The organism is Glycomyces buryatensis (genome assembly GCF_004912275.1).
Classification (GTDB): Bacteria; Actinomycetota; Actinomycetes; order Mycobacteriales; family Micromonosporaceae; genus Glycomyces; species Glycomyces buryatensis.
In genome coordinates this window covers 1-47,242 of the sequence record NZ_STGY01000022.1, presented here as the reverse complement: position 1 = coordinate 47,242, position 47,242 = coordinate 1, and the positions used below count along the sequence as shown (strand labels likewise).

The window sequence follows — 47,242 nt, the reverse complement described above, 5'->3', positions numbered from 1 at the left end:
CGACACCTGTACGGATTCCATATCCCTGTGCGTACCTCAATTATCCCTCGAACAGCCTCGATCGGCATCACCCGATCGGGTAGAGGACCCTCATGTTCCACACCGAACACACAGGGCCGCAACGGAAACCGCCAGGCCCGCACCCCGCGGTCGGGCGTGTCCCCCGGCCCCACGCTCGGCCGGCACCGCCCACCCCGGCCCTGCACCCGGCCGCCCGCGCCACCCGCCCGAACACCAGAGGCCTTGCCCGACTCCGCAACTCCGCCCCGGCGGACGCGCACGGAGGCCGCGCCCGTCCCCACCGCTGCCGTCGCCGATGCCTTTAGCGCAGCGCGACCACGTGCGGGATGGCCCCGCCAGCGCCCCAGCCCCCAATGCAGGCCCCCAGTCGCGACCAGGCATGCCCAGCCACGGTCCCAGCCACGGCCCCAGTCATGAACCCAGTCGTGAACCCAGTCGTGAGCCCAGACAACCCCACCCGGTCAGGCGGTCTCCCACGTGAAGTTCACGGCGCGTTCGAAGTTGACGTAACCGGCGCGTTGAAAGGCCGCGGCCATGGGCACGTTCGGCAGGTCGGTCGCGGCGCGAATGCGGGGCACGTCCCGCTCGGCAAGGATTCGGGTGCCCTCGGCCAGCAGATCGTCCACATAGCCGTGCCCGCGGTGCGCGGGCAGCACGCCGATGTAGGCGATGATCGCGTTGTAGATATTGCGGGCCGGGATCACGAACCCGACCGCCTCGCCGCTGTCCAAAGTGGCCACCTGCCACCACTCGCGCGGACTGTCGAACCCGGCGAACTCCTCGTCATGTTGCTTCTCGGCGGCCTCGCGCGGGGTCATCCGCTCCAGGTCGGCGCCGCTGTGCGCGTCCAGCGTGCCCTCCAGGACCGGCACCATGAGGTCGACCAGTTCCTCCCGGTCGCTCACGGGCCGGAACGTAAGGCGCTTGGACGTTTCGGGCAGCGGCGTGCCGGCACGCCATTCGAGCCGGAGCCGCTCCACCAACTGCCGCGCGCCGAGTCGTTCCAGGACCGCGAACCGGGTCTCGACCACCTGGCGCGCGGCCGCGTCCTCCCGCCAACTCGGCGGGATGAACCGGCCGTACTCGGGAGGCGTCGCCCCTTCCGGGAAGATCGCCTTCATTGCGGCGGACAGCAGCTCGAAACCGACCTCCACGCCCTCCTCGGGAGGCAGCGTGTCATCGACGTCAAAGAAGTCGAGCACACCCGGGCCCTCCGCGCCGGGCGAGGACCACCAGGACGCGCGTGCCAGCACCCGGGTGCCGCGCGTCGCGATCCACATCCACTCTGGACGGCGGCGGCCCGCCGCCAGGTCGTCGGCGAGCTCGTCGTCGAGGACGTAGCTCAACTCGAGAAAGCGGTCGAGCTCGCTCGCCGCGACGAGGGGGCGCACGGTCAGGTCAGATGCGGGCACAAGGCTCCTTGTGGTTCACGGGAATCAGGGGTGACAAAGGTGTCGGCGCTCAGCCTAGCCCGCCCCCGTGAACTTCGCGATAACGGTCAACCCGGGCGCGATCCGATCGCGCTCCTAATACGTGATCGCCGGCGCGGGCGGCTCGCTCATGCCCTCCCCCAGGAAGTAGTCGACGTGGTGGGACTGCATGTAACCCTTGACGGTCATGTCGTTGCGGTAGGCCGGGTTGTGCGCCAGCGTGTACAGCCTGATGTCGGTCGACTGGTCGGTGGTGAAGACGAGCAGCTCATTGGAGTTCCCGTTGGGCAGCACGACCTCCTCGCGCCAGTCGCCGTGGATGTCGCCGAGGAAGGCCGGCTGGCTGCGTGGTCCGACGGTGCCGCCATAGTTTTGAGCCTGCTCCAGACGCGGCACGCTGTTGGTCGGGGTCGGGTTGTCCGGGTCCCACTTCTCGAACTTGCCGTTGTTGAACAGCTCCATCGTGACGTCGCCGTCCCACCACAGGCCCATCTGCGGCCACGGCCGCAGGTTCGTGTCGGACTCGGTCAGCTCGTCGGTCGGGGCGTTGTAGAGCCCGTCGAAGGACCAGACCTCCATGCCCGGGTGGTTCGGGTCGATGTCACCGGCCATGCCGCGCCCCACGTCCGCGCCGGAGCCATAGTGCTCCCAGATGAGCTCGCCGGTGGCCGCGTCGTAGTAGTACTCGTGCAGGCCGCTCGGGTTGTCCTGCTGGACCCCGTAGCCCTCGAGACCGGGCCTGGACGGGTCCATGTCGGCGATGTGGAAGCGGTCGCCGTGGACGATGCCCTGGCCCCCCATCGAGTAGAGCAGCGAGCCGTCGCCGTCCAGGACGAACCCGATCTCGGCGAACTCGTCATCGCCGTCGCTGTCCACGTCGAGGCAGCGGCTGTTGTGCCCGTCGGGGTGGTTCCCGTCGCGCAGCCACTTCCATTGCATCGATACATCGTCGCCGTCGAAGTCCCAGGCGGTGACCATGAGGTTGAAGCCGCCGTTGCCGACGCGGTTCTTCATGTAGGCGACCAGGCTCGGCGATTCGCCGTCGAGGTAGCAGGCGGCGAACCGGGCGTACATCGGGCCGTCCGAGATGAAGTCGGTCGGGACCTGGGCCGACGAGCGAAGTGCGCCGGTCTGACCGTCGAGGATGGCGATGAACTGCTCGGTGTCGTTGTCGTGGCTGAAGGTCTCGCCGTCGCCGAAGGTGACGCCGTTGGCGATCCGGACCGCGACCTCGGAGATGCCGTCGCTGTCGAAGTCGTAAACGGTCACACCGTCGTTGTGGCCGACGTCGATGGTGGACGAGCCGCCCTCGATGTTGTTCTGGTCGGTGCTGTTGGGCCCCATGTCGACCTCCCACAGGAACTCGCCTTCGCTCGAATAGGCTTCGATGCTCTGCGGGGAGGTCTGGCGGTCGACCACGTAGTCGTACTCGCCGTCGCCGGTGAGGTCGCCGACCCACACGAACTGGACAGTGCCGCCGTCGCGCAGCGGAACGCGGACCACCGGCTCGTCGGCGGCGTCGGCGTCCAGGGTGAACTCGCCGCTCGGCTCGCCTTCCTCGCCGTCCTCGACGGCGGTGACCCGATAGGCGTTCTCCTCGGAGAGGTCGGCGGTGGAGTCGGTGAAGTTGGTGCCGTCGGTGAGGACGTCGTCGTTCAGCTGCGTCCAATCGCCGCCGCCGGTGGAGCGGTAGACGTTGAAGCCGATGCCCTCCGGGTCGAGCCCGAGCAGCCGCCAGCTGATCAGGACGTCGGTGTCACTGGAGCGCACGGCCACCACGCCGCGGCCGAGGTTCTCCATCTGTCGGGCCGCCTGGGCGGCCTCTGCGGATGCTGGATTTGCGTCGCTGTCGGCGGCATGCGTATCCGGGCTACCGGCAGCGAAACTCGCCCCGGCAACCAGGACCCCGATCGCCGCCGTTGCGATCGTGAGTCTTGTTGACGCTTTCATGCAAATATCGAATCATATAAATGCATTCCTTGCAAGCGCCATCATGGTGTTCTAGCCTGAGGCCACACCCCCCAATGGAGGCGACATGTCCGAACTGAACCGTCCCACCAGATCCCTTCCCGCCCAAGCTATCTCATCCAATATTGAAGAATCTCGCGATGCTGAGTCCCCCAGCGACGGAATGCGGCGCCGCAGCGTGCTGGCCGCGTCGGCCGGTGTGGCGGCGGCTGCGGCGTTCATCGAAGGTTCCCCCGCTCACGCGCAAGGCGACTCCGATGGGGACCCCGGTCCCGACTCGGTCGAACTGTCCTGGCTCGAGGGCGCGCCCGCCGAAGCACCCGGCTCGACCTGGGGCGTTCCCTGGGGCCCGGGTCGGTTCGGCGCCGATCAGCAGTTCAAGCTGACCGGCCCGGACGGCGACGTCCCGGTCCAGTCCTGGCCGCTGGCCTATTGGCCCGACGGGACCCTCAAGTGGACGGGACACGCCGTCGGCGCCGGTGCCGACGCGGAGACGTTCACGCTCGGCGCGGGCGAGAGCGCGGCTCCGCCGACGCCGGTCACCGTGTCCGATTCGGATGAACACGTGGACATCGACACCGGAGTCATCAACGCGCGCATCGCCAAGAGCGGCACCGACCTCATCACGCACATCAAGCGCGGCGACCGCACCATCGTCAGCGGCGGGCACCTGGTGAACATCACCCAGGCAGAGGCTCCGGACCCGGAGACCGGTTCGGTCAAGCGGGCCCGCTACACCAGCGATGTCGAGGAGGTCACCGTCGAACAGGACGGGCCCGTGCGCGCCGTCGTGCGAGTGACCGGCCATCACCGGAAGACCACCGGGCGCAATAAGTCCTGGCTTCCGTTCACCGTTCGGCTGTACTTCTATGCGGGCGGCGAGTCCTTCCGGATGGTGCACACGTTCGTCTACGACTCCGAGGGTTCGGACGCGTTCATCGCCGGCCTCGGGGTGCGGTTCAAGGTCGAGCTCACCGATGAGCCGTACGACCGGCACGTCCGGTTCGTCGGCGAGGGCCACGGCCAGCTCACGGAGGCCGTCAAGGGCATTACGGGTCTGCGCCGCGACCCCGGAGCGGCCGTGCGGAATGCGCAGATCGCCGGGGAGGCTCTGCCGGACCCGTCCACTTGGGATCAACGCGTGACCACGCGGCTGCACTGGATTCCGGCCTGGGGCGACTACTCGCTCTCGCAACTCACCAGCGAGGGCTTCGCGATCCGCAAGCGCACCAAGGCGGGTCACTCCTGGGTGGGGGTCGACCAGGGCGGGAGGGCGTCCGGATTCGGCTACCTCGGCGGCCCATCCGGCGGCTTCGGCTTCGGGCTCAAGGACTTCTGGCAGCGGCATCCCACCGGGCTCGACATCCGCGGCGCCCACACCGAGACCGCCACCGTCACGGTGTGGATGTGGTCGCCGGAGGCCCAGCCGATGGACACCCGCTTCTACCACGACGGCCTGGGTCAAGACACGTACGAGAAGCAGCTGGATGCGCTCGAAGTGACCTATGAGGACTACGAACCGGGTTTCGGGACCCCGTACGGGGCGGCCCGCACCGCGGAGCTCCAGTTCTGGGTCACCGAGTCGACGCCGTCCCGGGAACGCTTGGGGCGCATGGCCGATGTGGTCCGCGCCCAGCCGCAGGTGATCGCCCCGACCGAGCACATGAGTGCGGCCGGAGCCTTCGGCGGCCTCTTCGCGCCCGTCGACCGCTCGCACCCGGTCAAGGAGGACATCGAGGACACCCTCGACTTCATCTTCGACTACTACCGGACCTCCCAGGACCAGCGCCACTGGTACGGGTTCTGGGACTACGGCGACGTCATGCACTCCCAGGACGGCGACCGCAAGACCTGGAAGTACGACGTGGGCGGCTATGCCTGGGACAACTCCGAGATCTCGCCGGACATGTGGCTGTGGATGGCCTACCTGCGGTCGAACCGGGCCGACATCTTCCGCTTCGCCGAGGCCATGACCCGCAAGACCAGCGAGGTCAACGTCTACCACCTGGGCGAATGGACGGGCCTGGGCACCCGCCACGGCATCATGCACTGGGGCGACTCGGCCAAGCAGGTCCGCATCTCCAACGCGAACTACCGGCGCTACTTCTACTATCTGACCGCCGACGAGCGGACCGGGGACCTGCTGCACACGCTGGCGAGCAGCGAGGAGACCTTCCTGGTCCTGGACCCGATCCGCAAGATCCGCGACCCCAACGAGGAGTACGTCCCCGATCGGAACGCACTCAGCATCGGCCTCGGCACCGACTGGTCGGCCCTTTCGGGTGCGTGGATGACCGAGTGGGAGCGCCGCGGTCCGGACTGGGAGTTCTGCCGCGACAAGGTACTGGGCACCATGGAGACCATTGCCGCCCAACCGAACGGCTTCGCCCAGGGCGGCGCCCTGTACGACATGGACACCGGGCGGTACTCGATGGGCGATGCCGCCGCCTTCAGCACGGGCAATCTGGGGCAGGCGTTCGGGCTGTACGAGGTCTGCTCCGAACTGATCCAGCAGGTCGACAATCCCGAGTTCGAGGAGGCCTTCCTGCGATTCGCGCGGGTGCGCACCGCCAGCAAGGCGGAACAGGAGGCCGAATACGGAAAGCCGTTCAGCGGCGACCTGTTCTACTACGCCTACACCCGCGGGAACGCCTTCGTCTACGTCCGCACCGGCGACGAGTCCCAGGCCGAGCACGCCTGGCACCTCTTCCGCAACCCGCTCAAGAATTGGGAGGTCTCCCCCGACTGGCCCAAGGAGACCGAGAAGGTCGAGTCGACCCTGAACCCGACCGACTGGTGGGGCTACATCGCGACCAATGACGCCGCCCAGTACGGCCTGGCCGCGATCCAGAACCTGGCCATGATCGGGGACCTCATTCCCGACGAGTGAAGCGCCCCCCGTTGATCGAATGGACCGCCGCCGGCAGGGCCGCCGTCAATGGCGGCCCTCGCCGGCGGTAGCGGCCCCGGCCGTAGCCGGGTGGTCATGCCTGGGCGGCCCCGGTCATGATCGCCACGGCGTCGGTCATCGAGTGGCTTTGCGGCGTAATGGTGGCCGCCCGTTTCCCGAGCCGCTGGATGTGGATGCGGTCGGCCACCTCGAAGACCTGCGGCATATTGTGCGAGATGAGGATGACCGGGATGCCCCGGTCTCGCAGGCTCCGGATCAGCTCCAGCACCTGACGCGATTCGCGCACGCCCAGCGCCGCCGTCGGCTCGTCCAGCACGACCACTTTGGATCCGAAGGCGGCCGCCCTCGCCACCGCGACGGCCTGCCGCTGCCCGCCCGAGAGGTTCTCGACCGGGACGGTCACGTCCTGGAGCGTGCTGATGCCCAGTTCGGCCAGCTCGTCCCGGGCCTGCTGGCGCATCCGCTTCGTGTCGACCACGCGCAGGATCGAGCCCAGCGGCCCCGGTTTGCGCAGCTCTCGGCCGAGGAAGAGGTTGGCGGCCACGTCGAGCGCGGGCGAGACGGCGAGGTTCTGGTACACCGTCTCGATGCCGTGCGTGCGAGCGTCCTGGGGGCGCTTGAAGTTCATCCGCACCCCGTCGAGCCAGATCTCCCCCTCGTCGGGGATCTCGGCGCCCGTCAGGCATTTGATCAGTGTGGATTTGCCGGCGCCATTGTCGCCGATGACGGCCAGGACCTCGCCGGGGTAGAGCTCCAGGTCCACCCCGTCGAGGCCGACGACGCGGCCGAAGGTCTTGACCAGGCTGTGAGCTTCCAGCACCGGTTCCATTGCAGTGTCCGAGTTCATTTGCGCGCCTTCCTGATCCACTGGTCGATGGAGACGGCCGCGATGATGAGGACGCCGACGGCGAAGGTCTGCCACAGCACGTCGAGCCCGGCCAGCGCGAGCCCGTTGCGGAAGACGCCGACGATGAGCGCGCCGAGAAGCGTCCCCCAGACGGTGCCTCGCCCGCCGAACAGGCTGGTGCCGCCGATGACGACGGCGGTGATGGAGTCGAGGTTCAGGTCGATGCCGGTGTTCGGCGAGGCCGCGTTGGAGCGTCCGATCTGGATCCAGGCGGCGACGGCGAGGATGGCGCCGGCCGCGAGGTAGACGCTCATGAGCACGCGGTTGACCCGGATGCCGGCCAGGCGGGCGGCCTCGGGGTCGTCGCCGGAGGCGTAGACGTGTCGGCCCCATGCGGTGCCGTGGAGGATCATCGCCAAGGCCACGTACAGGACCAGCATCATCACGACGCCGACGGAGATGTTGACGCCGCCCACCGGGAAGGTCTCGCCGGTCATCGTCAGGAAGTCCGGCATGTCGGCGCCGCGCACGGTCGCGCCTCCCGAGTACAGGAGCGTGAGCGCGAGGAAGATGTTCAGCATGCCGAGCGTGACGATGAAGGGCGGGAGCTTCAATCTGGTGACCAGGAAGCCGTTCAGCGCGCCCGCTCCGAGTCCGACCGCCAGGCCGAGGCCGAGGCCGAGGAGCGCGGGTAGTCCGTTCTGGACGGTGGCTTGGGCGATCACCATGGAGGAGAGCACCATGACCGCGCCGATGGACAGGTCGATGCCGGCGGTGAGGATGATGAGGGTCTGGGCCAGCGCGAGCGTGCCGACGACCGCGACCTGCTGGGTGACCAGGGACAGGTTGGACGGTTCGAGGGCGCGGTCGTTGAGGGCGCCGAAGACGCTGACGGCGACGATCAGGACGATGGCCGGGCTCAGCGCCGGGTAGCGGTGCAGGACACCGCGGATGGCGCTGAGCGGGGTGGTCCGGTCGAGGAACTCCTCGGCCAGGTCGGGTGCCTCGGATGGCACCGACTCCTTTGAGTTCTGACTCACGGGTTCTCCATTGTTGGGGTTGCGGCCGGGATGGGCTTTAGCCCCAGCAGATGTCGCCGCCGTCCGCGGCGGTGATGGATTCGATGCCGTCCTGGGGTTCGTCGGTGACCAGTTCGACGCCGGTGTTGAAGAAGTCGAGGCCTTCGGTGGTCTCGGGGGCTTCGCCGGTGGTGGCGAGTGCGTGGATGGCTTCGACGCCGAGTTCGGCCATCTTGACCGGGTACTGCTGGCTGGTGGCGCCGATGATGCCGCCGGTGATGGCGTCGATGCCGGCGCAGCCGCCGTCGACGGAGGCGACGATGAGGCCCTCGGTGGCATTGGCGGCTTCGAAGGCCTCGTATCCGCCGTATGCGGAGGGTTCGTTGATCGTGTAGAGCACGTTGATGTCCGGGTTGGCCGAGAGCAGGTTCTCGGCGCCGGTGCGCCCGCCTTCTTCGGCGCCTTCGGTGGCCTCGTGGCCGACGATCTCGTATTCGCCACCGGAGTACTGACCGGTGGCGGATTCGTCGCCGATGACGGCGGCGTCGGCGGTGTCGATGCCCATGCCGTCAAGGAAGCCCTGGTCGCGTTGGACGTCGACCGAGACGATCTTGTCGTCGAAGATGTTGAGCATGCCGATGACGGCCTTTTCGCCGCCGAGTTTCGCGGCGGTCCATTCGCCGATCTTCTGTCCGGCGAGGAAGTTGTCGGTGGCGAAGGTGATGTCGACCGATTCGGGGTCGGAGGGCGGGGTGTCGAGGGCGATGACGTAGAGGCCGGCGTCGCGGGCGCGGATCATGGCGTCTTCGACACCGGGTCCGTTGGGGGTGATAAGGATGCCTTGGTCGCCGCGGGACATGGCGTTCTCGATGGCCTGGATCTGGGTTTCCTCGTCGCCGTCCTGCTTGCCGGCCGCCATGGTGAGTTCGACGCCGGTGTCCTCGGCGGCGGCCTCGGCGCCTTCCTGCATGGCGACGAAGAACGGGTTGGTGGTGGTCTTGACGATGAGCGAGACGCCGACGGTGTCGTCCGAGTCGCCGCCGTCGGAGCATCCGGCGAGTGCGAGGGACGCGCCCAAGGCGAGCGTGCTGGTGGTCACGAGGCTGTTGCGGAGTGCGCCACGTACTGTGCGATTCATCGTTGAATCTCCTCTAGGGGGTTCGGCACCGCCGCCCGGGTTGACAACGGTGTCACGAACAGGTTTAGGCCATGCGAGCATGTACAGTCAAGACCCCTCGCAATATTGGAGTTCAAATCGTGACATCGTTGTCAGGCCAAGGCCCCAACTATCGCTCGAGACCGACCATGCGGCAGGTCGCGAAGCTGGCCGGTGTCGGCCTCAAGACCGTCTCCCGCGTCATCAACGGGGAACCGGGCGTCACCCCCGCGACGGCCCGGCGGGTGACGGACGCGGCCCGCGCCCTCGACTACCAGCCTGACGTGCATGCGGGGAATCTGCGCCGTTCCGACCGACGCACCGGAACCCTCGGCCTGCTCATCAGCAGTGTGGACAATCCCTTCGCCGGGGCCGTCCATCGGGCCGTCGAGGATGCGGCGGCCCCGCGCGGCGTGGCGGTCTTCGCCTCCAGCTTCGATGACGACCCGAACCGCGAGCGCGAGGCCGTCATCGCGTTCCTGCGCCGCCGCGTCGACGGGCTCATCCTCACCACTTCGACTGCGAGCCAGGCATATCTGGAACCGGAGGTGCGCCGTGGTACCCCCATCGTGTTCGTGGACCGCGAGCCCTCCGGCATCGATTTGGACGCGGTCGTCAGCGACAATGCCGAGGGCGCGGCCCGCGCCACCGCCCACCTCCTGGCCCGCGGCCACCGCCGCCTGGCCTATCTGGGTGACCGCCGCGAGATCCAGACCGCCCGCGAAAGGCGCCGCGGTTTCCTCGAGGCCCTGGGGCGGGCGGGGATCCCCACTGGCGAGGCCACAGTGGTCGAAGAGCTGCACTCGGAACGGGGAGCCCGGGACGCCCTGCTCCGCCTGCTCGATTCGCCCGACCCGCCGACCGCGGTCTTCAGCGCCCAGAACCTCATCACGGTCGGCGCCATCAGGGCCCTGCGCGAACGCGGACGCGCCCTCGACACGGCCCTGGTCGGCTTCGACGACGTCGACCTGGCCGACCTGCTGGAACCGGGCATCACGGTCGTCGCCCAACACCCCGAAGACATCGGCCGCATCGCCGCCGAACGCGTCTTCGCCAGGCTCGACGGCGACGACTCCCCCACCCGACGCATCGTCGTGGGCACCACCTTGATCGAGCGCGGCAGCGGAGAGATCCCGCTCGGTTCCCAATGACGACAGACGTCGAGAGGGCCGCCGCGGCTTCGCGGCGACCCCCTTCGTGCGCTTAGTCGTCAGACGCCCGCGAGGCGTTCGCGGGCCCTGGCGAGCTCGGTGTCGAGATCGGTCACGCGGCGTTCCAGATCCACGCGGGTCTCGTTGTCCTCAGGGGACTCCAACGAGGCCAGCAGGCCCTGGCCGAGACCGCCCTGCATGAGCGCGCAGCCCCGCAGGACCACCGGCAGCAGGAGCGCCATGACCAGTCCGCCGAGGACGGTCATGATCGAGATGGCCGTGTACGAGTCGCCCCAACCGAGCCACTCGGTGGCGTACTCCAGGCCGTCGCCCTCGGAGCCGACCGCGCGGCGGATGATCCAGCCGTACAGCGGCCAGGCCAGCGACGCGACGGTGGCGGACCACCAGGACACGGTCAGCACGAACCCGACGATCGCGATCGGGAAGTTGACGATGGCCCACAGCAGGTTCAGCCAGGACTGGCCGTCCGTGACCACGGTCAGGAAGCGGCGGAGCCCGGTCGAACCGGCGGGGGCCCGCTTGTAGCGCACCGGCTGGATGTCGCGACGCAGAACCGCCGACAACTGCGCCCGTCCTCCGGCGGCGAGTCCACGCAGGGCCAGCAGCGCCGTCGCGAGGATCGGGATGCCGACCCAGACGATCGCGGTGCCGATCCCGGCGGAGAAGCCGACGACGGCAATGATGAAGGCGGCCAGGGCAATGGGGAACGAGGAGAGGAGATAGGCCGAGTCGATGCCGACCTGCTTGAATGTCTTGTTCATGCCTTAAAACTATGGCGATCCGAGCGCCACATCGAGCCTGTGACCAGGCGTATCGGGGGTAAGGCCAGCCCTACCCTCCACCGTCGCCCCGACGGGCCGGAGCCGCAAACGGTCTCACAAGTCGGCAGCGAGTTCGGCACGATGGGCGTCATGGCCGCCGCGAGCGGCCGGACGTAGCCCAGGGTGCGGGTGAGTCCCCGGGGAGGCTGCGATGCTGGTTCGATACCGGGACATTACGCCTATACGACCCAGCGAGTCGCCGAAACCGGCTGCGTTGTCGCACCCTCGGTTTACGGTTGCGCCATGATCGATCGTCGCCAGGTTTTGGGATATCGGGTCCGGGTCCAGCAACTGGATCGGGAGGCGGGAACGCTCGCGGACACGTCGGTGCTCGATTTCGGGGTGCAGGACACCGGGACCGACGGCGGCACGTGGGCGCTGGCCGTACGCGGCGTTGACCCCGCGGCGCTGCGGGAAGACGAGCTCGTCCTGCTGTGGACGGTCCGCGGGGCACCGCACCTGTATCGGCGCGGCGATGTCGGCCAGGTCGCCGCCGCTGTCGCCCCCTATTCGGAGGCCGACGCGGCGAAGCGGATCTTCGACGCCTCGAAGCCGTTGAAGGAGGCCGGGATCGGGATCGTCGACGCGCTGGATGCGGTGGCCGCCGAGATGCGGGGGCTCGTGACCGAACCGATGGTCAAGGGCGAGGTCTCGGGGCGATTGGCCGAGGCAATGCCCGAGCCTTACCTGCGGTTCTGCCGGGCGTGCAGTGCAACGCACTTGTACGAGATGCCGTTCCGGCTGGCGGCGGTGCGGGCCGGACTCGAACTGCGGCAGCGCACCTCGCCGCCGGTACTCGCCCCGATCTCCGGCTTCGCCACGGCGCGGGCGTATGAGGAACGGTTCGATCTGGTCCGGGACTACCTGCACTTCCTCGGGCCCGCCACGTTCAAACAAGCGGCCGAGTTCATTGACGCGCCGGTCAAGGAGATCAAGGCGCATTGGCCCCAAGACGCGGTCGAGGTGGAGGTCGAGGGCGAGCGGCGGTGGGCGCTCGAGGCGGACGTGGCGCCACTGCGCTCGGGTGAATCGGTCGCCGTGACGCGCTTGCTCGGCCCCTACGACCTGTTCCTTCAGGGCCGGGACCGTGACACGCTGGTCCCAGACCAGGCCCGGGCCAAGGAGTTGTGGCGGGTCCTCGGGCGTCCCGGTGCGGTCTTGGCGGGCGGAGAGATCGTGGGGACGTGGCGGCCCCGCAAGTCCGGGAAGCGGTTCACCGTGACCGTGAACCCTTGGGGCACACTGTCGGACGTGGTCCGAAAGGAGGTGGCAGAGGAAGCGGGGAAACTCGCGGATTATCGCGGCGTGACGCTCACCGGAGTCGAGTTCGAGTTACTCCCCGGTCTCGCCGTCGACGGCCTCTCGAATGAGGTCGGCATGCCCGTTGTGGCGGGCGTACTCCTCGATCATGTGAAGGATGATCCAGCGCAGACTCGGGGCCCGGCCATCGCTCCACTTGCGCTCGGCGAGCTGGTCGAGTCCACCGCCCTCCAGCGCCTCGGCGACGCCCGCGCGGGCGATCTCCAGGCTGCGTTCCCATTGCGCGAGCAGCTCTTCGGGGCTGTCGTCCGGCGCCGTGTGCCACTCCCAGTCGCGGTCGGCCTTCCAGTCGACCTCGCTCCATGGCGCGCCGCGCTCCCGGCCGTGCAGAGTCTCGGAGAACCAGCCCTCCTCGACCAGGGCCAGGTGCTTCATCATGCCGCCGAGGGTCATGCTCGACGCGGCCACCTTCGTATTGAAGCCTTCCGCATCCAGGCCCCGGCACTTCCACGCGAAGGTCGCGCGCTGGTAGTCCAGAAAGCCCAGCATGGAGGCGAGCTCGTCGCCGTTCACCGGGGGTTCGGGGCGTCCGTATTCGTCCAGGTCGGTCATGTTGGCCGAGTCTACGCAACCGACGGCAAGCCGGTCGAGCCGATTCAACGGCATGGGGCGACACCACCCGTGCGCCACATGTGGATTCCACTGCCGGTTCCGACATCTTCAGCGGCATGAACCGGAGCCGGACCGAGATAAGGAGATCGGGCCTCTCCCCCACGGCGGCAAGGTCTTCCAGTCACCCCCTTTGGCCGGGTTCGGACAGGACGCCGCCGACGACGGAATTGACGACGGCGCCGACGGCACAGGGCTCCGGCCCGGGGCCCTGACGGTCGGCGAAGAGCAGGTGGACTCCGCCGAGCAGGGTGGCCGCCAGAGTCCGCACGTCCACGCCACCCCGAATGCGGCCGAGTTCGCGTTCGGCCGTGAGGTACTCGGCGATCATCTGGGCCCCCTCGGTGAGGACCGGGACGCCGGCGGGCCAGGTCTCGCGCAGACGCTCGCGCAACCCGTCGCGGATGGTGACGAGCGGGACGATCGCCACAGCGAGCGAGTCGAACAGGGCGATGAGTGCGTCGGTGAGGTTGCCGGTCACCGTGCCGGTGCCGGCGCAATCGAGCAGGGCGGTGACCTGGTCGTCCATGCGACCGACGCTGGCGAGCACGAACTCGGCCAGGAAGTCGTCGAAGTCGGCGAAGTGCCGGTGGAGCAGTCCCTTGGAGACTCCCGCCTCCTCGGTGACGGCGCGGCTGGTGAGCGCGCTGGGTCCGTCGCGCAGGAGGATGCGCTCGGCGGCGGCGAACAGCTGCTCCCGGCCGTCATGGATGGCGATTCCGGTCGGCATCGACCACGGGTCCTTCCGATGGGGGCCGGGGACAATTGACAAGTGGGCACCTGCCCATTCAACGTGGGCGTATGTCCACTATACCGTCTGGAGAGGCGCAAAGCACCAGCCTGGAACCCCATCGGGCACGCGATGCGGCCGAATCCTTCGGTACCGATCCCGAACGCTACGACCGCACCCGACCGAGCTATCCGGCCGAGATGGTCGACGCCATCGTCGCAGCCGGCCCCGGGCCGGACCTTCGACGCGGCGGGCGGGACGTTCACGGCTCGGTACACCACCGTGGTGGTCACCGCGACGAAGTCCACGGGCTGACACCCGGGTCGTGATTCGGTGGCCGGAGCGGTCAGCAGATGTCGCCGTGCGCGGCGGCGGTGGCGCGCAGGAGGTCTCGCACCAGGTCGTAATCGATGTTCTCGGTCCGGCGGAAGCGCAGGCAGCCCTTGCCCATGTCGTGACCGGCCAGTCGATCGGCGAAGGCGTCGCGGACATCGGTGCGCAGCAAGTAGAACGAGACGTACTGTTTCTGGCTGGCGAAGGCGATCTCACCGACGCCCTCGCGCTCGTAGGCGGGCATCCCGTAGGCCATGACCTCGGTGAACCCCGGCAGCTCGGCGCGGCACAGCTCCCGAATGCGCGTCAGGGCCTCCCGGCGGGCGTCGGGAAGCTCGGCCAGGTAGGCGTCCACATCGCTCGCTCTGCTCTGCACCATGGTCGGGAATCTATCGTGAACGACCGACCGCCAGGTCCGGTTCGGAGGAATCGTCCAGTGCCGCTCAGGCGGGCCGCCTGGCCTCGTACATCGCTTGGGGCGCATCGAACTTGATGAAGCTGTCGATCTTGGTCATGCCGAGTGCCTCGAGCATGCGGCACGACCGGGCATTGGCCTCCTGGGTGACCGCGATGATCGTCGGATCCTCCGACGGGACCGCGTCGAACGCCCACGCCAGGACCACCGACACCGCCTCGCGAGCGTAACCTCGGCCCCAGTGCGCGGGCAGGAACGAGTACGAGATCTCGCGGCGCCCCGCGAAGCTGGAGGACGCGTCGACATGGACCGTGCCGACGAATGACGACTCAGACGTCTCGATCACGCTGAACACGTACAGAAGTCGCCCGAGCGCCCGCTCGTAGGCGGGCAGCTTCTGCTCGTCCACGGGACCGCCGAGGTATTTCCGGACCGCGGTGTCGGTCCACAACGGCCTGAAATCGGAGGCGTCGTCGGATTCGGCGGGGCGCACCAGGAGCCGAGGAGTGGTGAGCGTTGCGGGCCAAGTCGCGGAAATCGTTTTCTCGTCCATGCCGTAGAACCTAGTGGGTGTTCGGACGTCGGGCCCGGTCCGGGTCCGGCGCGGCCTCGATGCGGACCCGACGGGCGTGGGCGCGGGCCGAACTCGTGCTGGCGGCGATCGGGGATCGCTGGTCGCGGCGGTCCGGTCCCGCGCTTCGCTAAGCGAATCGAATCCCTGAGCGCCAGCGGAGTTCGTCGAACACGAGGGCGGCCGCGACCGCGGCGGCGGGGAGCCAGAGGGAGCCCGAGCCGATCCACAGGTTCCCGGCGGCGACGGCCAGGACGCCGATGAAGAACACGGCGACGACTACGGCGGCGACCTTCCCGTGGTGGTTGAGGCGCCGATGCCGCGTCAGCTGCCGGACCATCGCGGTCATCGACCCGGTCAGGTAGGTGGTGGAGACTGCGTCGAATCCGAGGCGCACGCCGTTGACCGCCTGGAGCCCCATTGCGAAGGCGGCCACCGCGATCGAGATGTAGCGGGGGATGCCGACGGACATCATGACAGCGAGCGAGAGCAGCAGGGCCAGTTCCAGGACCAGGAGGACACGGAAGCGGCGCTTGCTGAGGTGGTCGGTGAGGACGAAGCCGACGGCCATGCCGGCGAAGAAGGCCAGCAGCGAGACGGCCCCGGCGAACGCGTCGCCCAGGCGGCCTTGGGCTATCGCGACCCCCAGCAGGACGATATTGCCGGTCTGGTTCGCGATGAGGACGCCGCTCAGGTGGAGGTAGGACAGGGCGTCGCTGGCCCCCGCGCCGAAGGCGAGCAGGACGGCCAGAACCTCGCGATGTCGCATCCCTGGATGCTAAGCGCGAGTGGATGCGGGCCGCGCCGGAACGCCGCTTACGCGGGATCGTCGGTTTCGGCCGTCTCGGTCTTGTAGACGGTGAATCCGCGGGCGCGGTAGTTGGCAAGTCCCATCGGCGAGTCCTTTGAGCAGGTGTGGAGCCAGACTCGTTCGGGCGCATCGAGTTCCTCCCACCGGTCGGCGATCTTCCAGGCCCGTTCGACGGCGGCGGTGAGGAGGTGGCCGCCGATGCCCTGGCCGATGAACTCGGGCATGAGGCCGAAGTAGACCAGTTCGACCTCGCCGGAGCGGTGTCCATCGAGCTCGGCGTAGCCGACCGGGGTGCCGCGCACGAAAGCCGTCCAGGTCTCGACGCCGGGCAGATCGAGGTACTCGCACCACTGCTCGCGATCCCACGGCAGCCGATCGATCCACGCCCACCGCTCGCCAACGGCCGAGTACAGGAACCGGCTGTACGCGGGGCTGGCCAGCTCGGACCACACGATGTCGACGGGCACGGCGGGCGCGGACGCGGCCTTGAGCTCGTCCGGATCGCGCATTTCGAGGTACCACGTGGTCAATTCCATGCGCAAATTATCCGCGATCCGTCACTCCGGCGCTGGCCCGGAGCCCGTTCGAAGGCTCGCTTCCAGGGACGCAACGAGTTCGGCGGTCTGGCGGTGGCTGGTGACGGTGACGATGCGGGTGTCGTGCCCGTATTCGGCGAGCAGTCGGCGAAGTTTCGGGGTCTCGTTCTTTCGGAACGTGAGCACCCAGCGGAGGAATTCCGGTCGGAGGCGGACGAAGAAGCCGCTGGGGTGCTGGCCATTGCCGTATTTCCAGCGCCGTTTGAAGATGTTCCACACGCAGCGCGCCGTCGACAGGTCCAGGAACACCACCAGGTCGGCCCGTTCGATGCGCTCGGGCATGGTCGAGGAGAGGTTGCCGTCGATGACCCAGCGTTCGGCACGGGCGAATTTGCTGGAGACGGCGATGAGTTGTTCTCTCGGGAACGGCTTCCAGTCGCTGTCGAAGTGGTGCAGGTCCAGGTGGATCGCCGGGAGGTCCAGGAGTTCGCCGAGTTGCTTTGCCAGTGTCGTCTTGCCCGCTCCCGCGCAGCCGACGATCATGACCCGTTGAATTTCCGCCATGACGAGGCAGCTTACGCGGCAACCGGTCCGGGCGCGAGCGTGTTTCTGGCGGCTTCCCTATTCGGCGGCGGGCTTGCGGGCGACGAGGCGTTCGATGAGGCCCTTCTTGAAGCGGTCGCGGGCCTCGATGTCGAGTCCGGCCGCCTCCACGTGGCGGGACGGGTGGCGGCGGAAGTGCTCGCCTTGGAAGGGGACCGAACCGGTTTCGATCACGCGTTGAATGCCGCGCACCCACGCCGAGGTCGATTCGACGTGGTCGGCCAGCAGTAGCCGCCCACCCGGGCGCAGGACCCGGATCATCTCGCCGACGGCCTTCGCGTCGTCGGGAATGGTGCACAGGGAGAAGGTGCAGACGACCGTGTCGAAGGAGGCGTCCTCGAAGTCGAGTTCCTGGGCGTCGCCGAGGCGCAGGTCTACATCGAGGCCGAGCGAGGCGGCGCGGCGCTTCGCCAGCGCGAGCATGCCCGGACTCAGCTCGATGCCGGTGAGCTCGACGCCCTTGGAGTAGTGCGGCAGGTTGAGCCCGGTTCCGATCGCGACCTCCAGGACCTGGCCGGTGGCGCGTTCAGTGATCCACTCCCGGGTTCCGTCGAAGAACCTGCGTTCGGCCCATTCCATGGCGTGGTCGTAGCGGTGGGCCTGCTTGTCCCAGAATCTTCGCAGGTCATCGAGTGTTCGCACGCGCATGTCTTGGGTTCCTCCGGTGTTCGACCGTCTCCTTCGACAGTAGTCCCGCCGGGTGCGGAACGGGGGTGCGACCGGGTCCGATCGGTGGCATTCGCCCGATTACACATTGACATTCATTAATGTCGGTAAGGCCGCGCCGCGCGGACTGTTCATCTTGACATCCTCTCCTCCCTGCGAGGACGAGATTCCAGTGTTCACCGTGGTGGTGGGCGCTGGGGTTCACGGACGCTCGAACCCTGGCGGGTTGTCGTCCCTCCGGCACCGGTCGAAGACCGGGGGCGGGGTGTCCCGCCCTGTCCTGCCGCGACGTTATTAGCTGCGTTGACATCGGCGTTGCACGTGAACCCGCAGGAGACGCAGACGAACTCGGCTTGGCTCTTGCGCGAGTTCTTCTCTATCCATCCGCAGTCGGAGCAACGCAGACTGGTGTACGGTGCCGGGACATCCTCGACCCGGCCGGGGGCCTTCTGCTCGGTGCGGGTTCGCAGGAGTCCCCACCCCTGGGCGAGGATCGCCCGGTTCAACCCGGTCTTCTGCGCGACGCCTTTACCGGGCGTCTCGGCGGTTCCCTTCGCGGAGGCTGTCATGGTCTTGATGTTGAGCTTCTCGAACCGGATCAGATCGAAGCCGGAGGCGAGCATGGTAGAGGTCTTCTCGCACCAGTCCTTCCGCCGGTCCGCCTCGGTTGCCTTGATTTTCGCGGCCTTCGCGTGCTCGGCCCGCTTCTGCGGGCTGTCCTTCGGGGCGCGAGAGGCCCGCCGCTCCTGCTTGCGCAACCGGGCGCGTTCCTTCGAGTTGAGCTGCGGGCAGTTAAGCATCCGGCCATCCGACAGGGCGGCGGTGACCTTCACGCCTCGGTCGATGCCGATCACTTCACCGGTGCCCGGAGGAGCGACCGGTTCGGGGACGAGGGCGAACGCCACATGCCACTGCCCGCGCCGCCAGGTGACACGGAACGTCTTCGCTTCAGGTAGATCACGGCGAGTGAGCCGGAACCGGACCCATCCGCACCCGGGCACCTTCACTTGCGCCCACCGCTTATTCAGCTTCTGCACCACCACCGACCGGGCCAGGACCTGTCTGCCCTTGCGATTCAACCTCGGCGAGCCATCGGGCTCGAACTCCGGCACCCGGTCGGTGCCGATCACCCGAAACCCCTCATCCCGGTACCGCTTCCGCCAACTCGGCTCGCCGAACCCGGAATCGAAGCGGCGCTTGACCGCCAGGTCGAAATTCCGGAGCGCCTGCTGCTGCACCTCCGCGTTGCCCTCACGCAACCACTCACTCGCAGCTCTAGCCTCGGTCAACTGCCGAGCAAGCTCCACATACCCCGGCGAAGCACCCTTATGCCGGGCCCAATAGGACCGCTGCTCCACAGCGAGATTCCACACGTACCGAGCCTGCGCGCAGTGCAGCAGCAACTGCCACTCCTGCTCGCCTGTCGGATACATCCTGAATCGCGCCATCACACCAAGCTACGACCCGCCTGTGACAATCCCGCACAATCGAACCCCCACCCGGACACAAATATGACTGACATCACTTTCCGAATGCGGGAGGTACGCCGCAATAATGATCCGACTGGATCGCGCCCCGCCTCGGTAGCATTCCCACCGACAGAGTGGGAGACCCCTTGCCGCCGAATCAGACCGACTTCGCCGCCCTGACCAATGCCGCCGCCTCCGCGGCCCTCGATGCCTATGACCTGCCCGAACCGGTCGACCTGCGACCGATCCGGCTGCTCAATAACGCCGTGTACTCGGTGACCACCGGCGACGGGAGCCGTTTCGCCCTCCGGGTCCATCGCCCCCGCGGGCGCCCCGCCCAGCACACGCTCGCCGAGCTGACATTCCTCGACGCGGTCCACCGTCAGCTGGCCCGCGAGGGCGTCCGGGTCCCGGCGCCGGTGGTCACTTCCGATGGGGCGTTGTCGGTCTCGGTCGAATTGCCGCAGGACGCGGGGACGCTCTGGCACTGCGACCTCTTGACGTGGGTGGACGGCGACGTCCGCCGTCCAGGGGAGGGACTCGGACCGAGCGGGGTGCGCGAACTCGGACGTGCTCATGCGCAGCTGCACCTCGCCTCGGAGTCCTTCACTCCCCCGGCCGGATTCGCGGTCCCTCATTGGGACGCCGATGCCCTGTTCACCGAGCGATCGCCCTATCGGCCCGGGCCGATCGATGCGTTCCTGTCCGGTGAGGACCGAACGGACTTCGATCGCGTCGCAGAGCTCACCGCGAAGGTCTTCGCGGACCTGGGCACCGGTTCCGAAGCCTTCGGGCTCGTCCACATGGACTTCATCCTGGGAAACTGCCACACGGTCCGCACCGCGCACGGTTGGAGCATCGGCGTCCTCGACTTCGATGAGCTCGGGTACGGGCACTTCCTGTACGACCTCGCGCCCGTCATGGGCAACCTCAGCGACTACCCGCACCTCCGGCGGCTCCGCGCCTCATACCTGGACGGATACCGTTCGGTGCGCCCGCTCCCGATCGAGCTCGAGGCGCACCTGCCGGTGCTCATGGCGGCCCGCCATGCGGCGCAATGCCTGTGGGCGGCCGGGCTGGTCCACAGCAATGGGAGCGCCGACGTCGACACGGCCGATCACATCGCCTACCGGATGTGGGAGGTGCGCCGCTGCCTCGCCATGCGGTGAGCGGCGACGAGCCATCTAGTTGCGCGCGTTAGGGTTCGGCCGGTTCCAAGCGCCGTCCCACACAGGTGGCCGGGGCGCCCTCCGCTGCTGCGGCGAACGCCCCGGCCCAGTGGGGAGAGTTGAGCTAGACACCGTTGAGGGCGTCGAGAACGGCCTGGTAGGCCTCCTTCTTGCCGTAGTTGTCGTCGAAGAGCAGCGGGGTGTCCTCGCCGCGCCAGGAGTACTTGTCGGTGATGCCCCAGACGGTGATGCCGGTGCAGCGTTCGATGGCCATGCACGCCTCGGTGACGGTCCGGTAGACATCCGCCTGAGCGCTGCCCTCGCCGCCGACGTCGAGCTCGGTGATCTCAACGTCCACGCCGAGCTCGGCGAAGCGCTCGAGGTTGGCCTGGTAGGTGGACAGGTCGGCGCCGACCGAGAGGTGACTCTGGAAGCCGACGCAGTCGATCGGGACGCCGCGTGCCAGGAAGTCGGCGACCATGTCGTAGATGCCGTCGCTCTTGGCGTTGATGCCGTCGGTGTTGTAGTCGTTGTAGCAGAGCTTCGCGTCGGGGTCGGCCGCGTCGGCCGCGACGAAGGCCTCCTCGATCCAGGCGTCGCCCAGCTCGATCTGGAGGTTCGACTGGCGGCGGGTGCCGTCCTCGGCGAACGCCTCGTTCACCACGTCCCACGACGAGATCTGCCCGGCGTAATGGCTTGCCACGCCGTCGATGTGGCCGAGCATCGCCCCTCGGAGTGCGTCGCCGGTCAATCCTTGGGCCCAGGACGGCTGCTGGGCGTGCCAGACCAGGGTGTGGCCGCGCACCTCCATGCCGTTGTCCTGGGCGTGGGCGACGAGCTGGTCACCGCCGCTGAAGTCGAACTGGCCCTGGGCGGGCTCGGTGGCGTCCCACTTCATGGCGTTCTCGGCGACGATCGAGTTGAACTCGGCGTTCAGCGTGTCGGCGTAGCCGGCCTCGCCGAGATAGTTCGGCGCGATGGCGGCGCCGAAGTAGCGGCCGGACTCGGCCGCCGAGGCGCCGAGTGTGTCGGCGGCCTGCGCGCTGCCGGAGAACATGACGGCTCCGGTGGCGGCGAGGCCGGCGGCCACCGCCACTGCGATCGCGGATTTGACGCGGCGTCCCTTGCCGCGCTTGGTCGGATTGCTAGACATTGCGATTCCTTCTGCGTTGGGGGTTGTCATTGGACGGAGCCGCTTCAGCAGCTCTCATTGGTCGCCGTCGCCAGGCCGAGCCGGTACGGCAGCTGCGAGTACTCGACGTCGGTCTGCGAGGGGTCGACGCCCTGATAGAGCAGCTGCAGGTTGCACGGATCGATCTCCATGGTCTGGTCGTATCCGCTGCGGACGACCTCGCCGTGGCTGATGTCGTTGGTCCACTGCCCGTCGGGGAAGCCGACATTGGCGGATCCGGCGAACGGGTTCTCCTCGGTGGCGGCCAGGGGCTGCCACTCGCCGTCGAGTCCTTCGGCGGTGAACGAGCGGAAGTACCGCCGGCCGTCCGCGCCGATGGCCTCCATGACCAGCAGATAGGTGCCTGAGTCGCCGACCTTGTAGACACCCTCGCCCTCGAAGAGGTTGTTACGGGTGTCCTCCAGGACGATCTGGGTGTCGTCGAATCCGTTCGGGAACTCGCCCACGGTCGTCTCGGCCCGATAGAGGTGACCGTTGTCGTCGGCGGAGAACAGGTAGCAGTTGACGTCGTCGCAGGTGACCCAGAAGTCGAGCCAGTTGCCGTTGCCGATGTTCTCCTCGACGATGGGCGGCATGGAGTCCTGGAAGTTCTGCGGCGCAGACCAACTCGTCGGATCGGTCGGGTCGTCGGTCGTGGAGTACGAGGGCAGCCCGGTCTGGTACACCAGGTACCACTCGTCGCCGGGTTCGAAGTAGAACACATGCGGCGCGGCCGCGTACCCCGAGCCGATGGCCGAGGAGTCCAGGAAGGTCTGGGGCGCGCTCGACGCCTCGGACCAGTCCGAGAAGCTGGTGTAGGCCATGCTCCAGCCGCCGGCGGTATTGGCGGTGGTCATGTAGACCAGCCACTGGTCGTCGTAGCGGACCACGGTCGGGTCCTTGACGGAGACGATGTCGTGGCCCGCATCGGGTTGGGGGCTGATGAGCGGCCCGGTGGACTCCCACTCGTAGCTGCTCGGGAGCTGTTCGGCTTGTACCGGGTCGGCCGACGGCTCCTCTGCGGTGGCGGCGAGGGTGGCCGCGACGAACGCGGCGGCGACGCCTCCGGCGATGATCGCGACTCGCGATCTCGACCTGAACGTCCTCATTGACGCTGACCTTTCTGGTTGGGGTGGAATGCGGTCGGAATGAACCATCACCTCCGAAAGTTTCGGAACTTTTATCGAAAATTGCGCACTCGCTACTATAGATACCCCTCGATATCATGTCAACCCGGGGCGGAAGGGGCGTATCGAACCCCAGCACGAACAGGCCCCGCGAAGGAAATCCTTCGCGAGGCCCCGGAAATTCCGTTCTGCTCTGTTGCTCAGCTCCGACCACGCTGTGGAGTTCGGCGCTGTGGTCGCGGTTTCAGCGTCGGATCGAATGCATCATGTGGCGGCGCTCGTACCAGTGGGCCCGCTGCACGCCGGGCGGAAGGACGGTGGGGCGGTCGATGGGCCTGGGCACCAACGGGTTGCAGCCGTTGGTGTTCGCCTCGTAGGGGTCAGAGGGCCTCCCGGAACTTCCGCACCTCCTCCAGGGTCGGGATCGATGGGACGGCGCCCTTGCGCTGCACCGCCAGTGCGGCGGCGGCCGTGGCGAACTCGGTCGCCTCGACAAGCGCGGACAGGTCGGCCGACCGTTCGGCGCGGTCGAGTGCCGCGGCGAACGCGCCGACGAAGGCGTCGCCCGCCCCGGTGGTGTCCTTGGCGTCGACCTTGAGGGCCGCGACCCTGACCGGGGACTCGCCCGGAACGCCTACGAGCGCGCCGTCGGCCCCGAGCGTGATGATCACGGCGCAGCCGTGTCCGGTGAGGACCGAAAGGAGCGACCGTTCGCCGGTGCCGTCCGGCTCGCCCGCGAGTTCGGCCGCCTCGTGCTCGTTCACCACCAGGATGTCGATCTGGCCGAGGAGTTCGGCCGGGACGGCCCCGCTCGGCGCGGCATTGAGCACCACGGCCGTGTCGGTGGCCTTCGCGGCGCGGACTGCGGCCTCGACCGTCGCGATCGGCGTCTCCAGTTGCAGCACCAGGACGCCCGCGGAGGCGATGTCGCGAAGTTCGGCGGCCGTGAGGTCGACGAGTTCGGCGTTGGCGCCGGAGTTCACGACGATCGAGTTCTCGCCGCGCCGGTCCACGAAGATGATCGCCGAGCCGGTCGGGGCGCCCGCGCGGCGGTCGAGCAGGTGGATCCCGGCGCCGGTGGCCTGCTCTGCGAGGCGGTCAGCCGCGGAGTCGCGCCCGAGCGCGACGATGAAGGACACGTCGGCTCCGGCACGGGCCGCTGCGATGGCCTGGTTATTGCCCTTGCCTCCGGGGAAGGCCTCGAAGCCGCGGGAGAGCACGGTCTCGCCCGGTGCGGGAATGCGGTCGACCTCGTATACGAGATCGAGGTTGGCGCTGCCGAGGACGACGACGCTCATCGGGATACCTCCACTGTTCGTGCTGCAAGGTCCCAGAACCGGGACCCGTCGAATCCTGGCACGGACGTGGCGAGCCGGTCGCGCCGCTGCGGGATTGGCGGAAGGGGGCCGCGACCGGTGTCGGTCGCGGCCCCCTCGGACAGGTTCTCTAGTGCACGGCGGGGGCGCCCTCGACCGCCGGAGCGGCCGCCTTCTTCACCATGAACGAGGCGGCGACGCTGACGATCGCCAGCACGCAGCCCCAGATGAAGGCGTCGTGGATGCCCGCCGCCTGCGCGGCGATCTCGTCGGCGCCGTTCGCCATCTCCGAGGTGATCCCGGTCGTCATGATGGTGATGAACAGGGCGGTGCCGGCGGCGCCGGCCATCTGCTGGAGCGTATTGACGATGGCGCTGCCGTGCGAGTACAGCTCCGGTTTGAGGTCGCCCAGCGCATTGGTCATCAGCGGCGTCATCATGCAGGCGAGGCCGACCATGAGCAGCACGTGGGCCATCACGACGAACGAGGTCTCGGTGGTCTGGTCGAGCTGCGTCAGCAGGCCGAGCCCGATCGCGACGAAGATCGCGCCGGGGGTGACCAGCGGACGCGGGCCGAACCGGTCGTAAAGGCGCCCGATGAACGGCGAGCTCAGACCCATTGCCAGTCCGCCGGGGAGCAGCACCAGGCCGGTCTCCATCGTCTTCAGCTCCAGGACGTTCTGGAGGTACATCGGCAGCAGGATGAGCGAACCGAAGAAGGTCGCCATCGAGATGAGCATCATGGCGATGCCGATCGCGAAGGGGCGGTTGTTGAACACGCGCAGGTCCATCAGCGGCGCGTCACTGCGCTGGAGGACCAGCTGACGCCACACGAACAGGACCAGGGAGACCGCGCCGACGCTGAGCGGCAGCGACGGGGAGATCGGCGCGCCGGCCTCGGTCGCCGCTTCGCCGAGGCTGCTGAGGCCGTAGATGAGACCGCCGAACGTCAAGGCGGACAGCACAATCGAGAGCAGGTCGATCTTGACCGACTTCGGCTCGGTGATGTTCTTGACCAGGGCCGCGCCGAGGAACAGGCTCAGTGCGGCGATCGGCAGCACCGCGAGGAACATCCAACGCCAGCTCAGCGATTCCAGGATGAAACCGGAGAAGGTCGGGCCGATGGCGGGCGCGACGGAGATGACGATGGAGATGAGGCCGATCGTGCGCCCGCGCCTGTCCGCCGGGACGAACGTGAGCACAGTGGTCATGAGCAGCGGCAGCATGACCGCGGTGCCGCTGGCCTGAACGACGCGGGCGACCACCAGGACGCCGAAGGCCGGCGCGACTGCGGCCAGCAGGGTGCCCGCGGTGAACAGCGACATCGCCGCGATGAAGACCGCGCGAGTCGTGAAGCGCTGCAGAATCAACCCGGTGGTCGGGATTACCACGGCCATGGTGAGCATGAAGCCGGTGGTGAGCCACTGAACTGTGGCGGCGCTGATACTGAACTCGTTCATCAGTCTCGGCAGCGCTACGCTCATGACGGTCTCATTGAGGATCATCACGAAGGTGGCCGCGAGCAGTAGACCGATGACGAGTTTGATCTTGCTTGGTATCCCGGTCTCGGTTTCCTCAGTGGACACAGGTGTGTCCTCGACCGTTTCCTGGGCGACGCTCATCGGAACCTTCTTTCGGGACGGGTGGGTGTTGGGTGGACGGCGGTGCCACCACGCACGTCCGGGAGTCCTCGGGTGCGCGGCGCCGCGCACCGCGTTGGAGTCTACGGGGAATTTGTCAGTCACTGCCATTTAATTACCCTGGTACAATTGTCGACATGAGCACTGTCACAGGGCTGCGCCAGGCGTCGCGGCGGGCGGTGCAGTCGCAGATCGTCGCGATCGCCGAAGACCTGTTCGTCGCCAAGGGATTCGAAGAGACCACCGTCGATGAGATCGCCGCCGCCGTCGGCATGTCCCAGCGCAGCTTCTTCCGCTACTTCCCCTCAAAGGATGACGTCGTCCTCGACCGCCTCACCCGCCTCGGTGATGACCTCCTCTCGGGCCTCGCCTCCCGCCCGTTGGACGAGCCCGAGTGGGATTCACTACAGCATATGTTCGACCCGGTCCTCGAGCGGTTCACCGACGACGAGCTCCGTGAGCACGACGCCGCGATGCAGCGCGTCATCGACGGCAGCGCCCGCCTCCTCGCGGCCTACCTCCAACGCCTCGACGCGGTCCAGCAGCGCCTCACCGACGAACTGCAAACCCGCGCCGACTCCCGCGACTCCGGCTCCACCCCGGACCCGATCGTCCTGCGAGCCAAGGTGGGCGCCGCCTTCGCCTGCCTCCACGCGGCCATCTGCCACGTGGTCGCCCGCGACGACCCCGACCAATTCGCCCACCACCTCCACCACACCATGACCGCCCTCCGCCCGGCGGCGGACGCGAGCTGACGGCGTCCCCCGTTTGGTCTTCGGGAGAGGGTTCGGGCTACCAGTCGTGGACGGTTCCGTCCGCCAGCCGGTTGAAGGGCAGGTAGGCCTGGACGTAGGGGTATTTGCCGGCCTCGTCGGTGTCGAGTTCGACGCCCAGCCCCGGTTGGTCGCCGGGGTGGAGGTAACCGCCGGACCAGGTGAAGGACTGCCGGAAGACCTCATCGGTCTTGGCGCCGTGCTGCATGTACTCCTGGATGCCGAAGTTGTGAATCGACAGGCCCAGGTGCATCGCGGCGGCCATGCCGACCGGCGAGATGTCGGTGGGTCCGTGCATGCCGGACTTGATCTGGTACTGCGCGGCATAGTCGAGGATCTTCTTCAGGTGCGAGATGCCGCCGGTGTGGGTGACGGCCGAGCGCACGTAGTCGATGAGCTGCTCGCGGATGATCTGCTGGTAGTCCCACACGGTGTTGAAGATTTCGCCGATGGCGAGCGGGGTGGTGGTGTGCTGGCGGACCAGGCGCAGCGCCTCCTGGTTCTCGGCGGGCGTGACGTCTTCGAGCCAGAACAGGTCATAGGGTTCAAGGGATTTACCGAGCTTCGCGGCCTGGATCGGGGTGAGACGGTGGTGGGCGTCGTGCAGCAGCGGCAGTTCGGGCCCGAACTCGTTTCGTACGGCTTCGAACACCGTGGGAACGTGGCGCAGGTAGGAGCGGGTGTCCCAGTCCTCCTCATTGGGCAGTGCCCCGCGTTGGGCGGGTTCGTGGTCGTATCGGACCCCTTCCATCGCATCGGAGGTCGCGTTCGAGGCGATGCCGTAGATGGACTTGAGGCCCGGGACGCCGGACTGGATGCGGATGGCCCGGTAGCCCTGCTCCTGGTGGGAGCGGATCGAGTCGAACAGTTCCTCGGTGGTCTTGCCCGAGGCGTGGCCGTAGGCGAGGAGGCCATTGCGGGAGGCGCCGCCGAGCAGTTGGTAGACCGGCATGCCGGCGGCCTTGCCCTTGAGGTCCCACAGAGCCATGTCGACCGCGGCGATGGCGGCCATCGTGACCGGGCCGCGCCGCCAGTAGGCGGAACGGTAGAGGAACTGCCAGGTGTCCTCGATGCGGTGGGCGTCCCGGCCGAGCAGGAGGGGGACGACATGGTCCCGCAGGTAGGAGACGACGGCGAGTTCGCGGCCGTTGAGCGTGGCGTCGCCGATTCCGGTCAGGCCGTCGTCCGTGGTGAGTTTCAGCGTCACGAAGTTCCGGTCGGGGCTGGTGACGATGACTTCGGCTTGGTCGATGATCATGGTTCTCTCCCTTGAAGTTCGATTCCGGCAACCTATATCAACCGATTGCCGGATGAAGTCCTCGGCAATATTGGCAAAAGGGGACGCGGAGCCCGTGCTGCGAACGGCATTCGTAAGCCGAGATTCGGTTGCGTCTCTCCGGAACTGAGGTTCACTCGGTGGCGGTCGGGAGCGGCTCCGCCAGTTCCCGAAGGTCGCGACCAGTTGCCATGACGGTGCCGTCGGGGCGGATCAGCGCGGCCTGAGTGCGGCCCTTCCTCAGCCACATGCCCAGTTCACTTCCGGCATCGGCCTGCACCAGCACGGCACCGCGTCGCTCGATCTCCGACCGCTCCACTTCGGATGGCGGGTTCGCGGTGATGAACGCGAACCGGTTCCCGGTGACCTGGTCGAGCCGGCGGCCGTCTCCGAGATCGGCGTTCGGGCTGAGCCGGCCGATCAGGCCCCGCCCGCCGAGCCGCAGCGGCGGGGTTTCGCTGCTGAGCACTCGTTCTCGCAGGCCCGGCACGTATCGCAGTCGGGGCGCGACCGTGCGCCGGACCCATCCGCCCGTTCGTCCTCCCCCGGTCATCAGTGCGCCTACCAGCTTCGCCAGACGGATCATGGTGCGCGCGTGTGGCATGCGCTCGGACTGGTACGTGTCCAGTACCCGCTCGGGGAGACTGCCGTCCAGCACTCCGGCGAGTTTCCAGGCCAGATTCTCCGCGTCGCGAATCCCGGCGCCGATCCCCTGCCCGATGAACGGCGGGGTCAGATGCGCTGCGTCGCCGAGGATGAAGACCCGGTCCCTCCGCCAGCGTTCGGCGAGTTGGGCCCGGAAGGTGTACTCGGCGACCCGGACCAGGGACAGGCTCTCGACCGGAGTGTCCTTCGTCCAAGGTTTGACCAGCGGGTGGATATCGCCGATGCCTTGGAAGTCGGCGGCGCCCGCTCCGGGCGGGAGCCGGAACTCCCAGCGGTGGCGGGTCCGGCCTATGCGCATGTACGTCGCGGCCCGCTCGGGATCGCAGACCTGGTGCACGCCTTCCCATTCGCCGAGTTCGCCGGACACCTCCACGTCCACCACCAGCCAGCGCTGCTCGAAGCGGAGATCCCGCATTTCGGATCCGATCGATCGGCGCACCAGACTCTCGGCGCCGTCGCAGCCGAGCACGTATTCGGCCGCCAGCCGATTTCGCCGTCCGGTGTTGCGATCGGTGTATTCGATGAACACCTTGCCTTCCGAGCCTGCTATTTCGATTACTTCGGCGTTGCCCTGCAACTTGGCGGCGGGATACCCGGCCAGGTTCGCTCGAAGGACGGCCTCCAGTTCCGGTTGGTCGAACAGGTTGGCCTCGGGGAAGCCGTGGCGGCCCGCCGCCGCGCTGCGTCGGAATTCGGCGAGCATTCGCATCTCTGGGTCGAGCAGCCGCAGGCCGAGGCAGGGCCGGGAGATGGCGGCGAATTCGTCGGCGAGGCCGATCCCGGCGAGGATGCGGGCGACCTCGTCGTCCACGTGCACCGCGCGCGGCCGGGGGTAGAGCTGGTCCCACCGTTCCAGCACTAGGCACTCGATGCCCTGCTGGGCAAGCAGTGTCGCGGCCGTCAGGCCGGTCGGGCCCGCGCCGACGATGACGACGGGGACCTCCGGGAGCGCGGGAGCGGTCATGTCGAGAGTTCGAGAAGCGCGGCGTAGAGGGTCAGGCCGGGGCCGAAAGCGATCGCGACGATCGGTCCCGGTGGAACGGCGCTGTCCAGGATCGCCCGCAGGACCAGCAGCACCGTTGCCGAGGAGCAGTTGCCGTGCTCGGCCAGGACGGTGCGAGAGGCGGCCAGCGCGGCCGGATCGAGGCCGAGGCCGTCTTCGACGGCGTCGAGGATTCGGGGGCCGCCGGGGTGCACGGCCCAGCCGCCGACCTCCGAGATATCGAGTCCGTGTCGGTTCAGGAGGTCCTTGACCAGGGGGCCGACGTGTTCGCGGAGCGCATCGGGGACCTCAGTGGAGAGTCCCATGCGGAAGCCGAGGTCGGTGACGTCCCAGGTCATTTGGTCGCTGCGGGCGGTGTCGCTGCGGGCGACGACGTCGAGTACGCGCAGCCCGGGTCCCGCTCCGTCGTCGGGCCTGAGCACCAGGGCGGTGGCGGCGTCGCCGAAGAGCGCGTGGGTGACGATCTGTTCGATGTCGCGGGGCTCCGGTTGGAGGTGGATGGTGGTGAGTTCGAGGCAGAGGAGGACGGCGGGCCGCTGTTGCGCGATGACGTAGTCGGTGACGGAGGCGAGGGCGGGGAGGGCGGCGTGGCATCCCATGTGGCCCACGAGGAGCCGCCGGGCCTCGGGACGCAGGGGCAGGGATGCGGCCAGGGCGATGTCGAGTCCGGGGGTGCCGTAGCCGGTGCAGGAGGCGACGGCGAGCAGGCCGATGTCGTCGGCGGTGAGTCCGGCGTCCGCAAGCGCGGCTGCGACGGCCTGGTGCCCCAGGGGCGGGGCGAGTTCGGTGTAGAGGCGCATGCGTTCCCCTGTGGACATGGTGGCGATCGTCGCGAGTTCCGCGGGCTCGATGACCGAGTGGCGGTGGCGCACGCCCGCGCCGGTGAAGATGCGTTCGGCGGCCCGGCCGCCTCCGAGGTGTTCCGCGAAGAAGTCGTCCCAAAGCCGCGCTTGGTCGTAGACCGGGGGCAGCGCCGCCCCGGTGCCGATGATTCTAGCGGTCACCACGGGGACACTGGGGTTTCTGATGCTGTCACGGGCGTACTCCTCAAAGTCGACGTCGGCTCGGCCAAGCCCTGCTTAGGTCGCTTGTCAACCAGTGTCCCGCAATCGGAGAGCGGTGGCCAGACCCTGTGGTCTCAACCCGTCGCGACGCCGGTCTGGAGCAGCAGCGCGACATCGAGAACGGCGACGATCATGACCGCTCGAAAGGCCGCCGGGGAGCGCGGTTTGCGGCCCGCGATCAGTCCAATGGCGAGGACGCCGACCGCGATCGGCATGGCGCCCAGGACCAGTGGTGACGGGGCTCCGTCGGGCCCGAAGCCGAGCAGCGCCGAGGCGGTGAGGACGAGTGCCGCGGCTCCCAGCCGGCTTGCATTCGGCCCCAGGCGGTGCGGGAGGCCTCGCACTCCGGTGGCGGCATCGTCGGCGAGGTCGGGCAGGACGTTCACGAAGTGGGCGGCGGAGCCGAGCGCGGCTGCGGCTCCCATGAGCCACAGCGGCGGCCAGGGCGCGCCCGGAGCCCCCATGGAGATGAACGCCGGGAGCAGCCCGAAGGACAACGCGAACGGCACCACCGAGAATGCGGTGGCCTTGACGCCGAGGTCGTAGGCCCAGGCCGAGACGAGGGTGACCACCTGGATTCCGGTGGCCGCCGGGCCGGAGGGCAGGGCCAGCAGCACGGCGGCCAGCGCCGAGACCGCGAAGGCGGCGCGGACGACGGGCGGACGGATCTCCCCCGCCGCCAGGGGCTTGCCGACGCGGCCCACCTGCGCGTCGCGCGGGGCGTCGACGAGGTCATTGAGCCAGCCGACGGACAGCTGGCCGGCGAACACCGCCGCCGTCGCCACGACCACCGCGTCGATCGGGCGGCCCGTGCTCGCGCCGAGTCCGGCGGCGACGGCCGTGACCGCAAGGGCGGGAAGCGGATGGGACGCCCGCACCAACGCCCACAGCACGGCCGTCTGTCGATTCACCTTTGCCAGTGTGCCACCCTGGCCGAATGGCACGTTCGCTGGCGCGCAACGATCCCGCCCTCTACGACCGGCTGGCCGACCAGTGGTGGCGGCCGCGCGGTCCCTTCGCGATGCTGCACTGGCTCGCCGCAGCCAGGGGCGCCCTCGTTCCCCGCGCGGAGCGGCCGGGGGCGGTGCTGGTCGACCTCGGTTGCGGCGCAGGCCTACTCGCCCCGCATCTGGAGGGCAAGGGCTACCTGCACATCGGCGCGGACCTGTCGCTGCCGTCGCTGCGGCGGGCAGCCGAGCACGGGGTTCAGGCCGTGCGGTGCGACGTCGGCGCGGTCCCGCTGGTCGACGGCTGCGCGGACGTGGTCGTGGCGGGCGAGATTCTCGAACACGTCCCCGACTTGCCCCGGGCGCTGGCGGAGGCGTGTCGGCTACTGCGTCCCGGCGGCCTGCTCGTCATCGACACCTTGGCGGACACGGCGCTGTGCCGGTGGCTGGCCATCGATCTGGCCGAGCGGCTGCCCGGCCCGGGCCGGCACGGCTTTCACGATCCGGCGCTGCTGGTCGACCGCGAGGTGCTGGTGGAGGAGTGCGCCGCCCACGGGGTGCGCCTGAAGCTCTGCGGCATTCGCCCGTCCCTGATCGACCTTCTGGCCTGGTCGCTGCACCGCCGGAAGAGCGTTCGCATGGTGCCCGTGCCGACGACGGCGGTGCTGTTCCAGGCCTGGGGCCGCAAGGCGAATCGGCCCTATTAGGCTCCCGTGATGGCAGACCGACCCGAATTCTCGCGCGTCCCCAACGTCCATTACGTGGAGGGCGAGAATGCCGACGCCGTCGTCTACGGTCCCGGCGGTCCCGCCGACATCCATCTCGCTGAGGTCTTCAAAACCCATGGGCTCGAAGGCAATGGCTACGATTGGGAGTCGGCGGTGCACGCGGCCCTGATCGAACGCGAATCGCTGCTGGAGCGGTTCGCGTTCGCCTCGGAGAGCGGCATGTTCTGCGCCTATGGCACCGACCGGCAGGCGCTGGGCGAGGTCGCCGCGACGCTCGAACGGCTCCTGGCGCAACCGGCGAGCCTGGTCGACGCCCTGCACAGCGCCGCCGAGCACCATCTGCTGAACTAGGCGTCGATCCTGTTCTGCTGCGGCGGGGCCTCGACTCTCGGTCCCTCACTCGGGTCCAGGCTGCCGGCGACGAAGGTGTACCGCTCTCCCGACACGGACGCGATGATGGCGCCGGTGCCGAACCAGGTGAGGTCCATGCCCGCCATGCTCATCTCGCTCACATTCATTTGAAGGTGGATATTGGCGGCGGAGACCATGGTCGGGCCCCGGCGGCCCTCGATGTCTCGGATGTCGAGGAGGTTCTGGGCCATGAGCGCGTCTCGGGTGGCGGACAGGCGGGACCACCGCTCGCTCTCCCCGATGTGCTGCGCCGCCTGCCGGTGGTAGCGCAGCAGGCCGAGGCCGGACGTGACGTGCGCCTTTGCCCGGAACCAGGTGGCGCGCGAGGTCGACGCGATCAGTTCGGGCGCACCGGCGTAGAGCGCGGTGAGCATGTCGTCGGCGATCACTCGCAGCTGTCGGGCCTCGGCCGTATCGCCGGGTGAGGCGGCCGGATCCGTCACCGCTTCCATGCGGCTCCACCGTTCGTCCTGGCCGACGAGGCTCCCGAGGTCGAGTTCGAGCCCCAGGTAGTCGCGGACGTATTCGAGGTCGCGCCGGGGGCTGGCGGCGGTGAACTCCAGTGGGGCGTCGATGCCGTGGAAGGCTAGGCGTTCCGCGGCTGGCCGGTCGGCGTTGTATTGGCGCATCCAGGCGACCAGCTCTCGATTGGCGTCGAAGGCGCCGAACCCATGGGAGAAGCCCTCGCTCATCGCCGCATCGAGGGTGCCCACTCCGTCCCGGACGAAGTCGTCCACGACGAACGCCGCCACCCGGTCGGTCTCGAGCGCGAACGACCGGAAGCCGCGCTCGGCCAGCCGGGCGAACGCCTCGTTGCGGAACCGCCCGAAGGCCGGATCCCCATGGCTCGGCTCGCCGAATCCCAACAGGTCGCAAGTGTCGCTGACGAGGTCTCGAATGTCTTGAGTCATGACCTCAAACATATCGTTGAGAATGCGGTTGAGACTTGTATGGGATCTGGCCTTGGGGGTGTGCGGTAAAGTCTCAATCGATGGTGAACTTTCGGCCTGCGGATCTCGCGCGGGAACACGGCCTCTCGACCCAGGCGGTCCGCAACTACGAGCGCGACGGATTCATCCCGCCCGCCGAGCGAACTCGGAGCGGCTACCGGCAATACACCGAGGTGCACGCGGCGGCGCTCCGCGCGTTCCTCGCACTCGCCCGCGCCTACGGACACGCGACCGCCGGCGAGATCATGCACGCGCTCGGCGAGAACGATCTCGACGACGTCCTGATGGTCATCGACCGCGGCCACGAACAGCTGCTCCGCGACCGGGGCACCCTCGATGCGGTGAGGGCCGCGGTCAGGCGACTGACGGCCGGGCCCGACGACGCCCCTGTCGATTCGGCGAATCGGGCTCCCTTCAGCGTCGGTGAACTCGCGCACCGGCTTCGACTCACCCCGGCGACCCTGCGCAACTGGGAGGAGGCCGAAATCCTGGCGCCCGAACGGGACCCGGCCACCGGACACCGCCGCTACGACGCGGGCGACGTCCGCGACGCCGAGCTCGCCCACCTCCTGAGGCGCGGCGGCTACCCGCTCGACCACATCGCCGTCGTGGTCGGGCAGATCCGCAGCGCCGGCGACACCGAAACGCTCTCTCGAGCGCTGGAGGACTGGCAGCGCAGGCTGACCGACCGGGGCCTGGCCATGCTCGCGGCGGCCGCCGAACTCAGCCGCTATCTGGGCGAGCTCGAATCCCTCAGGCGCCCAAGCGAGACCGTAGGTTCCTGACCCGCCCTCGCGGTTCGGTGGCGAGCGTCATGGTGCGGCGATCACCGAATCGGGTTAGATTCGGAAATTAGCGAAATACCGAAGGACGGTTACGGTGCTCGACGAATGCAAGGCCCTGTCCAATGAGACACGGCTGCGGATTCTTGAATGGCTCAAGGACCCGGCGGCGAACTTCGCCGAAGCGGACACGGCCGAGCTCGGCGTGTGCGCCGGGCTCATCCAGCAGAAGGCGGGCACGTCGCCCTCGACCATGTCGGCGCACCTGGCGATCCTGCAACGCGCGGGATTCCTCCAGGCCACCCGTCGCGGCCAGTGGATCTACTACCGCCGCAATGAGGAACGCATCCGCTCGTTCACCGAAACGCTCCACCGCAGTCTTTAGAAAGGCAGCCGATCATGCCCGTTGCCCTGTCGATCCTCGACCTGGCGCCGATCGCGCCGGGGCGGCCCCCGCGCGAGAGCTTCGCCGCCAGCGTCGAGCTCGCCCGCGCCGCCGAGCGCGGTGGCTACCAGCGGGTCTGGTACGCCGAGCACCACAATATGCCGACGATCGCCTCCAGTGCGACGAGCGTGCTGATCGGCCACGTCGCCGAGCACACCGACTCGATCAGGCTCGGTTCGGGAGGCATCATGCTGCCCAACCACTCTCCCCTGGTGATCGCCGAGCAGTTCGGGACGCTGGAGACGCTCTTCCCCGGGCGGATCGACCTCGGGCTGGGTCGTGCGCCCGGCACCGACCAGGCCACCATGCGGGCCATCCGGCGGGACGCGACCTCGTCGGACACCTTCCCCGAGGACGTGCTGGAGCTCCAGGGGTACCTGCGCGGCAGGTCGCGGGTGGCCGGGATTCAGTCCTACCCCCGCCCCGAGGGCGAGGTGCCGCTGTACATCCTGGGGTCATCGCTGTTCGGGGCCCAGCTCGCCGCGAAGCTCGGCCTGCCGTATGCCTTCGCCTCCCACTTCGCCCCGGGCGCCCTCCACGAGGCCGCGGCCACGTACACGGAGCACTTCCAGCCTTCCGAGCAGTCGGCCGAGCCGTATCTGATCGTGGGCGTCAATGTCTTCGCCGCCGACAGCCGTGACGAAGCCCTTGCGCAGCAGAAGGTCTCGTACCGGAACCGGGCGCGGGCCTTCATCGCGAGGGGCGCGGTCGGGCGCAATTACACCGACGCCGAGATCGACGCCTTCCTGGCCTCGCCGGCCGGAGACCAGTTGTCGGCCATGACGAAGTACACGGCCACCGGCACCCCGGACGAGGTCCACGCCTATCTGGAGGACCTCGCCTCGTCCATCGGCGCCGACGAGCTGATCACCGCTCACCACGCCATCGACGTCGCCGACCGGATCCGCTCGGTCGAGCTGACCGCCGATGCGTTCTCGGCCGCCGCCACTCGCTAAGGGCCGATATCCGAGCGAAAGTGCCGCTTCTCGGAGCAGCGGAGAGGGGGCGGGCCCGCGGGCCCGCCCCCTCTCCCTATTCGATTACGCCGGGGTGGCGCCGGTGATGGTCAGCTCGTAGGGGAACGGGTCGCCCACGCCGACCTCCCACATCGGATAGTTGCGGTGCTGGGACGGGGTCGCCGCGACGACCAGCATCATATGGGTCTCGCCGCTCTGGAGCGAGAAGTCCGCCGTCTCTCCGGGGGCGAAGAAATCGCTGTACCGGACCGAGAAGTCGCTGCTCACCGCCGCGAGCCGGAAGCGCCAGTCGGCACCCGAGAGGTTCGAGGCCCCGGTGAGCTGGACCGAGACCGATCCGCCGCTCGGGTTGAGCTGGATCATGTTGTGCGCGTATTGATGCGGCGCATCGGAGTCGGCGATGCGGTACCGGTTCGAGCCGAGGCTCTGCATCAGATCGGTGTGCAGCGGACGGTAGGAGCCGCCGCTGGTCCACAGGTCGCTGCGCATCGCGGCGCCCTCGGTCCAGTCGTAGACGACCTGCCGGCCCGCATTGTCGGCAATGAGCTCGGCGAACTGGTCCTGGCTGAGTCCGAGGATTCGTTTGATCGTGTCGATCGGGTGCTCGCCCTGCTCGGCCTCCAGCCAGAACCGGTTGATCACGTCCTCACCGTAGGTCTCGGCGATGGTGTTGAACAGCATCCAGTCGCCGTAGTAGGTCTCCTGCGAGAGCCAGCGGCGGTGCTGCCGGTCGACGTAGTAGCCCGAGCCGACGACGACCTCCGGCCGCTGCATGCGGGCCATGTAGTTGGCGTGCGCCTCCCACACCGGCCCGGAGATCGGGTTGCCCGCGCCCCAGCCGCCGCCGTGGCCGGCGGCGATATTGAGGTCGACGGAGTAGCTCTGGAGAATGTGGTTGAACTCGTGCGATTCGACCCAGTCGTCCCAGATCTTGTCGTAGGGCAGGCACATGTGGCCGACGCCGATGTCATCGGGACCGGCCCAGTTCGCGGGCGGCAGGAAGTCGCCCGACCAAGTGCCGCACAGGTACAGGTTGATCTTGTACCGCGATCCCTGCTCGTGGTCGGCCGGGTCGACGAACTCCACCTGGTTCACATAGAAGTCGTAGATCTCCTCCATGTGGTCGGCGACCCATTGTGGATAGTTGTCGTAGCCGTTCTGCTGCCCCCATGCCACGGCGTCGATCGCGTCGCCCCAGCGGACGGTGAAGTTCTCCGACTCCACGAAGTTGTCCGTCTCGGCACCGGCGTCGATGAGGAACTGCGGGGTGCGGGTCTCCTTGTCGACCTGCGCGGGCGGGTCGGTCTGGTCGGGCGAGCCGGTGGTCGGGCCGTCGGTCGGATCCTCGACCGCGCCGCCGCAGCCCTCGCCGTTGATGGAGAAGGACTCGGGCGCCGCGCCCGCGCCGGTCACGGTGAGCCCGAACAGCTCCCTGGTCTGGCCCGAGGCGATGCCGGCGTTCCAGCCCACGTCCGAGCCGGTGAACGTCGTCCCCTCCTGGCTCCAGTCGACGTTCCACGCGTTCTGGACCTCGGCCCCCGGCGGCAGGTCGAACTCGACGGTCCAGCCGTCGATCCCCGACGAACCGGCGGTGAGCGAGACGTTCGCGTTGTGCCCGTTCCCCCATTCGTTGACGACCTCATAGGTGACCGAGTCGCAGGCGGCGGCGCTTGCCGGGTTCGCCGCCACCATCGCCACGGCCCCGGCGATCAACGCCATGCAGGCCGTGGCCACGACCCCGAGACGTCTCCGTCTCGTTCGAAGCAATGTCATGGTCATTGCCTCCTTCCTTTGGGCGCAATCGATCCGCGCCATCGAAAACGATTTCGGATATTCATTTAGGTCGATATTATGCCCCATGCAGCATTGGGAATGGAAGGCTCGAACCCCCCGAAAGACTTTCCGAAACCTCTGCGTATCAACGGGCCCGATCAGTCGCGGGCCGATTCCCGTTCGGTGGCGGACGTCGCGAACGCGATGGCGAGCGCCGCGGCGGCCAGCGCCGCGCCGCTCAGCGCGATGCTGCGGGTCCCGGCCTGGGCCAAGGCGAGGCCGCCGAGCGAGGAGCCGAGGGCGATGCCGACGTTGTAGGCGATCGAGGCGCCGGCCGCGGCGGTGTCGGTGCTGCCGGGGGCGAATTCCATGACGCGGTTCGTCAACGCCGGAGTCAGGGCGCCCATCGCGAGTCCGGTCAGGACGATCGCTGCGCCGGCCGCCACGGGGTTCGCGCCGAACGCGTACATGCCGATCAGCACGGCGGTCAGCAGCATCGCGGGCAGGATGACGGCGACGCGCTGGTTGCGGTCCGAGAGGTAACCTCCCACGGTGATACCGCCGAAGTCGGCCACTCCGCGAGCGAGGAGCAGGGGTCCCAATAGGAGGGCGGACATGCCGGCGACGGCCGTGATGAACTCGGAGGTGTACGTGAAGACCGCGAAGAAGCCCGCCACGGCCAGGACATTGGTGGCCAGGACCAGCGCGTAGCGACGGGCGTCGGGGGTGGTGCCGCGCCCGGCGTGCTCCTGCTCGGATCCGGCCTGCGGCAGGGCCGCGGCGAGGATGGCGAAGGCGATGAGGCTCAAGGCCGCCAGGGCGATGAAGGCGGCACGCCAGTCGACCACCTGGCCGAGCCAGGTCCCGGCGGGTACGCCCAGCATCGGGCCGAGCGACCCTCCCGTGAACACCACGGCCATGACGCGGCCGCGCACCTTGAGGGGGAACATTCCGGCGGCGACTGGCGCGACGACGGCCCAGAAGACGGCCTGGCTGAGGGCGCTGAGCACGCGGGCGGCGAACAGCAGGCCGTAACTCGGTGCGAGGGCGGACAGGACGGTCGCGCACACCAGTCCGGCCATGAGCGCGAGCATCAGCGGCCGGCGCGGAACCCGTGCCACCAGCTTGACGAGCGGCAGCGTGATGACCACGACGGTGACCGCGTAGCCGGTCACCAGGAGGCCCACCTGCGACGGCGACACCGTCAGGTCGGAGGCGATCTCGGAGAGCAGTCCCACCGGCAGGGTCTCGGCGGTGACGTAGCTGAACGCCGCGACCGAGAGCGCTAGGAGCGCCGCCACTGATCTGGGCCGGGTATTCGCCGGTGCTTCTTGCAATGACATTGAGGGGTCCTGTCTCAGCCGAGTGGCCAGGTTCGTTGGTGCAGGCCGGCGGGCAGTGCCTCGGAAACGCCGGAGGGGTGTTCCAACACGGCGTCGGTCCCGACCGGCACCTCGACCTCGACCTCCACCGCGTTCTCCGTCCAGTGCCACGCGAGTGCGGCACGGCCGTAAGGGGTTTCGTGTGCGGCGGCGGCCGAGTCCAGTCCGCTCTTGATCCCCGGCCGGAATCGTATCCCCCGCCAGCCCGGGCTGGTCGGGACGAGTCCGGCGAGGGTGCGGTGCATCCAGTCGGCGACGGCCCCGAAGGCGTAGTGGTTGAACGAGGTCATGTCGCCCGGATTGACCGAGCCGTCCGGGAGCATCGAGTCCCAGCGCTCCCAGACGGTGGTGGCGCCCATGGTGACCGGGTACAGCCAGGACGGCACGGTCCGCTGCGCGAGCAGCGCGACCGCCAGGTCCAGGTGGCCGGTGCGGGTGAGCGCGTCGAGCAGGGCCGGGGTGCCGAGGAATCCGGTGGTGAGGTGGATATCGGCCTCGCGCACCAGCTCGGCCAGGCGCTGACCGGCGGCCGCCTCCTCGGCGTGGTCGAACAGGTCGAACATGATCGCGATCGACTGGGCGGCTTGGGAATCCGAGGTCAGACGTCCCGGACCGGTGCGGTAGCGGGCGCGAAAGCCTTCGCGGGCGGCCTCCGCGCGCTCCGTCAAGGTCTCCGCCTCGGGCAGTTCCAGTTCGAGCGCCATCGCGGCGACCGCCGCCGTCGACCGGACATAGTAGGCGGTCGCCACCAGGTGCGGATCGGTCAGGCCGTTCGCCGGATCGTTCGGCGGCGCGGCAGGGTCGAGCCAGTCACCGAGCTGCCAGGAACCGTCCCAGACGTGGTCGTCGCCGGCGAGCTTGTGTTCGAGGTCGACCCAGGCCAGCGCGCTGCGCCACTGCCGACGCAGGATCTCGGCGTCACCGAAGCCGTGGAACACCGTCCACGGCACCAGCGTGGCCGCGTCGCCCCAGCCGGCCCCGGGCCTGGGCGGTGTCCACCAGTCGCCGCCGGGAACGGTCGGCACGTACCAGGGCACCGTCCCGTCGGGCAGCTGTTCGGCGGCCAGGTCGGCGAGCCAGGAGACCAGCACCCCGGAGCAGTCGTAGAGGAAACTCGCGGTGGGTGCGAAGACCTGGATGTCGCCGGTCCATCCCAGGCGCTCGTCACGCTGCGGGCAGTCGGTCGGCAGGTCCACGAAGTTGCCCCGCATGCTCCAGACCACGTTCTCGTGCAGCCGATTCAGCAGCGGATCGGAGCATTCGAACCAGCCGGTCCGGCGCATGTCGGTGTGCAGGACGCGCGCGACGATCCGGCCCTCCACCGGCCCGTCCCATCCCGTGATCTCGGCGTAGCGGAAGCCGTGAATGGTGAAACTCGGCTCCCAGGTTTCGCCGGGTGCCCCTTTGAGGACATAGTGGTCGGTGGATATCGCACCGCGCAGCGGACGGGTGCACAACTCGCCGTCGCCGTCGAGCACTTCGGCGTGGCGGAGGCGGATCTCCTCGCCCGCCTCGCCGGTCGGCTCGATTCGAACCCGGCCCACCAGGTTCTGTCCGAAGTCGACAATGAACCTGCCGTCCTCGGTCCGCCTCACGCCCACCGGCTCGACTTCCTGCGTGCAGCGCACCGGCGGGCCATTCGGTGCCGTTAGCCGGTCGAAGGCGAAGTCGCGCAGCGCGACCGGCGACCAGTCCGCGGGATCGACACCGAGCTCCGTCCAGCCCGGAATCTCGTCGCGCGCGTCGTAGCGCTCGCCTTCGAGGAGCCCCGAGGTGACGATCGGGCTCGGTGCCGCCAGCCAGTCGTCCGCGGTGGCGACGACGGTGACGGTGCCGTCCATATGGGTCACTTCGAGCTGCGCGACCAGGCTCGTGTGCTCGCCGTAGAGATTGACATGCCCGCCGCCGAAACCCAGCCGCCCCCTGAACCAACCGTCCGCCAGTTGCGCCCCGATCGCATTGGAGCCCTCACGAAGCAGCCCGGTCACGTCATAGGTGTAGTACCGGATCCGGTTCGCATAGCTCGTCCAACCGGGGCTCAGGTCGTCATCGCCGACCCGGACGCCATTGATCTCCGCGCGATAGAGCCCGTGCGCGCTCGCGTAGAGCCGGGCCGAGCGCACCGGCGATGCGAGGCGGAACTCGCTGCGCAGCAATGCCGGACGGCGCATCGCCTCCGGATCCTCATCCCACGCCGGCCCCACCGCGACCGCCTGCCAGTTGGAGGGTTCAAGCAGTCCGGTCTCCAGCGTCGCCGCCGGACTCCACTCGCTCGTCTCGCCCCCCGTGCCCTGAACGCGGACTCGGACCGAGGCGCGCCGGCGGGACCCGAGCGGTTCGAAGGGCCAGGCCACGAGCACCGACTCAGTGCCGTGGACCGCCTTGACCTGCCGCTCGCCGTCGAATTCCACCTCCAGCTCGGCGCCGGCCTGCCGCCACCATTCGGGGGCCCCGGTGACGATCCAGCTGAGCCTCGGTTCGCTCTCTCCGATTCCGAAGGCGTCCCTGTGGTGCTCGAACGTCGGTGCCGCAACGTCGATCCTGGTCACGGGTGGTATCTCCTCAGTGGTGTTCACCGAGCAGCGGCTCGGCAGGTCTCGATGAAGTCCCGCAGGACCGGGCCGGGATCGTCCGGCCAGGCCAGCGCCACCTTCGTCGGGGGAATGCCGTTCACGGGCCGGTAAACGATTCCCGGCCGGGCGTAGAAGCGGGAGGCCGACTCCGGCGCCAGTGCGATACCGTACCCGTTCGCAATGGCGCTCAACCAGTCGTCCGGATGCTCGGTCACCGCGCCGATCCGCGCCGGGTGGCCCCCACGCTGTGAAACCGCCAGCCAGTAGTCCCGCCACTCCCCCGTCTCAGCCGGCGCCGCCACGAACGGCTCGTCCAGCAGATCAAGGAAGTCGAGCACCGGCCGCTCCGCCAGCGGGTGGGCCGCCTCCATTGCCACGCAACGGGGTTCGGTCAGCAACTCCTCCAGGTTCCAGTGTTCCTGGCCGGCGAAGGGCAGGCGCACCAGGGCGGCGTCGACCTCGCCGCCAGCCAGCCCGGCCGTCGGGTCGGACCAGGACGACTGGCGCATCTCGACCCTCCACTGGGGCCGGAGCTTGGCGAAACCGGCGATGATCTTCGGCGTGGCCTCGTTGGCGGCGCTGGCCAGGAAGCCGATGCGGAGCACCTTGGCCTGTCGGGCGGCCTCGGCCTTGACGGCCCGCTGCGTCAGGTCCCACCCCTCCAGCAGGCCGGGAACGCGGTCGGCCAGGACCCGGCCCGGACCCGTCAGGGCCATCCCGGATTTCGAGCGGGCGAACAATTCCACCCCCAGCTCGCGTTCGAGCTGCTTGACCTGCTTGGTCAGGGCGGGTTGGGAGACGTACAGGCGCTCGGCCGCGCGAGTCAGATTGCCCTCTGCCGCGACGGCGGCGAAATAGCGGAGCAAGCGGGTGTCCACATCCATAACCTCACGTTATAGATACAGGTATTGGTCGAACGGCCCGACCGGGGACAGACTCGTAGCATGTTCACCGCCTACCTGATCGTCACGCTGGTCACGATCGCGGCCAACGCCGCCGAGGCCGTCGCCAACTTCGCCAAGATCCCGTTCGTCAGGAACAATGTGACCGCAATCGACGGCTCGGTGTCCTGGCTGCCATGGCTCGGAATCGCCAAGGGCGCCGCCGCCGCCGGCCTCACGCTCGGACTCCTCGGCTGGGAGCCGCTGGGACTGGCCGCCGCGATCGGCCTGGTCGTGTTCTTCATCTGCGCCATGGTCGCCCACATCCGCGCGAAGGTCTTCTACAACATCTACGGCCCGATTCTCTTCCTCGGACTCTCGATCGCGACCCTGGCCCTGATGCTGGCGCAGTGAGCACCGGCGGGAGGCCCGACCGGGCCTCCCGCCGGTCATCGATCTTCGCCGCGTCAACTACTCCTCCGAGGCGAACAGGGTCGCGGCCTCTTCGAAGAACAGATCGGCCGCCGCTTCCGGGGTCAACTCCGCGTACTGGACCTGCTCGTAGATCTCGGTGTACTTGGCCTCGATCGCACCGGCGGCGGCCGGCGGGGCGGGCGGCGACGGGGCGACGTACTCCGCGACGCTCTCCTCGTAGTCGAGAATGGCTTGCGAGGCCTCGTCCAGCTCGACGCTCTCCAGGCCCACATTGGTGGCCGGGATGCCGCGGTTGGTACCGAGGATCGCGATCGCCTCCGGGTCGGTCAGGCAGAACTCGATCAGCTTCGCGGACGCTTCGGCGTTCTCCGAGTTCGCCGCGATGACGAACTGCATCGAGGGCTTGCGGTAGATGCCCAGGTTGTTCGGGTCGGAGGTGGGCGGCGCGGCCAGCGCCAACTGCCCACCGGCCTCCTCCACTGCTGGCCAGAGGCCGGTCACGGCGCTGTCCCAACGGATCTCGGAGGCGAGTGTGTCCTCCACCATACCGTCAGCCGTCCAGGAGGACGCCTCCTCGAAGGTGGGGATGTCGCCGGCCTCGATGTGTGGCGCCGACGTCTCCCACCAGGCGAGCAACTGATCCTTCGTGAAGCCCAGGGACGCACTGTCCTCGGTGTAGAAGCTCGCGCCCTGCTGGTACAGCCACATCTCCAGGAACAGGTAGGAGCGGGCCCAGTCCTCGGCGCCCCACTTGCCCTCGCCTAGTGCAGCGGTCAGGGTCCTGATGGTCTCGCCGTATTCCTCCCAGGTGTGGCCGGGCTGGGGGGCGTCGATGCCGTGCTCGGCGTACCAGTCGGCGCGGTAGATCAGGCCGAGGTGGTTGGCCGCCACGGGGACGGCGATGAGTTCGTCGTCGATCTTGCCGGTGTCCAGGAGTCCTTCGCGGAAGTCGGAGGTGTCCACCACGCCTTCGAGGGGCAGCAGCATGCCGTTGGTGGCGAACTGGCGCAGGCGCGGATAGTCCATTTGGAACACGTCGGGCAGGTCCTGGGAGACCATGCGGGTGGTCAGGCCCTCCCAGTAGACGGGGTAGTCGGCGAAGCTGGCACGGACCTTGATGCCCTCGTTCTTCTGCTCGAACAGGTCGACCGCCTGCTGGGTGATCTCGGCGCGCGCCTCGTCGCCCCACCATTCGAAGCCGATGGTGACGGGGTCGTCGGCGGTGCCCGCCGGTCCGTCGTCCCCGCAGGCGGCGGAGGCACCGAGGGCAGCGGCAGCGGTGGCCCCGGTCAGGAGCGTGCGGCGTCGGGCACGAGGGGAATGTCGGATCATCGTTGATCCTCGCTTTCTTTTGAGGGTGTGCTGAGGGGAGTAGGGAGGGTTGTCGATTGATTGAATCGTTTCATTTGTTTCGATACAACATAGAGCGCGTTTTCCAATTCTGTCAAGACCCGGCTATGCCCGAGTTCCCCCCATAGATCAGTGCCTTGAGGACGTGACGACCCGGTTCGAGGACGCCCCGCAGGACCGGCAGGACCGTGGACGGCCAGTACAAATGCGTGCCGGGCATCGGGACGATGAGCTCGGCCTTGCGTTCCCCGGTTCCGTCCACAATCTCGCTTCGAATGTCCTGGGAGGCGACCAGGATCCGGTCTTCGCTGACCTCGGCGACATGGCCGTCGAGCGGGACGCACCAGCCGCCTTCGCCGGTGTAGAGCTCGCGCTCGGTCTCGATGACGTGGACGCGGGCGTGCCAGCCGTCGACGGCCGCTTCGAGTGAGGTCGTGACGGTGACGTCCTCCCAGGGCTGCCAGGCGACGGTCAGGACGCCCTTGTCGTCAATGGCCCCGTCCTCGGAGTCCTCACGGCCTCTCCAGTGGCGCCCGTCCTCCGAGAGCATCAGGGCCCCATCGGGAACCGCGCACTCCAGGCCCGGACCGGCCACGGAATGGGAGAAACCGGCGAGAGTCGAGTAGGCGAACTTGGCGTAGGTCTCCTGGCCGCCGCGCATCTTCGGGCGCCAGGCCTGGCCATTGAGGCGCGTGACATTGCCGCCGGTGTCGCGAATGTGGACGGCGCGGGCGGCCTTGTGGGGCTCGACCACGGGCGCGGGTTCGGCGGCCTCCGAGGTCCAGAACGGATGGTCGGCGCCGGCCAGCAGTCCGGTGAAGATCTTCATTGCCCACCAAGGGGACCCGGCGGTGAGGTACTGCTCCACGAGCGCGTCGTTGGGGTAGACGTAACCGACCGTGAGGCGGCCCTCGGGGTCGAGGATGGGCTTGTCCCACCACCAGTCGAGATGACGGCGGGCGAAACCGGCCGCCTCGGCCCACGGAACCGCCTCGACATTCGCCGCCGCCAAAGCACCCCACAGCGAGCCCTGCGCGAAGCGGTAGCCGAGACTGCGGCCGTACGGGACCGCGGCACCGTCAGAGGCGAACCACGACCGGAACTTCCGCGCAAAGCCCGACGCGGCCTCCACATAGCGGTCATCGCCGCAAAGCCGAAAGTGCAGCAGCGCATAGGTATGGAACGCGAAGGGATTGTAATAATCGACTCTGCCGTTCGGGCCGTCCTCGAAGACAGAGCCGCCGATGGCGAACTCCCCCAGTCGATTGAGGTGGGCGGCCGCGGTCGCGGAATCGTGTTCGACGCCGATCCGGTCGAGTCCGTGCCCGGCGAACACCGGGAAGTAATGCCAGTTGTTGTCGACCACGCCGGTGGCGTAGGCCGCGCCGAGCCAGGCGGCGACATTGTCCTTGGCCTTGGGTGCCAAGGGCTCCCACAGCTTCTCGGGTGCCAGGGCGAGACCCCAGCCGACCGCGGCGGCCTCGACGCTGCGCTGGTTGGCGTGGGTCAGATCCCCGACGTACCAGTCGTCGGCCGGGTCCAGCGCGCGTGCGAGGGTTCCGGCGAGCTCGGTCCAGAGCTCGTCCGGGACGGCGTCTTTCATTCCGGCGAATCCCCACAGCGGGCGGGTGAGCAGCTCGAACCAGTTCTCGCCATGGGAATGGTTGGACATTGTCACCGGCATCGCAGCAGGTCCGGCCGCCGCCAGCTCGACGGCGGGCCGCCCGATCGCCAACGCGGCGACCTCCCAACCGGAACGGGTGGGTTCGAGCGGACCGAAGACGCGAAAGGGGGAGGTCACAACGGCACACGTTATCAAGCCGGGCGTGGGAGGGCAACCATCCGCCGTGGCGACTAGTCCCGATGCCGTTCGGGTTCGTTCCGGGCAGCTATTCAACTTGGGTTCGGACCCTCAGCGATGACAAGGTGGCGAGCCTGTCGCCGGTGCACCGCCGGGCTCTGGTGGCATCTTCCTTGCGGTTCGGGCGGTCACCGATGGAGTGGCGGGGAGGGCCGGTCGGGGTGGTCTGCCGGGCCGGGGCTTGGTCGTCGGTCCGGGTTCGAGCCCTCAGCGAAGGAGCGATGAAGGGGGCAGTCCCGGGTGCGTTGCCGGGCCCGGGCCGGTCATCGGTCGGCGTTCGGGCCCGCAGCGAAGGAGTGGTGAAGGGGCCGGTCCCGGGTGCGTTGCCGGGCGCGGGCCGGTCATCGGTCGGGGTTCGGGCCCGCAGCGAAGGAGTGATGAAGGGGCCGGTCCCGGGGGCGTTGCCGGGCCCGGGCCGGTCTTCGGTCGGGGTTCAAGCCGTCAGCGATGAAGCGGTGGCAATGTGGTTGCCGGTGCGCCGCCGGGGCCGGCCGGTCGTCGGTTGGGGTTCGGGCCCTCAGCGATGGAGTGGTGAATGGACCGTCCCAGGGTGCGTTGCCGGAGTCGGGCCGGAATGCGTTGCGCCGGGGCCAGGCTCGGCGGAGCGGCGACCCGGGCGGGGCCGGTGGCCTCTGCCGCCGGGCCTTGCGCGCGGGTGTGTCGGCGGGGGCAGGCGCGAGGCGCCGTCGAGCTCGAGCTCGGGTCCGTCATGGTCGCCTTGCCTCCTTCCCTTGTCCCGCTTCGGACATCACGCGTCAGCCCTAGGCCCTCGTGCCGCTCGGTCGTGCGCTTCGCCCCCCCTTCAGGGGCTTCGCATTTGCCGCCGGTCCCATCCGGCCAGGTGAAACCCACCAAGGAGCATCACTTTCACCGATCCGTTCGGCCAAACCAGACCCACCGAGGAGCCTCCCGTTCACCGGTCGGTGCCGGTGGAACGATGCGGTTCAACGAGCGTCCCGCTGACCGGCTGGTCCGGCCGTGTTCTGGTCGCTTCCTTCCCGTGCCCCGTCTGGTGTGCAGGCGGGTTCGGTCGGAGAGGCTCCCCGGGCCTCGGCCTGGCACGCTCCGTATCGCCCTCCGCAGAGGGTGTGTCTCGTATGTAGGTCCGGCACGCTCCGCGGGTCATTCCTTGGAG

Annotated in this window: 40 protein-coding genes and 1 pseudogene; 11 read left to right on the top strand and 30 right to left on the bottom strand. The window is 68.5% G+C overall.

Annotated elements, in window-relative coordinates; translation table 11 throughout:
- Window positions 1–482: 482 nt before the first annotated feature.
- Window positions 483–1,433, bottom strand: a complete 951-nt coding sequence (locus FAB82_RS06055) for a GNAT family N-acetyltransferase (RefSeq protein WP_136533648.1) — start codon at window positions 1,431–1,433, stop codon at window positions 483–485.
- A gap of 114 nt (window positions 1,434–1,547) precedes the next feature.
- Window positions 1,548–3,251: a rhamnogalacturonan lyase family protein gene (locus FAB82_RS06050; protein ID WP_136533647.1), complete on the bottom strand. Its 1,704-nt coding sequence runs from the start codon at window positions 3,249–3,251 to the stop codon at window positions 1,548–1,550.
- 331 nt (window positions 3,252–3,582) lie between these two features.
- Between FAB82_RS06050 and FAB82_RS06045 the strand changes: the two genes are divergently transcribed.
- Window positions 3,583–6,309, top strand: a complete 2,727-nt coding sequence (locus FAB82_RS06045) for an exo-rhamnogalacturonan lyase family protein (RefSeq protein ID WP_136533652.1) — start codon at window positions 3,583–3,585, stop codon at window positions 6,307–6,309.
- A gap of 94 nt (window positions 6,310–6,403) precedes the next feature.
- Here FAB82_RS06045 and FAB82_RS06040 read toward each other — a convergent pair whose 3' ends face one another.
- The 3 genes from FAB82_RS06040 to FAB82_RS06030 are packed head-to-tail and all read right to left on the bottom strand — an operon-like array spanning window position 6,404 to window position 9,334.
- The gene (locus tag FAB82_RS06040; protein WP_136533646.1) at window positions 6,404–7,177 is read right to left on the bottom strand and encodes an ATP-binding cassette domain-containing protein; all 774 of its coding nucleotides are present in this window, start codon (window positions 7,175–7,177) and stop codon (window positions 6,404–6,406) included.
- On the bottom strand, window positions 7,174–8,217 hold the full coding sequence (locus FAB82_RS06035) for an ABC transporter permease (RefSeq protein ID WP_136533644.1): 1,044 nt from the start codon (window positions 8,215–8,217) through the stop codon (window positions 7,174–7,176). The genes FAB82_RS06040 and FAB82_RS06035 overlap by 4 nt, the downstream gene beginning before the upstream one ends.
- A 37-nt stretch (window positions 8,218–8,254) precedes the next feature.
- Window positions 8,255–9,334 (bottom strand): substrate-binding domain-containing protein, encoded by a 1,080-nt coding sequence (locus FAB82_RS06030; RefSeq protein WP_136533643.1) that lies wholly within the window; start codon window positions 9,332–9,334, stop codon window positions 8,255–8,257.
- A gap of 167 nt (window positions 9,335–9,501) precedes the next feature.
- Here FAB82_RS06030 and FAB82_RS06025 point away from each other — a divergent pair, with 167 nt between their 5' ends.
- Window positions 9,502–10,503 carry a LacI family DNA-binding transcriptional regulator gene (locus tag FAB82_RS06025; RefSeq protein WP_136533642.1) on the top strand — a complete coding sequence of 334 codons (1,002 nt, stop codon included), beginning with the start codon at window positions 9,502–9,504 and terminating at the stop codon, window positions 10,501–10,503.
- Between the two features lie 59 nt (window positions 10,504–10,562).
- Here the strand turns inward: FAB82_RS06025 and FAB82_RS06020 are convergent, their stop codons facing one another.
- The gene (locus FAB82_RS06020; protein WP_136533641.1) at window positions 10,563–11,285 is read right to left on the bottom strand and encodes a sensor domain-containing protein; all 723 of its coding nucleotides are present in this window, start codon (window positions 11,283–11,285) and stop codon (window positions 10,563–10,565) included.
- Between the two features lie 303 nt (window positions 11,286–11,588).
- On the opposite strand from FAB82_RS06020, the pseudogene FAB82_RS06015 reads away from it, so the two are divergent.
- Window positions 11,589–12,674 (top strand): annotated as a pseudogene (locus FAB82_RS06015) (winged helix DNA-binding domain-containing protein); the annotation flags it as partial.
- Between the two features lie 3 nt (window positions 12,675–12,677).
- Here the strand turns inward: FAB82_RS06015 and FAB82_RS06010 are convergent.
- The 9 genes from FAB82_RS06010 to FAB82_RS05965 form a co-directional block, all read right to left on the bottom strand.
- Entirely contained in the window at window positions 12,678–13,154 is a 477-nt protein-coding gene (locus FAB82_RS06010; RefSeq protein WP_246039465.1) for a DinB family protein, read from the bottom strand.
- Between the two features lie 244 nt (window positions 13,155–13,398).
- Window positions 13,399–14,004, bottom strand: coding sequence for a TetR/AcrR family transcriptional regulator (locus FAB82_RS06005; RefSeq protein ID WP_136533640.1), 606 nt, complete (start codon window positions 14,002–14,004; stop codon window positions 13,399–13,401).
- Between the two features lie 346 nt (window positions 14,005–14,350).
- A complete protein-coding gene (locus FAB82_RS05995) occupies window positions 14,351–14,716 on the bottom strand; it encodes an iron chaperone (protein ID WP_136533639.1) in 366 nt (121 codons plus the stop codon).
- A gap of 64 nt (window positions 14,717–14,780) precedes the next feature.
- Window positions 14,781–15,305 carry a GNAT family N-acetyltransferase gene (locus FAB82_RS05990; RefSeq protein WP_136533638.1) on the bottom strand — a complete coding sequence of 175 codons (525 nt, stop codon included), beginning with the start codon at window positions 15,303–15,305 and terminating at the stop codon, window positions 14,781–14,783.
- Between the two features lie 148 nt (window positions 15,306–15,453).
- Window positions 15,454–16,092, bottom strand: a complete 639-nt coding sequence (locus FAB82_RS05985) for a YoaK family protein (RefSeq protein ID WP_136533637.1) — start codon at window positions 16,090–16,092, stop codon at window positions 15,454–15,456.
- 47 nt (window positions 16,093–16,139) lie between these two features.
- On the bottom strand, window positions 16,140–16,670 hold the full coding sequence (locus FAB82_RS05980) for a GNAT family N-acetyltransferase (protein ID WP_136533636.1): 531 nt from the start codon (window positions 16,668–16,670) through the stop codon (window positions 16,140–16,142).
- Window positions 16,671–16,691: 21 nt separating this feature from the next.
- Window positions 16,692–17,234: a P-loop NTPase family protein gene (locus FAB82_RS05975; protein ID WP_136533635.1), complete on the bottom strand. Its 543-nt coding sequence runs from the start codon at window positions 17,232–17,234 to the stop codon at window positions 16,692–16,694.
- 57 nt (window positions 17,235–17,291) lie between these two features.
- On the bottom strand, window positions 17,292–17,921 hold the full coding sequence (locus tag FAB82_RS05970; RefSeq protein WP_136533634.1) for a class I SAM-dependent methyltransferase: 630 nt from the start codon (window positions 17,919–17,921) through the stop codon (window positions 17,292–17,294).
- A gap of 194 nt (window positions 17,922–18,115) precedes the next feature.
- A complete protein-coding gene (locus FAB82_RS05965; RefSeq protein WP_136533633.1) occupies window positions 18,116–19,387 on the bottom strand; it encodes an RNA-guided endonuclease InsQ/TnpB family protein in 1,272 nt (423 codons plus the stop codon).
- A 167-nt stretch (window positions 19,388–19,554) separates the two neighbouring features.
- Here FAB82_RS05965 and FAB82_RS05960 point away from each other — a divergent pair, with 167 nt between their 5' ends.
- Window positions 19,555–20,577 (top strand): phosphotransferase enzyme family protein, encoded by a 1,023-nt coding sequence (locus tag FAB82_RS05960; protein WP_168801440.1) that lies wholly within the window; start codon window positions 19,555–19,557, stop codon window positions 20,575–20,577.
- A 124-nt stretch (window positions 20,578–20,701) separates the two neighbouring features.
- Here FAB82_RS05960 and FAB82_RS05955 read toward each other — a convergent pair whose 3' ends face one another.
- The 4 genes from FAB82_RS05955 to FAB82_RS05940 form a co-directional block, all read right to left on the bottom strand.
- On the bottom strand, window positions 20,702–21,730 hold the full coding sequence (locus FAB82_RS05955; RefSeq protein ID WP_136533631.1) for an endo-1,4-beta-xylanase: 1,029 nt from the start codon (window positions 21,728–21,730) through the stop codon (window positions 20,702–20,704).
- Window positions 21,731–21,774: 44 nt separating this feature from the next.
- The gene (locus FAB82_RS05950; protein WP_136533630.1) at window positions 21,775–22,857 is read right to left on the bottom strand and encodes a glycoside hydrolase family 62 protein; all 1,083 of its coding nucleotides are present in this window, start codon (window positions 22,855–22,857) and stop codon (window positions 21,775–21,777) included.
- A gap of 398 nt (window positions 22,858–23,255) precedes the next feature.
- The gene (locus FAB82_RS05945) at window positions 23,256–24,173 is read right to left on the bottom strand and encodes a ribokinase (RefSeq protein ID WP_136533629.1); all 918 of its coding nucleotides are present in this window, start codon (window positions 24,171–24,173) and stop codon (window positions 23,256–23,258) included.
- A gap of 148 nt (window positions 24,174–24,321) precedes the next feature.
- Window positions 24,322–25,812, bottom strand: coding sequence for an MDR family MFS transporter (locus FAB82_RS05940; RefSeq protein WP_136533628.1), 1,491 nt, complete (start codon window positions 25,810–25,812; stop codon window positions 24,322–24,324).
- Between the two features lie 155 nt (window positions 25,813–25,967).
- Between FAB82_RS05940 and FAB82_RS05935 the strand changes: the two genes are divergently transcribed.
- The gene (locus FAB82_RS05935) at window positions 25,968–26,585 is read left to right on the top strand and encodes a TetR family transcriptional regulator (protein WP_136533627.1); all 618 of its coding nucleotides are present in this window, start codon (window positions 25,968–25,970) and stop codon (window positions 26,583–26,585) included.
- Between the two features lie 37 nt (window positions 26,586–26,622).
- On the opposite strand, the gene manD is transcribed toward FAB82_RS05935, so the two are convergent.
- The 4 genes from manD to FAB82_RS05915 all read right to left on the bottom strand — a co-directional run bounded on the left by manD (window position 26,623) and on the right by FAB82_RS05915 (window position 31,523).
- Window positions 26,623–27,861, bottom strand: coding sequence for a D-mannonate dehydratase ManD (manD, locus tag FAB82_RS05930; RefSeq protein WP_136533626.1), 1,239 nt, complete (start codon window positions 27,859–27,861; stop codon window positions 26,623–26,625).
- A 151-nt stretch (window positions 27,862–28,012) separates the two neighbouring features.
- Window positions 28,013–29,509 (bottom strand): bifunctional 3-(3-hydroxy-phenyl)propionate/3-hydroxycinnamic acid hydroxylase MhpA, encoded by a 1,497-nt coding sequence (gene mhpA / locus FAB82_RS05925; RefSeq protein ID WP_136533625.1) that lies wholly within the window; start codon window positions 29,507–29,509, stop codon window positions 28,013–28,015.
- Window positions 29,506–30,552, bottom strand: a complete 1,047-nt coding sequence (locus FAB82_RS05920) for a type III polyketide synthase (RefSeq protein WP_136533624.1) — start codon at window positions 30,550–30,552, stop codon at window positions 29,506–29,508. The genes mhpA and FAB82_RS05920 overlap by 4 nt, the downstream gene beginning before the upstream one ends.
- Before the next feature lie 134 nt (window positions 30,553–30,686).
- Window positions 30,687–31,523: a UbiA family prenyltransferase gene (locus FAB82_RS05915; protein ID WP_211116402.1), complete on the bottom strand. Its 837-nt coding sequence runs from the start codon at window positions 31,521–31,523 to the stop codon at window positions 30,687–30,689.
- Between the two features lie 26 nt (window positions 31,524–31,549).
- Between FAB82_RS05915 and FAB82_RS05910 the strand changes: the two genes are divergently transcribed.
- Window positions 31,550–32,266: a class I SAM-dependent methyltransferase gene (locus FAB82_RS05910; protein ID WP_136533623.1), complete on the top strand. Its 717-nt coding sequence runs from the start codon at window positions 31,550–31,552 to the stop codon at window positions 32,264–32,266.
- Between the two features lie 9 nt (window positions 32,267–32,275).
- Window positions 32,276–32,638, top strand: a complete 363-nt coding sequence (locus FAB82_RS05905) for an Imm51 family immunity protein (protein WP_136533622.1) — start codon at window positions 32,276–32,278, stop codon at window positions 32,636–32,638.
- Here the strand turns inward: FAB82_RS05905 and FAB82_RS05900 are convergent.
- Window positions 32,635–33,609: an erythromycin esterase family protein gene (locus FAB82_RS05900; protein ID WP_136533621.1), complete on the bottom strand. Its 975-nt coding sequence runs from the start codon at window positions 33,607–33,609 to the stop codon at window positions 32,635–32,637. The genes FAB82_RS05905 and FAB82_RS05900 overlap by 4 nt on opposite strands.
- Window positions 33,610–33,689: 80 nt before the next feature.
- Between FAB82_RS05900 and FAB82_RS05895 the strand changes: the two genes are divergently transcribed.
- From FAB82_RS05895 to FAB82_RS05885, 3 genes are all read left to right on the top strand, one after another.
- The gene (locus tag FAB82_RS05895) at window positions 33,690–34,433 is read left to right on the top strand and encodes a MerR family DNA-binding transcriptional regulator (RefSeq protein ID WP_136533620.1); all 744 of its coding nucleotides are present in this window, start codon (window positions 33,690–33,692) and stop codon (window positions 34,431–34,433) included.
- 94 nt (window positions 34,434–34,527) lie between these two features.
- Window positions 34,528–34,815: an ArsR/SmtB family transcription factor gene (locus tag FAB82_RS05890; RefSeq protein WP_136533619.1), complete on the top strand. Its 288-nt coding sequence runs from the start codon at window positions 34,528–34,530 to the stop codon at window positions 34,813–34,815.
- A gap of 14 nt (window positions 34,816–34,829) precedes the next feature.
- The gene (locus FAB82_RS05885; RefSeq protein ID WP_136533618.1) at window positions 34,830–35,831 is read left to right on the top strand and encodes an LLM class flavin-dependent oxidoreductase; all 1,002 of its coding nucleotides are present in this window, start codon (window positions 34,830–34,832) and stop codon (window positions 35,829–35,831) included.
- Window positions 35,832–35,915: 84 nt separating this feature from the next.
- Here FAB82_RS05885 and FAB82_RS05880 read toward each other — a convergent pair whose 3' ends face one another.
- From FAB82_RS05880 to FAB82_RS05865, 4 genes are all read right to left on the bottom strand, one after another.
- Window positions 35,916–37,625: a DUF6055 domain-containing protein gene (locus FAB82_RS05880; protein WP_168801439.1), complete on the bottom strand. Its 1,710-nt coding sequence runs from the start codon at window positions 37,623–37,625 to the stop codon at window positions 35,916–35,918.
- A 158-nt stretch (window positions 37,626–37,783) separates the two neighbouring features.
- Window positions 37,784–38,968 carry an MFS transporter gene (locus FAB82_RS05875; protein WP_136533616.1) on the bottom strand — a complete coding sequence of 395 codons (1,185 nt, stop codon included), beginning with the start codon at window positions 38,966–38,968 and terminating at the stop codon, window positions 37,784–37,786.
- A gap of 14 nt (window positions 38,969–38,982) precedes the next feature.
- Complete coding sequence (locus FAB82_RS05870) at window positions 38,983–41,556, bottom strand: alpha-L-rhamnosidase (RefSeq protein ID WP_211116400.1); 2,574 nt, start codon at window positions 41,554–41,556, stop codon at window positions 38,983–38,985.
- A 23-nt stretch (window positions 41,557–41,579) separates the two neighbouring features.
- Window positions 41,580–42,464 carry a LysR family transcriptional regulator gene (locus FAB82_RS05865; protein ID WP_136533615.1) on the bottom strand — a complete coding sequence of 295 codons (885 nt, stop codon included), beginning with the start codon at window positions 42,462–42,464 and terminating at the stop codon, window positions 41,580–41,582.
- A 60-nt stretch (window positions 42,465–42,524) separates the two neighbouring features.
- On the opposite strand from FAB82_RS05865, the gene FAB82_RS05860 reads away from it, so the two are divergent.
- Window positions 42,525–42,875: a DoxX family protein gene (locus FAB82_RS05860; protein WP_136533614.1), complete on the top strand. Its 351-nt coding sequence runs from the start codon at window positions 42,525–42,527 to the stop codon at window positions 42,873–42,875.
- A 57-nt stretch (window positions 42,876–42,932) separates the two neighbouring features.
- Here the strand turns inward: FAB82_RS05860 and FAB82_RS05855 are convergent, their stop codons facing one another.
- Both FAB82_RS05855 and FAB82_RS05850 read right to left on the bottom strand, forming a co-directional pair.
- Window positions 42,933–44,228, bottom strand: a complete 1,296-nt coding sequence (locus FAB82_RS05855) for an ABC transporter substrate-binding protein (RefSeq protein WP_136533613.1) — start codon at window positions 44,226–44,228, stop codon at window positions 42,933–42,935.
- Between the two features lie 112 nt (window positions 44,229–44,340).
- Window positions 44,341–46,047 (bottom strand): DUF2264 domain-containing protein, encoded by a 1,707-nt coding sequence (locus tag FAB82_RS05850; RefSeq protein WP_168801438.1) that lies wholly within the window; start codon window positions 46,045–46,047, stop codon window positions 44,341–44,343.
- Window positions 46,048–47,242 lie beyond the last annotated feature (1,195 nt).

Bases quoted from the DNA above. Each gene is read 5' to 3' on its own strand.
- FAB82_RS06050 (WP_136533647.1), bottom strand. From the start codon at position 3,251: ATGGAGAACCTCGGCCGCGGCGTGGTGGCCGTGCGCTCCAGTGACACC.
- FAB82_RS06045 (WP_136533652.1), top strand. From the start codon at position 3,583: ATGCGGCGCCGCAGCGTGCTGGCCGCGTCGGCCGGTGTGGCGGCGGCT.
- FAB82_RS06040 (WP_136533646.1), bottom strand. From the start codon at position 7,177: ATGAACTCGGACACTGCAATGGAACCGGTGCTGGAAGCTCACAGCCTG.
- FAB82_RS06030 (WP_136533643.1), bottom strand. From the start codon at position 9,334: ATGAATCGCACAGTACGTGGCGCACTCCGCAACAGCCTCGTGACCACC.
- FAB82_RS06025 (WP_136533642.1), top strand. From the start codon at position 9,502: ATGCGGCAGGTCGCGAAGCTGGCCGGTGTCGGCCTCAAGACCGTCTCC.
- FAB82_RS06020 (WP_136533641.1), bottom strand. From the start codon at position 11,285: ATGAACAAGACATTCAAGCAGGTCGGCATCGACTCGGCCTATCTCCTC.
- FAB82_RS06010 (WP_246039465.1), bottom strand. From the start codon at position 13,154: ATGCTGGGCTTTCTGGACTACCAGCGCGCGACCTTCGCGTGGAAGTGC.
- FAB82_RS06005 (WP_136533640.1), bottom strand. From the start codon at position 14,004: ATGCCGACCGGAATCGCCATCCATGACGGCCGGGAGCAGCTGTTCGCC.
- FAB82_RS05995 (WP_136533639.1), bottom strand. From the start codon at position 14,716: ATGGTGCAGAGCAGAGCGAGCGATGTGGACGCCTACCTGGCCGAGCTT.
- FAB82_RS05990 (WP_136533638.1), bottom strand. From the start codon at position 15,305: ATGGACGAGAAAACGATTTCCGCGACTTGGCCCGCAACGCTCACCACT.
- FAB82_RS05985 (WP_136533637.1), bottom strand. From the start codon at position 16,092: ATGCGACATCGCGAGGTTCTGGCCGTCCTGCTCGCCTTCGGCGCGGGG.
- FAB82_RS05980 (WP_136533636.1), bottom strand. From the start codon at position 16,670: ATGGAATTGACCACGTGGTACCTCGAAATGCGCGATCCGGACGAGCTC.
- FAB82_RS05975 (WP_136533635.1), bottom strand. From the start codon at position 17,234: ATGGCGGAAATTCAACGGGTCATGATCGTCGGCTGCGCGGGAGCGGGC.
- FAB82_RS05970 (WP_136533634.1), bottom strand. From the start codon at position 17,921: ATGCGCGTGCGAACACTCGATGACCTGCGAAGATTCTGGGACAAGCAG.
- FAB82_RS05965 (WP_136533633.1), bottom strand. From the start codon at position 19,387: ATGGCGCGATTCAGGATGTATCCGACAGGCGAGCAGGAGTGGCAGTTG.
- FAB82_RS05955 (WP_136533631.1), bottom strand. From the start codon at position 21,730: ATGTCTAGCAATCCGACCAAGCGCGGCAAGGGACGCCGCGTCAAATCC.
- FAB82_RS05950 (WP_136533630.1), bottom strand. From the start codon at position 22,857: ATGAGGACGTTCAGGTCGAGATCGCGAGTCGCGATCATCGCCGGAGGC.
- FAB82_RS05945 (WP_136533629.1), bottom strand. From the start codon at position 24,173: ATGAGCGTCGTCGTCCTCGGCAGCGCCAACCTCGATCTCGTATACGAG.
- FAB82_RS05940 (WP_136533628.1), bottom strand. From the start codon at position 25,812: ATGAGCGTCGCCCAGGAAACGGTCGAGGACACACCTGTGTCCACTGAG.
- FAB82_RS05935 (WP_136533627.1), top strand. From the start codon at position 25,968: ATGAGCACTGTCACAGGGCTGCGCCAGGCGTCGCGGCGGGCGGTGCAG.
- manD (WP_136533626.1), bottom strand. From the start codon at position 27,861: ATGATCATCGACCAAGCCGAAGTCATCGTCACCAGCCCCGACCGGAAC.
- mhpA (WP_136533625.1), bottom strand. From the start codon at position 29,509: ATGACCGCTCCCGCGCTCCCGGAGGTCCCCGTCGTCATCGTCGGCGCG.
- FAB82_RS05910 (WP_136533623.1), top strand. From the start codon at position 31,550: ATGGCACGTTCGCTGGCGCGCAACGATCCCGCCCTCTACGACCGGCTG.
- FAB82_RS05905 (WP_136533622.1), top strand. From the start codon at position 32,276: ATGGCAGACCGACCCGAATTCTCGCGCGTCCCCAACGTCCATTACGTG.
- FAB82_RS05900 (WP_136533621.1), bottom strand. From the start codon at position 33,609: ATGACTCAAGACATTCGAGACCTCGTCAGCGACACTTGCGACCTGTTG.
- FAB82_RS05895 (WP_136533620.1), top strand. From the start codon at position 33,690: ATGGTGAACTTTCGGCCTGCGGATCTCGCGCGGGAACACGGCCTCTCG.
- FAB82_RS05885 (WP_136533618.1), top strand. From the start codon at position 34,830: ATGCCCGTTGCCCTGTCGATCCTCGACCTGGCGCCGATCGCGCCGGGG.
- FAB82_RS05880 (WP_168801439.1), bottom strand. From the start codon at position 37,625: ATGACATTGCTTCGAACGAGACGGAGACGTCTCGGGGTCGTGGCCACG.
- FAB82_RS05875 (WP_136533616.1), bottom strand. From the start codon at position 38,968: ATGTCATTGCAAGAAGCACCGGCGAATACCCGGCCCAGATCAGTGGCG.
- FAB82_RS05865 (WP_136533615.1), bottom strand. From the start codon at position 42,464: ATGGATGTGGACACCCGCTTGCTCCGCTATTTCGCCGCCGTCGCGGCA.
- FAB82_RS05860 (WP_136533614.1), top strand. From the start codon at position 42,525: ATGTTCACCGCCTACCTGATCGTCACGCTGGTCACGATCGCGGCCAAC.
- FAB82_RS05855 (WP_136533613.1), bottom strand. From the start codon at position 44,228: ATGATCCGACATTCCCCTCGTGCCCGACGCCGCACGCTCCTGACCGGG.